This window comes from Dietzia sp. UCD-THP (genome assembly GCF_000349585.1).
GTDB lineage: Bacteria > Actinomycetota > Actinomycetes > Mycobacteriales > Mycobacteriaceae > Dietzia > Dietzia natronolimnaea_A.
This window is the reverse complement of record NZ_KB714655.1, coordinates 1-53,981: the sequence shown is the minus strand read 5'-3', so window position 1 is coordinate 53,981 and position 53,981 is coordinate 1. Positions and strand designations below refer to the sequence as shown.

The following is a 53,981-nucleotide window of genomic DNA, read 5'->3' as shown; positions in this document are numbered from 1 at the left end:
CGGCGAAGAAGGCCCCGGCCAAGAAGGCTCCGGCCAAGAAGACGGCCTCCTCGAGCACGGCCTCCAAGACCGCGGCGTCGAAGCAGACCTCGGCGACCAAGTCGGCCTCGAAGACCACGGCTTCCAAGGCCGCGCCTGCGAAGACCACGGCCTCGAAGACCGCGCCCTCCAAGACCGCGGCCTCGAAGCCGGCGTCGAGCTCGACCTCGGGTTCGGCAACGGGCTCGAGCTCGGGTTCGACCGGCTCGTCGTCGTCCTCCGCCGACAAGTCCTCCGGTTCCGGCTCGAACTGAGCCACCGCGGCCCCGGGCCGCAGTCCGCCGCCCCCGGCCCGCTCGACCAGAGCGTGCCGGGGGCGGCGTCGTTCTGAATCCACGCCGTGAACATCCACTTCGGACGTTGCGGACGTGGCGACTACACTGGGCGAGGTGATTGAAGCATTGCCCGGAACCTGGGGCCTGGTCCAGTTGGCGATCCAGGCCGCCCTCGTGGCGTGGGCACTGGTCGGCCTGGTGTTGGCCGTCCTTCCCCCCGCGTCGGCGTACTCGATCGAGGGCAAGTGGCCCAAGCCCGCATGGATCGGCATCTGCGCCGCCGCCGCCCTCTTCTTCGCGATCCGTCCGTTCGGCATCCTCGGAATCGTGGGGATGGTCGCCGTCGGCGTCTTCTTCGCCGACGTCCGACCGGCCGTCGGCGGCAGACGCAGGTGAGTTCGAGGGGGTCCGCGCCGCTGCAGCGCATCGACGAGCTGGCGGCGACCTCCGGTACGACGGTCCGCAACATCCGCGTCTACCAGGAGCGCGGACTGCTCCAGCCGCCCATCCGCAAGGGCCGGACCGCGCTGTACGGACCCGATCACCGCAGCCGGCTCGAGATGGTCCTGCGGCTGCTCAACCGGGGCTACACGTTCGCCACGATCAGGGAACTGCTCATCGCGGAGCGGCACGGATTCACGCTCGCGGAGTTGCTCGAGGTCGAGAGTGTGCGGAGCGAGCGCAGGCCCACCGGGTCCCGCCGGCGCCTCACCCGCACGGAATCCCAGGCCCTCGATTCATTCGACCTATCCGAGACGCTGACCGAGGTGGGGGAGTCGATCGGGCTGGTCACCGAACCGGGCGCCGCCGGCCATCTGCTCTCCGACGCCTACGTCGCCGAACTCCTGCGGGACCTCATCGTGCTCGGCGTGGACGCGGACGGGATCGAGAAGATCGTTCGCCTGGTCGTGGAGGGGCAGGGCAGGGCCGTCGAGGCGATCACCGTGCTCGTGGAGGCTCTTCGTGATGCCGGGATCGACAAGGCGGTACTCGAGAAGCGGGTCCGGTCGACGCTCCCCGGGGCGGGCACGGCCGCCCGGCTGATCTTCCTGTCCGCCGCCGAGACCCTGCTCACCCAGCGCCACGGATTCTCCCGCGACTAAAGCCCCCGCCCGGAGGGGCCCGCGTCAGGTGAACACGACGGTCCGCGCATCGTGCACGAGGACGCGGTCCTCGAGGTGCCACCTCAGGCCGCGGGCCAGCACCAACTTCTCCGCGTCGCGGCCCTGCCTGACCATGTCCTGCACGGTCGCGGCGTGATCCACCCGGATGACGTCCTGCTCGATGATCGGCCCCTCGTCGAGGTCGGCGGTCACGTAGTGGCAGGTCGCGCCGATGAGCTTGACGCCCCGGATGTGCGCCTGGTGGTACGGGCGCGCACCGACGAAGCTCGGGAGGAAGCTGTGATGGATGTTGATCGCGCGACCGGCCCAGCGGGTGCACAGGTCATCGGGCAGGACCTGCATGAAGCGGGCCAGGACGATCGCGTGCGGGTCGATGTCGTCGACGATCGAGGCAACCTCCGCGAACGCGGGGGCCCGTTCGGCCGGATCCGCCGGGAACGGCACGTGGTGGAACGGGATGCCGTGCGCCTCGGTCATCCCCCGCAGGGTGTCGTGGTTGCCGATCACCGCACGGATGCGAGCGGGGAAATCCCCGCTGCCCACCCGACCCATGAGGTCGTGCAGGCAGTGCCCCTCCTTGGACACGAGGACGACGATGTCCTTCGGTTCGGCGGAATCGGCGATGTTCCAGTCCGTCTCAGGGCCGAGCTCGGCCGCCACCCGGGCGAAGCGGCGGCGCAGTTCGTCGAGGTCCATCCCGATCGATTCCGCGTCCACGGATTGCCGGGTGAAGAACCAGCGGGAGTTCTCGTCCGCGTGATACGCCGCCTCGACGATGGTGCCGCCGAGCTCGGCGAGGAACGTGGCGATGCGGGCGACGATGCCGATGCGGTCGGGGCAACCCAGGGAGAGGACGAAGCGGCGTGACATGAACGGTCATTGTGCCAGCAGGGGGTGTCGGGGAGCCCCGCTAGGCTGGCCGCATGGACGCCACCACACAGAATCACCTGACCCGGGCCCGCGTCGCGGCGATGATCGATCACACACTGCTCTCCCCGGACGCCTCCCGCGACGACGTGCAGGCCTGCGTGGACGAGGCCCGTGACCTGGGGGTCAAGGCGGTGTGCGTGAGCCCGGCGATGCTCCCGGTGCGGGCGGAGGGACTGACGGTGGCGACGGTGGCGGGCTTCCCGTCCGGCAAACACCACTCCCTGGTCAAAGCGATGGAGGGCCGGTTGGCGGTGGATCAGGGGGCCGTCGAGGTGGACATGGTGATCGACGTGGGTGCGGCGATCGTCGGGGCGGTCGACGAGGTGATGGCCGACGTGTTGACGATGCGCGACGCCGTCCCCCCGCCCACCGTGATCAAGGTGATCCTGGAGACGGCCGCGATCCACCGGGCGCTGGGCGAGGAGGCGGGGGACCGGCGGATCGAGGAGCTGTGCCACGCCGTCGCGCGAGCCGGGGCGGACCTGGTCAAGACCTCCACCGGCTTCCACCCCGCCGGTGGCGCCAGCGTCCGGGCGGTCGCCGCCATGCACCGCGCCGTGGGCGGCCAGCTCGGCATCAAGGCCTCGGGTGGGATCCGCGACGCCGACACCGCCCGGTCGATGATCGGCGCGGGCGCCACCCGGCTGGGGCTGAGCGGCAGTCGCGCGGTGCTGGAGGGGTTCCCCGAGGGCTGATGCCGCCCGCGTTTCCGCTTGCCGCCCGGGCCGTCGCTTCCGCCCGCGGCCCGGGTTGTCACCTCAGTCGAGCGTGAGGACCATCTTGCCGGTGGTCCGGCCCGTCTCCCCGCGCCGGTGCGCCTCCGCCGCCTGCTCGAGTGGAAAGACGTCGGAGACGCTGGCCCGCAACTCGCCCCGGTCCACGAGGTCGGTGAGGGACATCAGGTCGTGCCGCGAGGAGTCGACGAGCATGCGGATCGCGCGCACGCCCAGGTCGTCGGCCTCGCGGAGGAGATCGTCGGACCCCACCGGGAGGATCGACACGAGGATTCCGCCGGGACGAAGAGTGCGCAGCGAACGGGTGGAGTACTCGCCGCCGATGGTGTCCAGAACCACGTCCACGTCGCTGACCGCCTCGGCGAAGTCCACCTCGCGGTAGTCGACGGCCTCGTCCACCCCGAGCTCGCGCAGGAAGTCGTGCTTTGCCGCGCTGGCGGTGCCGATGACGTGGGCCCCGCGGGCTTTGGCGATCTGCACGGCCACGTGGCCCACCCCGCCCGCGGCGGCGTGGATCAGCACCCGCTGGCCGGGCTGTAGGTCGGCGTTCTCCACCAGCGCCTGCCACGCCGTCAGGGACACGAGCGGCAGTGCGGCGGCCTGCACGTGGTCGAGAGAGGCCGGCTTGGGGGCGAACCAGCTCGCGGGCGCCGACACGTACTCCGCGTGCGCGCCGTGACCGAAGGGGTAGGACAGCATCCCGTACACCTCGTCGCCCGGGGCGAACCGGGCCACCCCGATGCCGACCGCCTCGACGACCCCGGACAGGTCCCAGCCGAGCACGAACGGTGGCGCACCGAGGAACCCGCCGTTCGCCCGGTGCTTCCAGTCGGTCGGGTTGACGCTGGCGGCTCTGACACGGACGAGGATCTCGTTGGTCCGTGGATCGGGGCGGGGCTGGTCGGACACGACCAGGACGTCCGGGCCGCCGAGGGAGTCCTGGGTCACGGCACGCATGGTGGGGGAGGTCATGCACCCAGGGTGGCAGAATCCGACGATCGCCGCCCTACAGGGCCTGCGGAAGTCGGTGCAGCGTGACGTCGTCCACCGTGCCTTCGGCCAGGGTGGCGGTCATGAACGTGCAGAACGGCTGCCGACGGCGATCGGTCGGGGATCCCGGGTTCAGCAGCCGCAGTCCCCCCGGCGCCACGGTGTCCCACGGGATGTGCGAGTGGCCGAACACCAGGAGGTCGGTGTCCGGATAGGACCCGCTCATGCGCCTGTCCCGCCCCGCCGCGGGGCCGGTCTCGTGCACCACCGCCAGGCGCACACCCTCGAGCGTCGCGCGGGCCACCTCCGGGAGCCGCTCACGCAGTTCGGGGCCGTCGTTGTTGCCCCAACACGCGATCAACCGCGCGGACCGCTCCTCCACGGCGTCGAGGAGCGCCGCGTCCATCCAGTCACCCGCGTGCACCACCACGTCCGCGTCGTCCACCTCGGCCCACACGCGGGGCGGGAGATCACGGGCGCGCGTCGGGACGTGGGTATCGGCGATGATCAGCAGGCGCATGAACCCGGGTCCGCCGCCCGCTACCGGGTCGACTCCAGGACGACGTCGCGCCCGCTGAGGTCGACCACCATGCCGCCCGGGACCACCCGGACCCCGGTGAGCTGCACGCCCTGCGGGAGCTCGGCGAGCGCCGAGTCCATCATCGAGACGGTGCCACCGAGCAGTTCGGGCGGTAGCGCGAAGCCGAGGATCGAGGCCTGCGACGGATCCATCTCCAGATTGCCGCCGATCAACCTGGGGGTCACGACGGCCTCGGCGAGTCCGCTGATGGAGACGCGGAGCGTGCCCGAGGCCGGATCCGAGACGATCTCCTGCACCTGGATCAGGCCGCCGAGCATGCTGTCACCCGCGGAGTCCTGCTGCGCGGCCGCCGACATGGCCTGGTCGGAGACGAACGCGGTCCCGGTGAGCGAGTCCACGTAGGTGAGGTCGTCAGCGGAACGCACGCCTTCGGCGGTGATGTCGATCGCCGGGGCGGGGCCGCTCCCGCCCGCCGTCGGACTGCCGTCGGTGGTGATCCGGACGTTGCCGAGGTCGCCTCCGAAGTACGACAGGAGCACCGGGCGCGCGCCCAGCTCGACCTGCGCCGGGCTGCCGAGGGAGGCCGTGACCTCCTCCTGGATCCGGTTCTCCACGGCGTTGCGGGTGCCGAACTCGAGCCCCACCACGCCGGCCACGAGGACGATCACCGCGGCAACGGCGATCAGGGCGATCATCGGACCGCGCCGTCTCCTGCCGGTGTCGCCGCGGCCGGGGCGATCGGCGTCCGGCGCAGTGGCGAACTGCTGGGTCTCGGCGTTCTGGACGCCGGGTCGATCATGAGCGGGGAGTCGCTGGGTGTCGTGCCGCGGGTGCATTCCGCCCATTGTCGTCGATACCGGCCCGGATCGCAGAACCCCGGTTCAGCGCGTGCTCAGAACCCCGGGCCCGGTGCAGGGTCGGAACCCCGGTGGAGCGCGTGCTCAGAGCTCGGCGGTCCAGCGGTTGAGGTGCTCGGTCTCCGCGTTGAAGAACCGGGTGAGGTGGGAGACCACCAGCTTCTCGAGCTTGCCTCCCAGCAGCGGGACGGACACCTTGACCTGGCCCGACGCGGACTCGACCACCGCGGCGCCCTCGGAGAGCGACTCCGAACCCCCGTCGATGATCCCCAGTCCACCGGCGGCCTCCGCCCGGGCGGAGGTCGTGAACCGGTTCCCGTCGAACCCGGCGTAGGTGCTGGTCCGGACGATGATCAACCGGCCGGGCAGGACCTTGCGGGCCACGTCCGGGATGTCCTCGTCCGGGATGTGCTGGGTCACCGTCACGGTCGTGGAGTCCCCGGTGGTGACGAACTCGTCGAGCGAGTCGTCGGGGGTACCGATGGCGGCGAGTCGGTCGTGCCAGAAGGCCTCGTCGCCGTACGAGGCGAACACGGTCTCGAGGTGCGCGTCGATGCGGGCGGAATGGGAGAAGCGGGTCGCCATGGGGTCAAACCCTACAAGGGGGCGGTTACTCTCGGACGCGTGCTCCCGCCTTCTCCCGATCGACGCCCGGCTCACCTCGCCGACGAGGTGATCCGCGGGTTGTCCACCGTGGCCGGTCTCCGGGTGGTCCCCGATTCCAGCCTGGCCGATCTCACCACCCTGCGGATCGGCGGCCGTCCCCGCGCGCTGCTGGAGTGCGAGTCCGCCGAGGCCGTCACGGCCGCGGTCGGCGCCCTCGACGCCGCGGGCGTGCCCGTGCTCGTGCTGGGCGGCGGGTCCAACCTCGTGGTCGCCGACGGGGACCTCGACCTGGTGGTGGTGGCCGTCCGCAACAGCGAGGTCGGCTACCGGGACGCCGGCACGGACGGCCCCGGGGAGATGGTCGTCCGCGCCGGAGCCGGCCTGCCCTGGGACGACCTGGTGGCGGACACCGTCGACCGCGGGTACGGCGGCCTCGAGTGCCTGTCCGGGATCCCGGGCTCGGTGGGCGCGACCCCGGTCCAGAACGTCGGGGCCTACGGCGTCGACGTGGCGCAGGTGCTGCACCGCGTGCGCTGGTACGACCGCGCCACCGATACCGACGAATGGGTCGAGCCCGACGCGCTGGGACTGGCCTACCGCACCTCCGTGCTCAAGAACTCGTCGGCCGCGGTGGTACTCGAGGTGGAGTTCCGGCTCGACCCCGACGGTCGCAGCGAGCCGATCCGCTACGCCGAACTCGCCGGCCGGCTGGGCGTCGGGCCGGGGGAGCGGACCGACCCCGCCCTGGTGCGGCGCACCGTGCTCGAGCTGCGCCGGGGCAAGGGGATGGTGCTCGACCGCGACGACGCCGACACCTGGAGCGCCGGGTCCTTCTTCACCAACCCGGTGGTCCCCGAGGACAGGCTCCCGGTGGTGCGGTCCCGGGTCTCCGACCGGCTGGGGGCCGAGCAGGCCGAGCAGATGCCCGCGTTCGCGGCGGCGGGAGGGGTCAAACTCTCCGCGGGCTGGCTGATCGAGCGGGCCGGGTTCGGCAAGGGGCACCCCTCGTCGTCGTCGCCCGCCCGACTGTCCACCAAGCACACGCTCGCGCTGACCAACAGGGGCTCGGCCACCGCCGACGACGTGATCGCGCTGGCGCGCGAGGTGCGCGACGGCGTCGTCGAGGCGTTCGGCGTGGAGCTGCACCCCGAGCCCGTGTGGGTGGGCTGCAGCATCTGACGCCGCCGCACTCCGCCGCGCCGGCCACGGCCCTGCTCACGCTGCCGCTTTCCACCCCGGCCCCCACCGCTCCCGCTGACCCTGGCACGCTGGGGGACGGCCTTCTAGTCTTGACCCGGCCTGTTCCGCCCCACCCCGCGCGCCCGCTCCGGCGCCACCGTCCCATCTGGAGATTCGCCCGTGGACCTCTTCGCGTATCCGGTGTCGCTCGTCATGAAGTTCTGGCACTGGGTGCTGAGCTTCGTCGTGGACCCCGGTTCCGGAGTGGCCTGGGTGGGGTCCGTGCTGTTGCTGGTGGTGACCGTGCGGCTGCTGCTCATGCGGTCGATGTACCGGCAGCAGTACTCCATGCGCAAGATGGCGCAGATCGCTCCCAAGATGAAGGAGCTGCAGAACAAGTACAAGGACCGCAAGACTCCCGAGGACCGCCAGGAGCAGGCCAAGGAGATGCAGGCCCTGTACGCGGATGCCGGGGTCAATCCCGCCGCCGGGTGTCTGCCGCTGCTCGTGCAGATCCCGGTGTTCCTGGGTCTGTACTACGTGCTGCTCAACTTCTCGCCGCGTGGGGTGTCGATCGAAGAGGCCTCGACCATGACCAACGGGGCGTTCGGCCCCGACCAGGTCGCCTCCTTCCTCAACGCCGAGATCTTCGGGGTCCCGCTGGCCTCGTACATCCGGATGCCGCAGGACGTCATGGACTCCCTGCACCCCGGGCTGGTGCGCGAGGACATCCTCGTCCTGGCCGTGCCGCTGTTCGTGCTCGCGGGCATCGCCACCTTCGTCAACATGTGGAACTCTTTCCGGCGGCAGAAGGCGGCCAAGGCGGCCGAGCAGGAGGCGATCGCCCGGGTCGAGGCCGAGGAGAAGGCGGGCGGGCCGGTCGTCGACGGGGAGGTCCTCGAGGTCGACGGCGAGAAGCCCGCAGCCCCCGCGCCCGCCACCACCGGCGCCGCTGCGGGAACCGGTGCGGCGGGCTCGGCCGCTGCGGGCAAGCCGCAGGACTTCCAGTCGATCGCCGAGTCCATGACCGAGTCGATGAACCAGTCGATGAAGATCATGATGTACCTGTTCCCCTTCTTCCCCATCGTGGGCGCGTACTTCTTCAACTTCCCCATCGCTATCGGCATCTACTGGCTCACCAACAACATCTGGACCGCGGTGCAGTCGCACTTCTTCATGGAGAAGCTGGAGAAGGAGCTGCCGATGACCAGCCGCGAGGGGCTCCCGCCCAGCGCGTTCATGTGACGGCCATGTGACTTAGCCTCGCCGGCCCCGCCGGCCCCGCCGGCCCCGCCGGCCCCGCCGGCCCCGCCGGCCTCGCCGGCCCCGCCCGGATGACGCCCGCGGGCGAGGCGCCCCTTGTGGCCCCGGCGGCCCGGGCGTAATCTGCACACCGGAAGTCGGCAGGCGCACGACGTGACCGCGGAGAGATCCCGGCTGCGGGGGGCGCCAGCCGAGCAGTAGACACGAGGAGACCCAGGACAGTGCTCGACCCCAGGTGAGACCCGGCCCACCCGCCACCTCCCTGGAGCACACATGTCTTCCCTCGTCCTGTCGGACGTCGCCTACGCGTTTCCCGACGGCACCCCACTCTTCACCGCGCTCGACCTCGCCCTGCGCCCCGGCGTCACCGCCGTGGTCGGCCGCAACGGCGCGGGCAAGTCCACCCTGCTGCGCCTGATCGCGGATGAACTCTCGCCGTCCGCGGGGTCGATCTCCGTCGACGGCGAGCCCGCTCGTCCACCCACCGTCGCGTACCTGCCGCAGTTGCTCGTCGACGCCACCGCACGGCGCACCCTCGCCGACGAACTGGGGGTCGGCGCGCGACTGGCCGCCCTCGCGCGGATCGAGGCGGGACGGGGCGACGACGACGACTTCGCCCGTGTCGGGGACGACTGGTCGGTCGCCGAGCGGACCCGTGCGCTGCTCGACGACCTCGGCCTGCCCACCGATGTGGACAGACCCGTGGTCGACCTGTCCGGCGGGGAGCGCACGCTCGCGGCTCTCGCGGGCAGGCTCCTGGCGCAGCCGACGGTGTTGCTGGTGGACGAGCCGACCAACAACCTCGACCACCGCGCCCGGGCGAGGGTGTTCGCGGCGCTTGAGAGGTTCGTCGCGACGGGGAGGCGGATCGCCGTGGTGGTGAGCCACGACCTGGAGCTGCTCGAGCGGGTCGATGCCACGGTGGAGGTGCGGTCCGGGCGGTGCAGGGTGTTCGGCGGGCCCTATTCCCTGTACCGGGAGGCGATCGAGGCCGAGCAGTCCGCGGCCACGCAGGCGTTGTCGAGTGCCCGCAACGAGTGGCGCGCCGAGAAGCGGGACCGCATCGAGGGGATGGAGAAGGCGAGCCGTCGACTTGCGCAGGGGCGTCGGGTGCAGGCCGCCGGCGGAATGCCCAAGATCCTCATGAACGCGCGACGCAGCTCCTCCCAGGAGTCCGCGGGCAGGCGCCGCGCGGTCCACGAACACGGAGTCGAGCAGGCGCGCGCGCGGATGCAGGACGCCGACGCCGCCCTCCGCCGCGAGGAGTTGTTGCGGATCCCGATGCCCGACCCGGGGCTGCCGGCCGGGCGGATCGTGCTGGACACCCTCGATCCGGTCGCCGGCCGCATCCACCTGACAGGACCTGCGAGGACACGCCTCACCGGTCCCAACGGCAGCGGCAAGACCACGCTGCTCCGGCGCCTGTTCGGAGACGGGTCCGCCGGAGCTGGTGACGGCCGGGCGGCGCACGTGCCCTGGGCTCTGCTGCCGCAGGATCTGCGGCTCGATCATCCCGACCGGTCGGTGGTGGATGCGATCCGGGCGGTGCGCCCCGACGCCGATCCCGAGCAGATCCACGCCCACGCGGCGCGGATGCTGTTCACCGGGGAGGCCGGGTTCCGCCGCCTCGCCGAGCTCTCCGGGGGCGAACGCCTGCGTGCGGCGCTGGCGGCGAGGTTGTTCGCTCGGCCGGTGCCGCAGCTGCTGATCCTGGACGAGCCCACCAACAACCTCGACCTCGCCGGAGTGGAGGTGCTCGCCGACGCTCTCGCCCAGTGGCGCGGGGCCCTGCTCCTGGTGAGCCACGACGAGGGCTTCTGCGACCGGGTGGGGGTGGACGACGTGATCCGGCTCGGCTGACCCCACCCCACGTCACCCGATCGCAGACCACGGAGGGACTCATCCATGCGCAAGCTCATCTACTACATCGCCGTCACCGCCGACGGGTTCATCGCGGACCCCGATGGACGGACGGACTTCTTCCCGCTCGAAGGCGACCACATGGCCTGGCTCATCGAGCACTACCCGGAGACGATCCCCGGTCACGTCCGCGGCGCGATCGGTCTCGCGGGGACCGGCCCACGCGTGTTCGACACGGTTCTGCTGGGCCGGTCCACCCATCAGGTCGCGGTAGACGAGGGTCTGGCCAGCGGTTACCCGCACCTCCGCCAGTACGTGGTGACTCATCGGCCCGGTGATCTGCCGGCGGAGGTGGGGCTCACGGCCTCGAACGAGGACCCCGTCACTCTGGTCCGCCGGCTCAAGTCGGAGAGCTCCCCGCTCGACATCTGGTTGTGCGGTGGCGGGGAGCTGGCGGCGGCGTTGGTGGACGAGGTCGACGAGTTCCGGCTCAAGGTCAATCCGGTGGTGATCGGCCGGGGGCGACCGCTGATCGCCGGGTCCACCGGTGCGCGGCCCCTGGTCACGCACCGGCGGATCGGGTTCGACAGCGGGGTGAGCTACGTGGAGTACACCCGCGACTGACCCGACTGCACCTGGTCCGCCTGCGCCTGCCCCACCCGCTCCCGGTCGCCGGACCCTGTGGGTCCGGTCAGACGGCGCCGCCGGCGACCGCGGGCGGGGTGCCGGTGTTGGAAGACGAGTCGGTCTCGCGCGCGAGGTACTCCTCGATCCGGAACCAGTCGTCGTTGGCGCGCTCGGCGATCGCCACCAGCGTGCTCATGTTGGCGACCTCCTCGACCTGCTCGCGGAGGAACCACAGCATGAACTGCTCGCCCAGCGGGTCGGACTCGGCACGGGCCGCCTGGAAGAGCGACTCGATCTGACGGGTGACCTGCCTCTCCTGCTCGAGGGCGTACCGCAGCGCGGCGACGGGGCCCTCGAACTCGGCCTGCGGACCGGGCACGGCCGGGATGGTCACCGGGATGTCGCGGTCGAGCATGTACTGGACCATCATCATGGCGTGGTTCCGCTCGCCGAGGCTGTGCTGGTAGAAGCGTCCGGCGAGCTGGGGCAGATCCTTGGCGTCGGCCCACACGGCGATCGCGATGTACTGCTGGCTCGCGGCGAACTCGTGGCCGACCTGCGCGGACAGGAGTTCGGTGAACGACGAAGACTTCTTGGCCATGATCATGGCACCCTTCCTCTCGGGGACCTCGACGGACGTCGAGACTCGCCCGGGGCATGTTGCGCCCCAGGGCGCCCAGAGTAGGGCTGGCCACAGCGTTTTACCAGGTCAGTAAGGCTAACCGAACATCGGTAAGCCTGGCCTTGTCGGCGGGACCTGCCAACGGGGTCCCGCGCCACCGCGCCACCGCGCCACCGCGCCACCGCGGGACCGTACCACTCAGCGCCGGTGCGCCCGCATGGCCGAGTGCTGGTCCCGCGGCTTGACCACGATCTGGTCCAGATTGACGTGCGACGGCCGGCTCGCCACGAACCCCACGATCTCGGCGACATCCTGCGCGACCATGGGGGTCAATCCCTGGTAGACGGCGCCGGCCTTGTCGTCGTCGCCGTCGAACCGCACGAGTGAGAACTCGGTCTCCACCATGCCGGGCGCGATCTCGGTGAACCGCACGGGTTGGCCCAGGTGCTCCCCGCGTAGCGTCCGGTGCAGCACGGCCTGCGCGTGCTTGGCGGTGGTGTAGCCGCTGCCCTTGTCGTAGGACTCGAGCGCGGCGATCGAGGTGATGGTCACCACCAGCCCGTCGCCGGTCTCCACGAGCACCGGCATGAGTCCGCGCACGAGTCGCAGGGTGCCCAGGACGTTGGTCTCCCACATCCACCGCCACTGCTCCTCGTCGGCGTCCATGACGGTGGTCGTGCCCTTGGCGCCGCCGGCGTTGTTGACCAGCACGTGCAGCCGGGGGACGGCCGCGCAGAACGCCTCACACGAGTCGGGATCGGTCACGTCCAGGGGGATGGCGGTGCCGCCGATCTCGTCCGCGAGCGCCTGCAGCCGGTCGAGTCGCCGGGCACCGACGATCACGTGGAATCCCAGCCGCGCCAGCTCGCGCGCGGTGGCCTCACCGATCCCGGAGGAGGCGCCGGTCACCACCGCGATGCGGGTGTCGGAGGGGAGGTCGGCCAGGCGCGCGCGGGCGGCGGGGTGATCGAAGCTCATGGGATCAGGCTAGAACAGCACACCGCACCGCGCGCGGCGGCGACAATGGACCCTGATGCGTGCGGTGTGGATTGTCCTGGTCTCGGTGGTGGTGGCGGCGATGTGCGTGGCGTGTGGATCCTCCCGGCAGTGCGAGGTGGCCGCCGACCCGCTGGCGGTGCCCCTCGACGCCCCCGGCCAGGCGTGCCCGCGCTTCGGCGTGAGCACCCCCGGCGGTCCGGGCGCCCCGGGGGAGTACCGCGCCGTCGCCGACGCGGTGGGGACCCGGCCGAGCGTGGTGATGTGGTTCGTCGACTTCTCCTCCCCACCCCCGATCGCCGAGCTCGACGCCGTCCGGGGGTGGGGGGCGGACCCGGTCATCACGTGGGAGCCGTGGCGCTGGGTCGCGGACGGCGAGTACGACCGATCGGCGTTCCCGATGGAGCAGATCGCGGCGGGGGTGCACGACGACTACCTGTACCGGTGGGCCGACGAGCTGGCCGCCTGGGGGGACACGGTGTACCTGCGGTTCGCCCACGAGGCCAACGGCGACTGGTACCCGTGGAGCCCGGCGGGCGGAACCCCACCGCAGACCTATGTGGACGCGTGGCGGCACGTCCACGACCTGTTCGCCGTCAAGGGGGTCCACAACGTGAGGTGGGTCTGGACGGTCAACGTCCCCCACCCCGGCAGCAGCCCCGTCGCCCCGCTCTATCCGGGAGACGACTACGTGGACGTGGTGGGCGTCGACGGCTACAACTGGGGGACCACCCAGCCGTGGAGCTCGTGGCAGGAGCCGGAGGAGATCTTCGGTCCCACCCTGGACGAGGTGGCCGCTCTCGCACCCGGTCGACCGGTGATGGTCACCGAGGTGGCGAGCGCCGAGGCGGGTGGGTCCAAGCCGGAGTGGATCAGGGACCTCGTCAGCTATCTTGACTCCAGAGAAGAGTTAACGGCGTTTGTGTGGTTCGATTTATATAAGGAGACCGATTGGCGTCTGGCCAGCAGCCCGGAGTCCGCCGACGCCATGGCGGACGCCCTGAACAGAGAGCACCGCACGAGATGACCCCTCACCCGTGGAGCGTCCCCGCCCCCGTCGAGGCCGAGCGGGTGCGCGACGTGGAACGACTCGGGATGCTCGACACCCCGCCCGAGGGTCGGTTCGACCAGGTCACCAACATGGCCCGCCGGGTTCTGGGGGTGCCCGCGGCGTCCCTGTCCCTGATGGACGGCGACAGGCAGTGGATGAAGTCGATCCAGGGACTGGACATCGACGAGGTGCCGCGGGAGAAGACGGTCTGCCGCACCACCATCGCGCGGGCGTACCGCCGCCCCGAGGACCCGATGCTCGTCATCCCGGACGCCGCCGCCGACCCGGAGTTCACGGAGATCCCCGGCATCGGCGGCCCGGATGGGATCCGGTTCTACGCCGGATACCCGCTGTTCGGCCCCACCGGCCACCCCGTGGGTACCTTCTGCGTCTACGACACCGAACCCCGCAACCTGGACCCGCAGCAGATCGAGGCGTTCACCGAGCTCGCCGAGTGGGCGCAACGGGAACTCGAGCGGTCCGCGGAGTTGGACCGGGCCGCGGAGATCCAGAACCAGCTGCTCCCGCGCCCCCTCACGGGGCCCGAGGGCTACCGGGTAGCCGCCGTCTGCCTCCCGGCGTTCACCGTCGCAGGCGACTTCTACGACCACTACAGTCGTGGAGACACCCTGATGCTCACCGTCGCCGACGTGATGGGTAAGGGGCTCGGGGCGGCGATCCTGTCCTCCTCGGTCCGCGCCTCGGTCCGGGGGGCCTCCCGGGTGCTCGACCGGTTCGGCCCCGCCGACGGGGCGCATGACACGGGGGCCGTCACGACGCTCGCGGCCGAGCACCTCGCCGAGGACTGCGAGCTCACCTCGACCTTCGTCACCGCCCTGCTCGCCGCTATCGACCTGCCCACCGGGACGATCCACTACACCGACGCGGGCCACGGCCTCGCGTTGGTGCGGCGCTCCGACGGGCGGATCGACCCCCTGAAGGAGGGCGGGCCCCCCATCGGGATCCTCCCCGGGACCACCTGGACCTCCGATGAGGCACAGCTGGAGCCGGGCGATGTGTTGGTGATCTGCTCGGACGGTCTGCTCGACCTGGTGGACGAGGGCAGCGACCCCGCCGCGGTGGGGCGGTTCGTGCAACCCTTCGCCGATCCCGACGAGCTCGCGGCCGCGACCCGGGAGCTGGTGGCGGGCCGGCCCCCGCTGGACGACGTGACCGTGGTGGCCGTCCGGAGAGAGACGGCGTGAGCACGGTTCCGGCGCCGCCGGTGCCGCGCAGCGAGTACCCCTCGCCCTACCTGCGGCTGCTCATCGTGGTGACCGTGATCGTCGGGCTGAACTACATCGTCTGGCGGTGGCTGTTCTCGGTCAACTGGGACGCCTGGTGGATCGCCGTCCCGCTGGTCCTGGCGGAGACCTACAGCCTGATCGACTCGATCCTCTTCGCCGTGACCATGTGGCGGTTGCGTCGTCGCCCCGAGCCGCCCCCGGCGCCGGAGGGGTTGAGCGTCGACGTCTTCATCACCACCTACAACGAGCCGCTCGAGCTGGTGCTCAACACGGCGGCGGCCGCCAAACGCATCCGCTACCCGCACCGCACGTGGATCCTGGACGACGGCGCCCGTCCGGAACTCCGGGCCGCCGCCGAGGAGTTGGGGGTCGACTACCTCACCCGGTCGGCCAGTTGGACCAACAAGCCGCGCCACGCCAAGGCGGGAAACCTCATCAACGCGCTCCTGCACACAGACGGCGAGTTCCTGCTCATCCTCGACGCGGACCAGGTCCCCGAGCCGGAGATCCTCGACCGGACCCTCGGGTACTTCACGGACGAAGGAATGGCGCTGGTCCAGACCCCGCAGTACTTCACCAACGTCCCTGAATCCGACCCGCTGGGCAGTCAGGCGCCCCTGTTTTACGGGCCCATCCAGCAGGGCAAGGATGGGTGGAACGCGGCGTTCTTCTGCGGGTCGAACGCCGTGCTCCGTCGCGAGGCGCTGATGCAACTCGGCATCACGGGGTACGTCAAGGCCGTGGAGGACGGGGTGGATCGCGCCCTGCGGACGGCCGGCAGGGTGATCAGGCGGGCGCAGCGCGCGGTCCCGGCGGACCAGCCCGAGGTGGGGGAGGCGCTCGGCTCCGTCCGGCGGGCCGTGCGCACCGCCCGAGCCGAACTCAGGGCCGGCGGGTCCCTCGCGGAGATCACCTACGGGTTCCAGCAGACGGTGGACGCGGCCGCACGCACGGTGGTGGACGCCGACATGGGCGCGATCCGGGCGGACCTCGAGGCGATCGCCGCGCTGGACGAGCACGGGTCGGACGCGATGGTGCTCGACGACCTGGTACTCGACCAACTCGCGGACCGCGAGTGGTCGCCACTGGGAGCGGTCGAGTCGGTCCGGGCCCTGATCCGTGCGGTGGACATCGACCGGGCCGACGAGGCGGAACCCACCCAGGCACTCGCGACCATCTCGGTCACCGAGGACATGGCCACCGCGATGCGCCTTCATGCGGCGGGTTGGCGGACCGCCTACCACCACGAGGTGCTGGCCTATGGTCTGGCGCCTGAGGACCCCAAGACGATGCTCACCCAGCGACTGCGGTGGGCACAGGGAACGATCCAGGTGATGTTGCGCGAGAACCCCCTGGTGCAGCGTGGCCTGACGCTGGCCCAGCGTTTGATGTATTGGTCCACGATGTGGAGCTACCTCTCGGGCTTCGCGGCCCTGGCGTACTTCGCCGCCCCGGTGATCTACCTGACGCTCGGTGTGCTGCCCGTCCAGGCGTGGAGCGTGGACTTCTTCGCGCGACTCATCCCGTTCCTCGTCCTGAGCCAGCTCCTGTTCTTCATCGCCGGCCGGGGAAACCCGACCTGGCGTGGTCAGCAGTACAGCCTCGCCCTGTTCCCCGTCTGGATCGCGGCGTGCTGGACGGCCGCGCGAAACGTGTACTTCGGCAAGCCCCTCGACTTCGCGGTCACGCCCAAGACGCGCCAGGGTGAGGATGCGACCCCGTGGTACCTGTTCCGGCCGCAGTTGATCGTCATGGCCTTCCTGGTGGTGGCGGCCGTGATCGGGGTGGTGCGCTTGTACCTGGGGGCGATCTCCGTCCTGGGAGTGACGGCGAACCTCGTCTGGGTGGTGTTCGACCTGTTCATTCTGTCGGTGGTCATCCGGGCCGCTCGATACCGTGGACCCGACAGAGAGGGAGCGACATGACCACCTACGACATCAGGGAGACCGGCACCGCAGTGGTGGTGGCGCCGACCGGCCGACTCAACATGGTGGCCGCCCCCGGCCTCCGCGACCAGCTGCTTGAACTGGTCGACGGCGGGTCGCGCCGGGTGGTGGTCGACCTCAGCGCCACCGAGTTCATCGACTCCTCCGGGCTCGGAGCGCTGATATCCGGACTCAAAGCCGCGCGACAGGCCGGGGGCGACCTGCGCATCGCGGCCCCGAACGAACAGGTGAAGAGCGTGCTGAAGCTCACCCGGCTCGACCGGGTGCTCACCGCGCACGAATCCGCGGACTCCGCCTTCGATGGCGACTGACCAGCGCCGGGAGCTGACCCTCACCACGGGTGAGGGCACTCTCGACCGGGTCCTCGATGAGATCGGGGAGATGCTCTCCGCCGGTCAGGTCGAGGAGGATGCGCGGTTACGGTTCGAGATCTCCGTGGCGGAGATCGGCGCGAACATCATCGAGCACGCGGGAGACGGTTCCCCGGTGCAACTGAACCTGGTGCTGGAGGTGACACCGGACCGCCTCGAGGCGCGCTTCACCGACAACGGCAGCCCCGCCCGGGTGGACCTGCGCGCCGTGCAGATGCCGGACGTCTTCGCCGACCGCGGCCGGGGCCTGGCGATCGCGCTGGAAGCACTCGATGAACTCGAGTACCGCCGGCGCGGGGGAGAGAACGTCTGGCGGCTGGCCTGTTACCGCGAGCGGGAGGCGGGGCAGCCGGAGGACGACGACGAGGTCAGCGGCCCCGGCCGGTGACCATGCCGACGAGTCCACGCACCGCACCGAGGACCATGTCGGACTTGGAGAAGTAGTCCTGCCAGCCGCACACGAGGCCGTCGCGGACCTCGAGGCGCCCACACACCCAGAAACCGCAGCGGAATCGCCCGACCCCCAGGTAGTCGGTGCGTTCGGTGAGCACGATCGTGGGGGAGCCGGGGGTGGTGGGGTCCGCGGGGGCGCCCACGGCGAGGTGGTGGATCTCCGCGTCGAAGTCCACGTTGGTGCCCAGGGCCGACAGTGCCTTGACCACCTCACGCTTGCCCCGGATGGTGGGGAGCCCGATGTTGGCCCACCACACGTCCTCGGCGAGCAGCTCGGAGGCGGTGGTGACGTCGCCCGAGACGAGGGCGTCGAAGAAGGTGCGGACCACGACGTCGGAGTCGAGCTTGGTGGTGGTGGTAGCCATTGGACCACGGTAGCCGCCCCGGCCCGACTTGTGTGTCCCGAACGGCCAGCCTCCACCGGCTTATGCGTGCCGAGTGGTCCATTCCGCCCGCGCACCCGGGCGGAATGCGGGCGGACAGGGCGCACAGCCCCCCGGTGAGCCACGGGGCAGCTCCCGGTGAGCCACGCGGGCCGTCGACGATGTCCGGGATCTGGACATCTCCGCCGGATCTGCGCCTGGCACGATGACTCCCATGAGCCCCTCAACCTCCCCCGCCCCGTCCGCCTCGTCAGGCGTCTCGTCGGCCGTCTCCTCCGACGGCACCGTCCTGGCCTACCGCGTTCTCGGCGACCCCGCCGCCCGCCCGTTGGTACTGGTCCACGGCTGGGCCCAGTCGAGCGCGAGCTGGGGGCCGGAGCTGCTGGACGCGCTGGCCACGCGGTTCCGGGTGGTGGCGGTGGACCTGCGCGGGCACGGGCACTCCGGGGTGGCCGAGACGGGGTACGACTCCTCCGAGCAGTGGGCGGACGACCTCGAGGCGGTGCTCGACGCCGCCGGGATCGCCGGGGCCGGGGACGCCGGGGCCGGGGACGCCGGGGCCGGGGGCGCGATCCTGCTCGGCTGGTCGTACGGCGGGATCGTGGTCTCCGACTACCTCGCCTCGCGCGGCGAGGGTCGAATCGCCGGACTGGTGCTGTGCGGAGCGGTCACCGCGGTCTCGCGCTCCGCCGGCGGCGCGGTCGGCCCGGCCATGATGGCGGTCGCCGACGGAGGGTTCGCCGAGGATCCGGGAACCGCGATCGCCACCCTGGCGGGCTTCGGCACCGCCATGATGCGCTCGGGCGACGGGGTGAGCCGACAGCGGATCTTCGGTCTCTCCCTGGCCACGCCCCCCGCGGTGCGGCAGAAGCTGCTCACGCGACGGGTGGACCACGACGACACCCTGCGCGGCCTGACCATCCCCGCGCTGGTGATCCACGGCGAGCATGACGGGGTGGTGCTGCCCTCGGCGGGCCGGGCCAACGCCGAGATGATCCCCGGCGCGCGCCACGTGGGATTCGCCGAGTCAGCACACGCGCCCTTCCTCGAGGAGACGCCGCGGTTCCTGGCCGAGCTCGACGCCTTCGCCGCCGAACTGTGAGCACGGCCCCGCGACGCTGCCCCTCCTCCGTGGCGGCGGGTCCGCGGTGGGGAGACGGGCGGGCCCTCTCGTGCCGGAGTGCGCCTCGTCGTCGTCGCGGGCACAATCGGTGAGGTGACCGTCTCCGATCTGCGCACCGGCGCCGTGGCCCACCTCCCACGGCGTATCGCCGTCCTGTCGTTCCACACCTCGCCCCTGGCCCAGCCGGGCACGGGTGACGCGGGCGGGCTCAACGTGTATGTGCTGCAGGCCGCTCGTCGGTTGGCCCGCCGGGGAGTGGAGGTCGAGGTCTTCACCCGCGCCACCCACTCCTCGCAGCCGCCGGTCGAGCAGGCCGGCGACGGCGTTCTGGTGCGCAACATCGTGGCCGGGCCGTTCGAGGGCCTGCGTAAGGAGGACCTGCCCACGCAGCTCTGCCCCTTCGTGGCCGGCGTGATGCGGGCGGAGGCCGGACACGCCCCCGGGCACTACGACCTCATCCACTCGCACTACTGGCTGTCCGGACAGGCCGGTCTGGTGGCCTCCGAGCACTGGGGCGTGCCGCTGGTGCACACCGCGCACACCCTCGCGGAGGTGAAGAACGCGGTCCTGGCCGACGGCGACGTCCCGGAGCCGGAGTCCCGGCGCATCGGGGAGCAGCAGATCGTCGACTCCGCACACCGGCTCGTGGTCAACACCACCGGCGAGCGCGACGAACTCGTGGGCTACTACGACGCCGACCCCGCGCACATCGACGTGGTACCCCCGGGCGCCGACCTCGAGCAGTACACCCCCGGGACGCAGCGCGGCACGGAGCGGGCCCGTCGGGCGTTGGGGCTCGCGCAGCGATCGGAGGTGATCGCGTTCGTCGGGCGGATCCAGCCGCTCAAGGCCCCCGATGTGATCGTCCGCGCACTCGCCGAGATCGTGCGGGAACAGCCGCAGCGCGACGTGCGCCTGATGGTGGTGGGCGGGCCCAGCGGGTCCGGGTTGGAGCGCCCCCGTTCACTCATGGACCTGGCCGACGAGCTGGGCGTGGCCGACCGGGTGAGTTTCCTCGCGCCGCGGCCACCCTCGGAGCTCGTGGACGTGTACCGGGCCGCCGACATCGTGGCCGTGCCGTCGTACTCGGAGTCGTTCGGGCTCGTGGCCCTCGAGGCGCAGGCCTGCGGCACGCCGGTCGTGGCCGCCGCCGTCGGCGGGCTGCCCACGGCGGTCGACAACGGCCGCACCGGGATCACCGTGGACGGGCACGACCCGCGCGAGTGGGCGACGACGCTGGTGGGACTGCTCGACGACGACGAGCGCCGCCTGTCCATGTCGCGGGCCGCCCCGGTCCACGCCTCCACGTTCTCCTGGGATTCCACCGCCGACGGGCTTCTCGCCTCCTACTCGGGCACGATGGCCGACTACCGGGCCCGGCGAGAGGCGGCCACCGCCTCCTGACACCCCGGGGCCCCGCCGGTCGGCGCGCCCGTCCGATCAAGCCCCGCCCGATCAAGCCCCGCCCCGTCCGAACCTCCCCCCGCGACGAACCGCTCACGAATACAGGGGAGTCGAACCGAAGGAGTCACGATGATCGACCCCACCGAGAACAAGCGCATGGACGAGGGCAGCGGTGCCGACGACAGCGGTGCCACGCCGCGCGGTGCCGACGACGTCGACGGCCCCACCCTCGAGTTAATCCGTAACTTCCTGGTGGAGCGCGACATCGAGTCGACGTTGGCCGACGGCCGGGTCTTCGTGGTGCAACTGCCGGGGGAGAAGCGCCTCAAGACCGCCTGCCACCTGACGGTGAACCGGGAGAGCGTGCGGATCGAGGCGTTCGTCTGCCGCAAGCCCGACGAGGACTTCGAGAAGGTCTACAAATACCTGCTGCGGCGCAACCGGCGCCTGTACCAGGTGGCGTACACGCTGGACAACAACGGTGACATCTACCTGGTGGGCCGGATGCCGCTGGTCGCGGTGACCGAGGAGGAGCTCGACCGCGTGCTGGGCCAGGTGCTCGAGGCCGCGGATCACGACTTCAACATCCTGCTCGAGACCGGCTTCCACACCTCGATCCGACGCGAGTGGGAGTGGCGCGTCTCGCGCGGTGAGCCGCTGCGCAACCTCCACGCGTTCCGTCACCTCACCGAGGACCTGCCCCAGCCGGGCCACGGCTGACGACCCGCTCGCGCCCCCTCTGCGCCCACCCGTCGAGAAGACAGTTCCGCCACCTTCTTCTCGGCCGATGCGTGCGGGACGCTCTTTTCGATGGTGTGGGCCGCCGCGGGTGCCGACGCCCGGGCTGCTGCACCCGGCGGGGCCGCCGCGGGTGCCGACGCCGGACCGGCGCGTCAGATGAGCTCGGCGACCTTCTTGCGCAGGACCTTGCCCATCGGGTTGGTGGGCAGCTCGGCCACCGGCACGAACTCGCGCGGGACCTTGTACCCCGCGAGCGAGGCCTTGCAGTGGGCGCGCAGGGCCGGGGCGTCGAGCTCGGCGCCCGGTTCGAGCACGACCGCGGCCACCACCTGCTCGCCGCCGTCCGCTCCGCGTCGCCCCACCACCGCGCAGTCGGCCACGCCCGGCGCGCGGCGCAGGACCGCCTCGACCTCGGAGGGGTACACGTTGAACCCGCCGGTGACGATCATCTCCTTGATGCGGTCCACCACGTGGAGGAAGCCGTCGGGATCCTGGGTCACGACATCGCCGGTGCGCAGCCATCCGTCGTGGAAGGTCTCGGCGGTGGCCTCGGGGTTGCCCCAGTACCCCGGGAAGACCTGTGGGCCCCTGACCAGCAGCTCACCGGGCTCGCCCGGGGAGGCGTCGACGGAGGGATCGTCCTTGTGGGAGACGCGGATGTCGGTGTCGGGGAAGGGGATGCCGATGCTGCCGGCCCGCCTCGCCGTCGACATGGGGTTGCCGACGGTGATGGGCGAGGTCTCGGTCATCCCGTAGCCCTCCACGAGCAGGCCCCCGGTCGCGGCCTCCCACCTGGCGATGAGGTCGGCGGGCAGGCTCATCGCCCCCGAGAACGAGTGGCGCACGCCCCGCAGCGAGATCCCCCGCCGGTCGGCCTCCTCGAGGATCTTCGAGTAGATCGGCGGGACCGCCGGGATGAAGGTCGGCAGGTCCTTGGCCAGGATGGGCATGATGAGGTCCATGTCGGGCGTGGGGACGAGTTGCAGCCGCGCCCCCTGGGCGATGCCGAACACCACGCACATCGTCACCCCGTACGCGTGGAACATCGGCAGTGAGGCCAGGAACCGCTCCCTGCCCGGCTCGAGCTCGGGTACCCAGGCCTTGCCCATCGTGGCGTTGGCCACCAGGTTGGCGTGCGAGAGGGTGGCCCCCTTGGGGGTGCCGGTGGTGCCGGAGGTGTAGAGGATCAGCGCCGGGTCCTCCGCGCTCGGCCGCGGATAAGAGAAGTCCAGCTCCGGGCCGGTCTCCAGATCGCGCCAGTCCAGGGTCCCGGGGGCGGGGGCCGACAGCTTCCCTCGCGAGGCGCGCAGTGAGGGGACCGGCAGGTACTTGAGGGCCAGGCGCTTGGCCGCGGGGAGCTCGTCGAGCAGGTCGACGGCGACGATGTGCTCGATCTCCGTGCCGGGGCGGTCGGCCAGGTCACGCACCATGCCGGCGACGACGTTCCAGGTCACCGCCACCTTGGCGCCGTGATCGGCGAACGGACCCTCGAGTTCGTCGGCGGTGTAGAGCGGATTGTGCTCCACGACGATCGCGCCGATCCGCAGCGCGGCGTAGAACACCACGATCCCCTGCGGACAGTTCGGCAGCAGCACCGCGACCCGGTCCCCGCGACCCACCCCGAGGCGGCGCAGTCCCTCGGCGGCGCGGCGGACCCGGCTGGCGATCTCGGAGTAGGAGGTCAGGCGGCCGAAGAACTCGGTCGCCGGTCGGTCAGAGTAGGCCCGTACGGCGTCGTCGAACTGATCGACCAGCGTGGTGGTGCCGTACTCGAGGTCGTGCGCGGTGCCCGGGGTGTAGTGGGCGGTCCACGGACGGTCGGGTCGATCGGGGGTGTTGCCGGCGTCTGTGGTCATGTCTGCACCGTAGTCCTTACGCGTCGGGTCATAATGGCCGCATGGCTTACGGAACTCTCGTCCTGCTGCGTCACGGTCAGTCCACGTGGAACGCCTCCAACCAGTTCACCGGATGGGTCGATGTGGACCTCACCGACCTCGGACGCGAGGAGGCGGTCCGCGGTGGCAGGCTCCTCGCCGAGGAGGGCATCCTGCCAGACGTCCTGTTCACGTCCCTGCTGCGCCGGGCCATCACGACGGCCAACATCGCGCTCGACGCCTGCGACCGGCACTGGATCCCGGTGGTGCGGCACTGGAAGCTCAACGAGCGTCACTACGGCAAGCTCCAGGGCCTCAACAAGGCGGAGATCAAGGACGAGTACGGGGACGAGCAGTTCATGCTGTGGCGTCGCAGCTACGACACGCCGCCGCCGGCGATCGACCCGGACAACGAATACTCGCAGTCGGCGGACCCCCGCTACGCCGACCTGCCGGAGGTCCCGCTGACCGAGTGCCTCAAGGATGTCGTGGACCGGTTCATCCCGTATTACGCCGCCGAGATCGCCCCGCAGCTGGCGGAGGGCAAGACCGTGATGGTCGCCGCGCACGGCAACTCGCTGCGTGCGCTGGTCAAGCACCTCGACGGCATCTCCGACGAGGACATCGCGGGCCTGAACATCCCCACCGGCATCCCGCTCGTCTACCGCTTCGACGAGTCCGGTCTGGTCTCCAACCCGGGCGGCACCTATCTCGACCCGGAGGCCGCGGCCGCGGGAGCCGCCGCAGTCGCCAGCCAGGGCGCCCAGAAGTAGGTGACGCTCCGGTGAACTCACGGAGAACCCCCGTCCACCTGCGGACTTCCCGCGGATGGACGGGGGTTCTCTGTTGTGGTCGTCGGTTCGCCGCACCGTAGTATCTGGCACGTGCAGGTCAGTTTCGGGATCGCGCTCGCGATCGTCGCCGCGGTGGTCGGCTTCGTCGTCGGCGGCTTCGTCGTCCCCCGGCTGCACGCCCGTCGTGAGCTCCGGCTTGCCGAGCAGCAGGGGCCGAGCCGGCTGGAGGTCCTGCGGGCGGTGTACCACCAGGCGCCCTACGCCCTGGCCGTGGTGGACCGCCATCAGGACGTGGTGCTCTACAACCGTCGCGCCGCGGAGTTGGGGATCGTGGACGACCGGCTCCTGGTGGACCCGGTGTGGAGCGCCGCCGAGGCCACGTTCGCCTCTGGCCAGCCGTCGGCGTTCGACCTGCCCGCCAAGGTCACCGTGGGCCGCCGTCGAATCCCGTCGGTGAGCGGTCGGAGCGAGATCCTCGGCGGTCACCTCGGGCAGTTCGCGGTGGTGTTCGCCGACGACGACTCCGAACAGCGCCGCATGGAGGCCGCCCGGCGCGACTTCGTCGCCAACGTGTCCCACGAACTCAAGACCCCGGTGGGGGCGATGGCGGTGCTGGCCGAGGCGTTGCTCGAGTCCAAGGACGACCCGGAGTCGGTCGAGTACTTCGGCGGACGCGTGGTGAACGAAGCCCACAGGCTGGGCAAGATGGTCTCCGAACTCATCGAGCTGTCCCGGCTGCAGGGAGCCGAGCGGATCCGCGATCCCGAGCCGGTGGACGTGGACGCCGTGGTGGACGAGGCGATGCGCCGGTCGGCGGCCGCGGCGGAGGCGGCGGGGATCGAGTTGATCACCGACGCCCCCTCCGGGCTCGAGGTGTCGGGCGACTGGACCCTGCTGGTCACCGCGTTGACCAACCTCATCTCCAACGCCGTCAACTACTCGCCCGAGCGCACCCCGGTCTCGATCACCCGGACGCTCGACGGCGACACAGTCATGCTGCGGGTCACCGACCGGGGGATCGGCATCGCGCCCGAGCACCAGACCCGCGTCTTCGAACGGTTCTTCCGCGTGGACAAGGCCCGTTCGCGGGCCACCGGCGGGACCGGGCTGGGTCTGGCGATCGTCAAACACGTGGCCCAGAACCACAACGGCGCCGTCAGCATCTGGAGCCGACCCGGGACCGGGTCCACGTTCACACTCGAACTTCCGGCCCATGTGGAGCCGGGTGGCGAGGGGCCCCCGGCCCCTACCGAGCACGACCGACAAGGAGAGGACCAGGTGCCGTGACCAGGGTGCTGATCGTAGAGGACGAGGCCTCGCTGGCGGATCCGCTGGCGTTCCTCCTGCGCAAGGAGGGCTTCGAGGTCACCATCGCCGGCGACGGCCCGACCGCGCTGGAGAGCTTCGACGCGGAGGGCGCGGACATCGTATTGCTGGATCTCATGCTCCCGGGCATGTCCGGAACCGACGTGTGCAAGAGGTTGCGGGTGACCTCGAGCGTCCCGGTCATCATGGTGACCGCGCGGGACAGCGAGATCGACAAGGTGGTCGGGCTGGAGTTGGGGGCCGACGACTACGTGACCAAGCCCTACTCCGCCCGCGAGCTCATCGCCCGCATTCGGGCCGTCCTGAGGCGCGGGGCGGACGCGGAGGCCGACCAGTCGGACGACATCGGTGTACTGGAGTCCGGGCCGGTGCGCCTGGACATCGAGCGACACACGGTGACCGTCCGCGGAAATGTGGTGACCCTCCCGCTCAAGGAGTTCGACCTCCTCGAGTACCTGCTGCGCAACTCGGGCCGGGTGCTCACCCGCGGCCAGCTCATCGACCGCGTCTGGGGGTCGGACTACGTGGGCGACACCAAGACGCTGGACGTTCACGTCAAGCGGCTGCGGTCCAAGATCGAACAGGATCCGGGCAAGCCGGTCCACCTGGTGACGGTCCGCGGGTTGGGCTACAAGTTCGAGGGCTGAGCGAGACGTCCGAGGGCTGAGCGTCGCGACCGGCCCGGTGCTAGATCAGGACCCGCAGGCCCGCCCGGAGGTCGCCCGCTCGGTCGCGGGGTGCACCGCGACGATCCCCAGCTGGCGGCGGCGCCGGCACGCCGCGGCCAGCACCTCGTAGCAGTCGGCCCCCAGCAGCTCCACCAGCTCGTCGCGCAGCGAGACGAACACCGGTTCGGTCCCGACGTGCGCCTCGGGCGAACCGGTGCAGTACCAGTCCAGGTCCAGCCCGCCGGGGCCCCAGCCGCGACGGTCGTACTCGGCGATACGGGTGTGCAGGACCTCCACCTCGTCGGCCCGGGTCTCCCACTCCTGCGTGCGGCGGATGGGCAACTGCCAACACACGTCCGGTTTGGATTCGGGCAGGGTGCGGCCCGTCCGCGCCGCCATGTGGTGCAGGGCGCAGCCCGAGCCGGCCGGGAAGCCGACGTCGTTGAAGAACACGCACCGGCCGCCCAGGCGGCGCGTCCTCAGAGCGGGCTCGGGCTCGCCGTCGTCCCCGGTGAGTTCGTCCTCCTCCAGCCACGGCTCGAGATCGCCGCCCTCGGCCTCCGCGGCCTCCAGCGCGGCCCCCCGGTGCTGCCAGTCCCCGGGCCCCAGGAGTTCGACGTTCACGGCCAGGCGTGTGCGGTCGTCGTCGTCACACAGGAATGCGCCGTGGGTACAGCAGCCCGCGTCGGGCTGCCCGGCGTCGATGCCGTGGCAGGCCGGTGTGCCGAAGACGCACGTCCACGAGGACAGCAGCCACGTCATGTCCGCGGACACGAGATGCTGGTCGTTCGCCGGGTCCGGGAACGTGTACCACTCGTGGGGGAAGTCGAGGGGGACTTCCGCGGCGGGCGCGCCCGGGCTGCTGGTGCGTTCGGTGGCGGTCACAACCTGCGACCGTAGACCGTTTAGGGTGGGCGTGTGAGATTAGGTGTCCTGGACGTCGGGAGCAACACGGTCCATTTCCTCGTGGTCGACGCCCATCGCGGGGGGCATCCCACTCCCATGAACGACTCCAAGACGCGTCTGCGGCTCATCGAGTACCTCGATGAGGACGACAACATCTCGAAGACCGGCGTCGCCAGGCTCGTCGACGCCGTGAGTGAGGCCGCTGACCTGGCCAAGGCCACCAAGTGCCGCGAGGTCATGGCCCTGGCGACCTCCGCCGTGCGCGACGCCGCCAACTCGGACGCGGTGCTCGAGAAGGTCGAGAAGGAGACCGGGATCGCTCTGCGCGTGCTCTCCGGCGAGGACGAGGCGCGCATGACCTTCCTGGCCGCCCGCCGCTGGTTCGGCTGGAGCGCCGGGCGGATCGTCAACCTCGACATCGGTGGCGGCTCACTCGAGCTGACGAACGGCGAGGACGAGCTGCCCGAATACGCCTTCAGTCTGCCCCTGGGTGCCGGACGGTTGACGCACGACTGGTTCAAGACCGATCCGCCGGAGCGCAAGCGCATCAACCAGCTGCGTGACTTCATCGACGCCGAGCTGGAGGGCCCCGCCAGGGAGCTGCGGGCAGCCGGTGTACCCGACCTGGCCTGTGCCACGTCCAAGACGTTCCGCACGTTGGCTCGGCTCACCGGTGCGGCGCCGTCATCGGAGGGGCCGCGGGTCGAGCGGATCCTCACCGCGTCGGGTCTGCGGCAGGTGATCGCGTTTATCTCTCGCATGACGGCCGCTGACAGGGCAGAGTTGGAGGGCATCAGCTCTGACCGATCGCATCAGGTGGTCGCGGGAGCGCTGGTGGCGGAGGCGTCGATGAGGGCTCTGGGTTTGGAAAGTGTGAAAATCTGTCCGTGGGCCCTGCGGGAGGGCCTCATTCTGCAGCGTCTCGACCGGGACGCGGGCGGCGACGGGAAGGGGAGCTGAGATGGCCGAGGATCAGGACGGTCAGCAGATCACCGTGGCGGAGCTGCTCAAGCGCATGGGCGCGGAGCAGTCGGACGCGGCGGCACCCAAGGCGCGTCGGCGTCGGCGGGCCGACGAGGGCGGCGGCAGCGGCGTGAGTGTCTCCGAGCTCACCGGCGAGATCCCTCGGATCACCGACGACACCGAGCTCGGCAGCCGCGCCGCGCGTCGCCGCGCCCGTGAGGCCGAGCAGGCCTCCGCGCAGGCCCCCGCGCAGACCCCCGCGCAAACCCCCGCGCAGACCTCGAAGCCCGCCGGACAGAGCGCCGCCTCGGGGGAGAAGTCGTCCGAGACGACGACGAGCCCGTCCGCCTCGCAGGATGTGCGGCCGGGCAGGCGTCGAGCACCCGAGACGGACGCGCCCGGTGACGTGCGTATCTCCGAGGCGCCGGGCAGACGCCGTGCGCCGGAGCCCGCCGCGCAGTCCCCTGCCTCCACACAGTCGCGGTCGCAGACCGGGCCTCAGCCACAGACGTCGCCGGCATCGTCGACCCCGCAGGCCGCGACTCCGCAGGCAACGACCCCGCAGGCTTCGGGCCAGCAGTCGATGCACTCCCACCCATCGCCCCGGTCGTCCGACTCCGAGCGGTCCGCCGACTCCGGCAAGAAGGGCGGGCTGCGCGGACTGTTCGGTCGCAAACGAAAGGCCGAGGACGACTCCGCGGGCGGGGACACGACCCGGGAGCAGTCCGGGCCACCTGCCTTCCGGCCGACCCCGGCGGGTCGTTCGGACACCCCACCCGGCGTCGCCGCGGGTGCCGCTGCAGGTGTCGCGGGGACCGTCGCTGCCGGGTCGGCCGCGTCGACGGATCGATCCGCTCCCACCGTGCCGGTGGAGAAGGTCGACTCGAGTCGTGCCTCGTCGACTCCCGACGGCCCCACTCCGGTCGCCCCGGCTCCGGCCGCGTCGGCGTCCACCGCACCCACCGCGCCCGGTTCCACCGCACCCACGGGGTCCGGCCACACCGCGGCGTCGACCTCGGAGGCGTCGACGGCTGCTCCTCCGAAGAAGTCCGGTCCGGCGGGGGACACGTCGGCGTGGGGCATTCCGTCGGGCAGCGGTTCGACACCCCACAAGGCCCCCGACGTCCCGGCCGACACCCCGGCCGACGCCGCGGCCGGCGGAGCAGCGGCCAGGGGCGCGGCCGCGACAGGCGCCGCTGCCACCGGCGCGGCAGCGGCAGGGGCGGCCGCGAGCGGCGCGGCGACGTCTCGGCCGGACGTCTCGACCGACCCCGGCCCGGGCAGCGTTGCCCCCGCCGACGCCGACGCCGACGCCCCCGCCGAAGCCCCTGCCGACGCCGACCAGGCCGTGCGCTCCTCCACCACGGAGTGGCTGGTCCTCGTGGCGCAGGTACTGGCCTCGGGCGTCGCCGGCGCGGCCCTGTTCATCGGCTTCCATCTGTTGTGGCGGGACCTTCCGTGGGTGGCCATGGCCCTCGCACTCGTCGTGATCGTCGGCCTGGTGGCCATGGTCCGCGTGCTCCGCAGGTCCAACGACACGGTCAGCATCGCGCTGGCGGTGATAGTCGGCCTGGGAGTGACCTGCGGGCCACAGTTGCTCAGACTGATCACCTGACCGGCCCACGGCTCCAGGCCGATCCCGCCCCGACTCCGCCCGCGCCTCACGGTGCGGGCGGAGTCGTCGTTCCGGGCCGTCGCGGACGTGTGGCACTGTTGGGGACATGACGAGAATCGCAGTGGTCGGTGGCGGACGCATCGGCGAGGCACTCATCGCAGGTCTCCGCAAGTCGGGGACGGAGCAGTCGGACATCGTGGTGATCGAGGCCGTCGAGCCCCGCGCCTCGGAGCTGGCCAGGAAGTACTGCATCCTCTCGACCAGCCTGGACATCGGCTGCGAGGGCGCGGACGTGATCGTGGTGGCCGTCAAACCGGGTGACGTCCCCGCGGTGGTCGACCGGATCGGCGACGCCATCTCCGACAGCGTTCACGAGTCGATCGTGGTGTCCCTGGCGGCAGGTGTACCCACCTCGGTGCTGGAGAACAAGCTCAGTGCGGGATCCCCGGTCGTGCGGGTGATGCCCAACACCGCGATGCTCGTGGGGCAGGGCGTCTCGGCCGTGTGCAAGGGCCGCTACGCGCGTGACGAGCACCTGGAGAAGGTGGTCACGGTCATGGAGAGCGTCGGCGCCGTCGTCGTCGTCGACGAGTCGAAGATGGACGCCGTGACGGCCGTGTCCGGCTCGGGCCCCGCCTACTTCTTCCTCCTCGCCGAGGCGATGGTGGACGCGGCGGTGGAACAGGGCCTGCCCCGCGACGTCGCGCTGCGGCTCGCGACCGGCACCGCCCTCGGCGCCGGCGCGATGCTCACCGCCGGGGGGGACGGCCCCGCCGACCTGCGTGCGGCGGTCTGCTCCCCGGGCGGCACCACGGCGGCGGCGATCCGACGGCTCGAGTCCGGCGGCTTCAGGTCGGCCGTGGCGGACGCGGTGGAGGCGTCGGCGACCAGGTCGAGAGACCTGGCCCTGGCCGCGCAGAAGGCGGACGACGACGAGCGGGACGACTGAACCGCCGACGCATCAGCCACTCCCGTCCCGCCAGGTGAGATGTCAGCCACCTCGGCGGGACGCCGTATTTAACACAAGCCCTGCTCAGAGCGGGTGAGGACGCGGTCGGACGGCGTGTCGTCAAAGATATTTGCCCACTCCCGTCGCATTGATCACACCCTTCACGCTAGGCTCATGCCCAGCACGTGCGTGTCAGTACCGCAGGAGGGGAAGCCTGCGGCACGACGCGTGCCACGAAGGGTTGAGAGATGGCGACTACCGACAAGACCGAAGGCGGCGCACAGGCGGCGGGGGGTTCCCAGTTCCTCACCGTTGCCGAGGTCGCAGCGCTGATGCGCGTGTCCAAGATGACGGTCTACCGGCTCGTCCACTCAGGCGAGCTGCCCGCGGTGCGGGTGGGGCGGTCGTTCCGCGTGCATTCCAAGGCGGTCCACGAGTACCTGGACACGTCGTACTTCTCCGCCGGGTGAGCCGCCCGGACCCCGCTGGTGCACCGGTCCTCGGGTCCGTTTTCGTCGCGGCCCCGCCTGCGGGTAGTCTGGACGGGTTCCGTACCGGCTTCCGAGCCCGCTTAGACGCCGGAACGCAGTAAGCCCGCTGTAAGGCCCCAGACCAGTAGTCGACAGGTAGGTGACCCCCGATATGGGTTCTGTGATCAAGAAGCGCCGCAAGCGTATGTCCAAGAAGAAGCACCGCAAGATGCTCCGCCGGACGCGCGTGCAGCGTCGCAAGCTCGGTAAGTGAGTCCGGCGGCGCCGAGATAGCGCCCGGACTCACGCCTGCAGCAGATGCCCGTCACCCGAGATGGTGGCGGGCATCGGTGTGTTCGGGACCAGGCGCGGCGAGGCGCCCGGAGGTCGGTGAACGGGGGCGCGGACCGGGCAACGGAACGTGGGGGTCCCCCGCTACAGTGGTCTGGGTGAACCCCGAAGCGCCAACCCGCCGGCCCGCCCGGGCGGTCGCTGTCGTGGGCGGAAGCAGGTACCTCGGTGCCCACCTCGTGGGGATGCTGCTCCGGACCGAGACCGTCGAGCGCGTCCTGGCGATCGACTCGGTCAAGCCGTCGCCGCAGCACCGCCGCCGGATGCGGGACGCCGAGTTCGTCCGGCTCGACCCCCAGTCGCCGCGTCTGCAGAGCATCCTGCGGGACGCCGGCATCGACACCGTGGTGCACGCCGGCCTGCACCACACCGATTTCGCCCCGGGCGGCCGCGCCGCCGTCAAGGAGTCCAACATCATGGGCTCGATGCACGTGATCGCGGCCTGCGGCCGGGCCGCCAGTGTCAAGCGGTTCGTGCTGATCTCCTCGACCACCGTCTACGGCTCCTCGGGCGTGGACCCGGCGATGTTCACCGAGGACATGGCGGCCCGCCGCCAACCCAGCGGCGGCATCCCTCTGGATCACCTGGCGGTCGAGGGGTACGTGCGGGGGATGTCCCGCAAACGGCCCGACATCGACGTGACCATCCTGCGGATTCCGGCGATCCTCGGCCTGCCCGAGCCCACGGTGTTCGGGGAACTGCTCGCGCCCTCGATCGCCCCCGTCCTGGCGGGGTACGACCCCCGCATCCAGCTGCTGCACCCGCAGGACGCACTCGACGCGCTCCTGCACGCCACCCAGGGCGCCGCGCCGGGGACGTTCAACATCGCCGGAGACGGGGTGCTCACACTGAGCCAGGCGATCCGGCGGGCCGGGCACGTCCCGCTGCCGGTGCCGCCGCAGACGTTCAAGCTCGCCGTGCGACTGCTGTCCAGCCAGGGACTGCGCGACATCGGCTCCTCGCAGCTGCGCTACCTGCGCTTCGGGCGCGCCGTCGACACCACACGCATGCGCCAGGAGTTCGGCTTCACACCCCGGTACACCACCGAGGAGGCGCTGCACTCCTACCTCGTGGACTCCGGGACGGAGCCCCTGATCACCCGCGCCTCGCTCGAGCGTCAGACCGCCAAGGTCGCCGCCCTGCTCCCGGCTCCGGTGGCCGACCGGCTCCGCTCGGGGGTCGACACCACCCTGTGCGAGCTCGAGGCACTCGGGGCTCTGCCCGACCCGCACGAGCCCGACCCGCACGAGGGCGACCCGCACCAGGGCGATGCTCCCAAGGCCGACGCGATCCAGGAGGAGGCGCTGTGAGGGGCCCTGAATTCGACCTGAGCCAGCCGCTCGGCGGGCCCCGTTGGGGGGAGGGTCGCCGCGACTCACGCAGCTCCCGCATCGTGGGCGAGGGATTCCTCGGTGCGACCACCCCCGGCGATGCCGCGGCCACCGAGATCGGCCGGATCGTCGACAGGTTCCTCACCGCGGTCCGGGACTCCCTCGGCCAGGTGGTCGAGGCACTACCCGTCGACGCCGAGGTCATGGGACCCGTCCGTGAGGCCGCGCGGGGTGTCGACGCGATGCTGGCGACCGGCGACGTCAGCGCACTGTCGGGGTTGGTCGAGACGATCAACGGCGTCGGCGAGCTGATCGCCACGCGGCTCACGGGCGGTTACGAGGTCGACGAGTTCGGTTTCGACGAGCACTTCCACGAGCACGTGTGGCTGCCGCTGTGGCGTCCGCTGTTCGAACACTGGTTCCGGGTCGAGGTGATCGGCGCCGAGAACGTGCCCGCGGAGGGCGCCGGGCTGATCGTCTCCAACCACGCCGGGGTCCTCCCGCTCGACGCCATGATGACCACCGTCGCCGTCCACGACCACTCGGGACGCGCCCTGCGGCTCCTGGCCGCCGACCTGGCGATGACGCTTCCGGTGTCCGCGCCACTTGCGCGGCGGGCCGGGGCGACCCTGGCCTGCGCCGCCGACGCCGAGCGCCTGCTCGAGAGCGGGCACGTGGTCGCCGTGTGGCCCGAGGGTTACAAGGGACTGGGCAAGCCGTTCTCGGACCGGTACCGGCTGCAACGCTTCGGCCGCGGGGGGTTCGTCTCCACCGCACTGGACGCCGGCGCGCCGATCATCCCGTGCTCGGTCGTCGGATCGGAGGAGATCTACCCCAAGATCGGCGAGTTCTCCCCGTTGGCGCGTCTGCTGGGCGTCCCGTACCTGCCCATCACCCCGACGTTCCCCATGCTCGGTCCTCTCGGTGGGATCCCGTTGCCCACCAAGTGGACCATCGAGTTCGGCGAACCCATCGAGACCTCCCACCTCGGTCCGGACGCCGGCGACGACCCGATGATCGTCTTCGAGATCACCGACCAGGTCCGCGAGACCATCCAGAACACCCTGTTCCGGAACCTCGCGCGTCGCGGGAGCGTCTTCTTCGGCTAAGCCGCGCGGCCGCGCTCGCCGACGGCGGGCCCGGCGCGGCGTCGAGTCGGGACGTGGAGGGGGCCTGACGCGTCGGGACTCGGTCGGGTCAGAAGATCCGTCGGATCTGGTCGATGGTCCGCACGCCGTACGACGACTTGACGGCCGCCCTCGCGCCTGCGAGCCCGCCCACCGCGAGGACGCCGGGGACCGCCTTCTTGGCGGCTTTGCGTACGGTGCGGAAGTCCTTGATGTCCCAGCCGTTCTCCGAGGCGTACTTGCGCAGCCGCCCATCCGGGTTGATGGCCACCGGGTGGCCGACCATCGTGAGCATGGGCATGTCGTTGAAGCTGTCCGAGTACGCGTAGCACTTGGACAGGTCGAAGCCCTCGGCCTCGGCGAGGGTGGAGATGGCGTGCGCCTTGCCGGGCCCGTGCAGGATGTCGCCCACCAGCCGGCCCGTGTATACGCCGTCCTTCTCCTCGGCCACCGTGCCCAGCGCGCCCGAGAGCCCGAGCCGCGACGCGATCACCCGCGCCAGCATGACCGGCGTCGCGGTGACCAACCAGACCTGCTGACCGGCGTCGAGGTGCATCTGGACCAACGAGCGTGTGCCCGGCCAGACGCGGTCGAGCATCGAGGTGTCCACGACCTCCTCGCTCAGCGCGGTCAGCTCGGCGACGGTGTGACCCTTGACGAAGTTCAGGGCCTTCTCGCGGCCCGCCGCCACATCGTCGGCGTTCTCCTTGCCGGAGACCCGGAATTTGACCTGCGACCACGCCATCGACGCCACGTCCTGCGCGGTGAAGAACTTGTGCTTGGCCAACCCGCGGGCGAGCAGGATGATCGAGGCGCCCTGGATCAGGGTGTTGTCCACGTCGAAGAACGCCGCGGCCTGCGGGTCGGGGACGAACTGCGTCGCGGCATGGTCGTCGAGGTCCTCGGCGGTGGCGTCGGCGAGCGGAGGGCCCGGCTCGGCTTCGGGCTCGAGCTTGACGGCGTTCCTGGCCGAGGCCTCGCCGGCGACGCGCTGATCGCGGTGGTTGCGTCGGCGCCAGACCAGTCGGCCGATCGCGCTGGTGACGTCCGCCCGCCCGGGAAGCCGGAGACGAGTGCCCTCTGAGTCTGAGTCCGGGTCCGCGTCCGGGTCTGAAGCCGACGCCGGGTCCGGATTCGAGGCCGGGTCGGCGTCATCGGCGGCATCGGTGTGGTCGTTCACCGGGTGGACCTCCTAGTGGGGGTGGGACCCCATCCTAGAGGAGCCCGGAGGGGGTGGGGCACTATCAGGGCATGGTGCACACGGTGACCCTGCTTACTCGTGAGGGCTGCGGAAGCTGCGTCCGCGTCCACGGCCAGCTGCTGCCGCTCTGCGCCAGCGCGCACGCCCGGCTCGAGGTGGTGGACGTGGACCGTGCCGGCGATCCCGAGCTCGCGGCGGAGTTCGGCGACCGCCTCCCCGTGGTCCTCGTGGACGGCGCGGAGCACTCGTGTTGGGAGGTCGACGACGACGAGCTGAGCGCCGACCTCGCCGCCCCCGAACCGTTTGGTGGCTGGGACTGAGCCCGCCGACCGCGCCGACCGGACCCACCGCGCTCGCGCTACTCGTCGGCGCGCAGGGCCCGCAGGATCGTCGCGTGCCGGACCAGGAACGTGCGCTCGTCGAGCTTCTTGCGCCGCAGCCACCCGGTGACCTCGCTGTTGTGCTTGCTCGCGTTGCAGGAGGCGCACGCGGGGACCACGTTCTCCAGCGTGTAGCGGCCGCCTCGCGACACGGGCATGACGCAGTCGCGCTGCAGGGCCGGTCCCGGCGAACGGCAGTAGGCGCATCCGGCCCACGCGCGGAGGAGGTGCGCCCACTGCGACGGGGTGAGGTCGTTGTCGACGCGGGAGAGGCGTCGCTGCCGTCGCTTCGCGTACCGGGCGCGGGACGCCCGCCCGCCCCCACGCCCCGACGCGGACGCGGTGGTGGAGGACGTTGTCGCGGAGGACCTGCGGCGTGGTGGCACGGCGCAACCGTACGTCGCTCACGCGCGCCCGGTGGTGCGCTGTCCGCGCGCGCCGCGACCCGGGCCCGGGCGCCCGAGGGTCGGCGCTGCTCATGGCGGCCGCACGGCGTCCCCCGGGCATAGCATCCGCCCCGGCGACGGTTTTGTCCCGGGGTGCCAAGCGGGTTACGGTGGAGATCGTTGCGGGTCGATCGCAGGCTCAGGCCACGGCCGTCCCGGCAGGGGAATCCACTGGGATTCGCCCTGTACGCAGCCGTGCAGACCGACAGGAGACGACCGACTGTGGACCACTGTTCCGGCTGTGCGTTCAGTGTCGTCCGGCGGTTCCCGGTGTCCCGAGTTGACGCGACGGTGTCCATTCTGGCATGGGCGCCAACGGCCCTCGCGTCCGGGGGTCGGTCGTGAGCATCCTCCTGGTGGGACTGTCCCACCACAGCGCCCCGGTCGCCCTGTTGGAGTCGGTGGCTGTCGCGGAAGCCGACCGCGACGCCCTCACCGAGAGCCTGATCGGTGGCCGCCACGTCGACGAGGCGATGATCGTCACCACCTGTAACCGCGTCGAGGTCTACGCGGCGGTGGAGGCGTTCCACCCGGCGCTCGACGACGTGGTGGGCCTCCTCTCGCGGCACTCCGGCCTCTCGGCCGAGGAACTCAGCCGCCACCTCTACGTCCGCTACTCCGAGTCGGCGGCCGAGCATCTGTTCTCGGTGGCGTCGGGCCTGGACTCGATGGTGGTGGGCGAGCAGCAGATCATCGGGCAGATCCGCACCGCCTACCAGTCCGCGTCTGATATCGGCGCGGCCGGCACGACCTTGCACCGTCTCGCCCAGCAGGCCCTCCACGTGGGCAAGCGAGTCCACACGGAGACGGGAATCGACTCGGCCGGGTCCTCGGTGGTGTCGGTGGCGCTCGACCGCGCCGCGGAGCTCCTCGCCGAGGGGGCCAGCGCCGGGACCACTACCGCGGCGGCGGTGCCGTCGCGTCGTCTCGACGGTCGCCGGGCGGTGGTGCTCGGAGCGGGCGCGATGGGCGGACTCGCGGTCGCGCACCTGGGTCGTGCCGGGATCTCTCATATCGACGTGACCAACCGCACCCCGGACCGCGCCGATCGGCTCTCCGAGATCGCCCGGGATTCCGGTACCCCGGCCTCGGCGTTCCCCATGGAGGACCTCGCCGACGGGATCGCCGCCGCGGACATCCTCTTCACCTGTACCGGAGCGGTCGGCGCCGTCGTGACGCTGGGAGACGTGCACACCGCGCTCGCCCGTCGCGGCCCGGGCCGTCCGCTGGTGATCTGCGACCTGGGGATGCCGCGCGACGTCGACCCCTCCGTCTCGGGCCTGCCGGGAGTGACCGTGTTGGGGATCGAGGAACTGAACGCGGACCCGGCCACCTCGGCCGCGGCCGCCGACGCCGACGCCGCCCGCACCATCGTCGACACCGAACTCGCGGCGTACACCCAGGCCGAGCGCATGGCCGGGGTCGGGCCGCTGATCGGCCAGCTCCGCGGTCGCGGCGGCCAGGTGGTGGCGGCCGAGATGCGCAGGCTGGAGTCGCGACTGCCGGACCTCGACGACAGGGTCCGGGACGAGGTGGCCAACACCGTCCGACGGGTCGTGGACAAGCTGCTGCACCCGCCGACGGTGCGGTTCAAGGAGCTCGCGGCCCAGCCCGACGGCGAGAACCTGGCGGCGGTCGTGCGGACGCTGTTCGACCTCGACAGCGTGGGCCGTCTGGACGAGACCAGTGTGGACGAGGAGGCGTCATGAGCAGGACCCTGAAGGTGGGGACGCGGGGCAGCGCCCTCGCGACCACGCAGGCCGGTCACGTGCGGGACGCCCTCATCGCCGCCGGTCACCCGGCAGAACTGGTGATCGTGCGGACCCGGGGCGACGTGGTGATGGCGCCGGTCGAGCGGATCGGTGTGGGCGTCTTCACCATGGAGTTGCGCTCCGCGCTCGAGCGCGGCGACTGCGACGTCGCCGTCCACTCGTACAAGGACCTCCCGACGGCGCCCGACGACCGGTTCGCGCCGATCGTGGTGCCACCGCGTGTCGACCCATCGGACGTGCTCATCGCACGTGACGGGCTGACCCTGGCCACGCTGCCCCAGGGCGCGCGAGTCGGGACCTCCGCGCCCCGTCGGCGGTCGCAGCTCGCCGCGCTCCGGCCGGATCTCGACCTGCACCCGCTGCGCGGCAACATCGACACCCGGATGTCGTACGTGACCAGCGGCGACCTGGACGCGGTCGTCCTGGCCGCCGCCGGGCTCGACCGGGTCGGCGTGGGCGAACGTGCCACCCAGCGGTTCGGCATCGACGAGATGCTCCCCGCCCCGGCGCAGGGCGCGCTGGCCGTCGAATGCCGCGCCGACGACTCCGGCGCCGCCGAGGCGATCGCGCTCCTGGACCACCTGCCCTCGCGGATCCGGGTGACCGCCGAGCGACGACTCCTCGCCGAACTCGAGGCCGGGTGCACCGCGCCGGTCGGGGCGCGCGCCGAGCTCGACGGGGGTGTACTCACCCTGCACGCCGTCGCCGCGTCGCACGACGGGTCGACCGTGCTCCACGCCGAGGGGACCACCGCCACCTCCGACCATCCCGACGGCCCCGTCGCGGCGGCCGACGACCTGGGCCGCCGACTCGCGGCGGACCTTCTCGCCCGGGGCGCACGCGACCTCATGACCGACACGTCCCCCGAGGAACGGGCCCCGCTCGTGCCGAAGGAGTCGACGACGGCGCCACCGACCGTCCCCGAGACCTGATCCATGTCCCCTGAAGCTCCCCGTCGCGCGCAGCCAGCGCGCGACACCCACCCCACGGAGAGACGAACAATGACTCGAGCACGCACCACCCGCCCCGGAACCGTCCGCTTCGTCGGCGGCGGCCCAGGCAACGCGGGGATGCTCACCTGCAGGGCCCGGGAGGTCCTCGCGGGGAACGCACTGGTCTTCGCCGACGCCGACGTCTCCACCGAGGTGCTCGCGCTCGTCGCACGCGACGTCCCGGTCCCGGAGGAACTGCTCGACGCGCGCCGCGCCGAGATGGACGCCGCCGTCGCCGCGGAGGACAAGGCGGAGATCAAGCGCCTCAAGTCCCTGCCCGCTCCCACCGCCGCGGACGTGCGTCCCGTCCTGGGCGAGCCGGCCACCGTGGCCAAGCAGCTCGTCGCCGAGGCCAAGAAGGGGCGCGACGTGGTGCGGCTGGTCACCGGTGACCCCATGACCACCGACGCCACCGTCACCGAGATCGCGTCGGTCGGACGCACCGTCGTGCCGTTCGAGGTCGTGCCGGGTGTCGCCGAGGCCACCGCGGTCCCCGCGTTCGCGGGCATCGCCCTGGGGTCCGGCTACGTGTTCGCGGACGGCCGCGGCAAGGTCGACTGGGCCTCCCTGGTCAGCTCGCCCGGCCCGATCGTCCTGCGCACCACGGGTCGGCACCTCGCCGAGGCCGCGTCCGGGCTGGCCGAGCAGGGCCTGGGGGCCGGGACCCCCGTCACCGTGACCTGCGCCGGTTCGCTCTGTGCCCAGAAGTCCGCCGACGGCACCCTGGCCACCATGGCCGAGGTCGGTCGCGAGATGGACGGCGACCTCGTGGTGACCATCGGCAAGTCCGCCGGCGAACGCCATCGTCACCAGTGGTGGGAGTCGCGGGCCATGTTCGGCTGGAACGTGCTCGTGCCCCGCACCAAGGCGCAGTCCGCCGAGATGAGCCAGCGGATCGCCGAGCACGGCGCCGTGCCGGTGGAGGTCCCGACCATCGCGGTGGAGCCGCCCCGCAGCCCCGCCCAGATGGAGCGGGCCGTCAAGGGCCTCGTCGACGGCCGCTACCAGTGGGTCGTCTTCACCTCCTCCAACGCGGTCCGCGCGGTGTGGGAGAAGTTCTGCGAGTTCGGGCTCGACGCGCGCGCGTTCTCCGGGGTCAAGATCGCCTGCGTCGGCGAGGGCACCGCGGAGCGCGTCCGCGAGTTGGGCATCCAGCCCGAGCTGCTGCCCTCCGGCGAGCAGTCCAGCCTGGGTCTGCTCGAGGTCTTCCCGCCGTACGACGACGTCCTGGACCCCGTCAACCGGGTCCTGTTGCCGCGCGCCGACATCGCGACCGAGACCCTCGCCGAGGGTCTGACCGGCCGCGGCTGGGAGATCGAGGACGTCACCGCGTACCGCACGGTCCGCGCCGCACCGCCGGCGGCGGAGATCCGCGAGATGATCAAGAGCGGCGGGTTCGACGCCGTCTGCTTCACCAGCTCCTCCACGGTCCGCAACCTCGTGGGGATCGCGGGCAAGCCGCACGCCCGGACGCTGATCGCGTGCATCGGGCCGCGCACCGCCGAGACCGCCGCCGAGTTCGGGTTGCGCGTGGACGTGCAGCCGGACAACGCGTCGGTGCTGGACCTGGTGGACGCGCTCGCCGCGCACGCCGACCAGCTGCGTGACGCCGGCGAGCTGCCTCCCCCGCGTCGTCGCGCGCGCCGGCGCTGACACCGACCGGCGCCGCGCCGCGTGGCAGGCGACTTTCGTACAGTGGAGCCCGTGACCACACCGCGTGAGACCGATCCCGCATCCGTCCCGGCACCGCTGGTGCGCCCGCGACGGCTGCGCTCGACGCCCGCGATGCGCAGGCTCGTCGCCGAGACCACGCTCGCCCCCCGGCAGCTGGTCCTTCCGGCGTTCGTCGCCGACGGGATCACGGAGCCGAAGCCCATCTCCTCCCTGCCCGGGGTGGTCCAGCACACGGTCGACTCCTTGCGGGCCGAGGCCGTCGCCGCGGCCGAGGCGGGACTCGGCGGGATCATGCTCTTCGGGGTTCCGCACGACGCGGACAAGGACGCCACCGGCAGCTGCGGCTCCGCGTCCGACGGAATCCTCAACCGGGCGCTCGAGGCCGTCCGCGAGGAGGTGGGTGACGACCTCGTGGTGATGGCCGACACCTGCCTGGACGAGTTCACCGACCACGGGCACTGCGGCGTCCTGGGCACCGACCCGCGGGGCGAGCAGGTCGTCGACAACGACGCCACCCTGGCCGCGTACACCGAACTCGCCGTGGCGCAGGCCGTCGCGGGAGCCCATGTGGTGGGGCCGAGCGGGATGATGGACGGTCAGATCGTCGCCATCCGCGAGGCGCTGGATCGCGCGGGATTCCACGACGTGGCCGTGTTGGCGTACAGCGCCAAGTACGCGAGCGCGTTCTACGGACCGTTCCGTGAGGCCGTCGGATCCTCGTTGCGCGGTGACCGGCGTACCTATCAGCAGGACCCCGCCAACCTGCGCGAGTCCCTTCGGGAGGTCCGCCTGGACCTGGACGAGGGCGCCGACATGGTCTTGGTCAAGCCGGCGATGAGCTACCTCGACGTACTGCGCCAGACCGCCGAGCTCTCGGACGTCCCCGTCGCCGCCTACCAGGTCTCCGGGGAGTACGCGATGATCTCCGCCGCCGCCGAGCGGGGGTGGATCGACCACGACCCGGCGGTGATGGAATCGTTGACCTCCATCCGCCGCGCCGGAGCGGACATCGTCCTGACCTACTGGGCACTGCACGCCGCACGCCTCCTCGCCGACGGGTGGGGCCAGCGGTGACGGGCAGCGGACCGTGGCGTCCACCCGAACGCACCGACGGGCCCTCCGATCGGGGCGACTGCCAGTCCGAGCGGGCCGACGGTCGACCGGAGAGCCCCGCCGGGCCGGTGCCCGACGACGTCCACTCCGCGTGGGGGCTGTGGCTCGCCGCCACCGCGTTCGCGCTGGTGGGGATGCTGCTCAACGCCGCCACCACGCGCTTCGGCGACCTGCCCCCGGCCACGCGTGACGCCTTCCGCGACGCGGTCGAGACCGCCGGGTCCGCGGACATCTCCATCGAGGCGTTGTTCGGGGTCGCACGGGGCCTGGGCGCCGTACTGGCGATGGTCGCGGCCGCGGTGACCGTGTGGCTGGCCTTCCGTCTGCGGGCGGGGAAGGGCTGGGCCCGGACGATGCTGGACATCGTCGCGGTGTTCCTCGTGGTGGACGCGGTCTCGGTGGTGATCAGCGTGTTCGGCGGGGTCGCGGTCGCGGGGGAGCGGGGGGAGATCGTCACCTTCCTGGTGATCTCGCTGCAGATCCTCGCCGGGTTGTGCGCCGCGACCGCCGTGTGGCGCCAGCACACCGCCGAGGCGATGAAGTTCACGACCGGCGGCGGTACGCGTGCCGGCGAGTGAACCGGATCGGCCGGGGCCGGAGCCCGAGGGGCCCATCCTGTACGCCGAGGACGGGTGGAGCTGGACCTGGATCCTCGCCGCGCCACTGTTCTGCGCGGGCGCCGCTGGGTTTGAACTGCTCACCGGCGCGCCCGTCCACTGGCTCATGCTCACGGTCTGTGCGATCGCCTCGGCGATGTGCCACGGGGTGATGATCGCCGCCACGCGCGTCCACGGCCGCGTCCGACTCACCCCGACCGTGTACATCCAGGGCACAGAGGAACTCGAACTGGCCCGGGTGGAGGAAGTGCTCCCGTTGCCCGGTGACGGTCGCCCCGAGGCCTCATGGGAGACCGCCCGCACGCTCGGGGAGCTGCGGGAGGTCCCGCGCCGCCGTCGCTCCGTGGGCCTTCGCCTGGACACCGGTGCCGAGGTGCGGGCGTGGACCCGTGATCCGGTCGCCCTGCACGCCGCCCTCCGGGACGCGGTGCGCTCCGTCGGCACCGGCTCCGGGGGCACCGGTCCGGGCACCGTCGCGGATCCGACGTGACCGCCCGTCGCCACGCCGCGATCGCCGTCCTCGCGGCGACTCTGGCGGTGGTGTTGTGGTGGCTGTCGCGCGACCTCGTGGCCGTCCGGCCGCCCGTGGTCGACCCCCCGGTCGAGGGAGTGATCATGCGGACCTACACCGAGCCCTGGCTGCTGCTGACGGCGACGCTGTCGGCCGGGGTCTCGATGGTGTCGACGACACTCGCGGTCCTCGGCCGCGGACACCGGAACAGACGGTGATATATCTACTTCTGCCAGCGGTTTCGTCCCGCCGGCCGCGCCGGCTGTAACGATCGGATGACGGTTCCCTGAGTCGGTGTGGGTTGGCGCTTCGCGGGGCCGCCCGCAGGCTACATTTGGACCGGTTCGGACGCTTGTGACGCTCGTGAACTTGAGCGGTCGCGGCGTCCGATTCGCATGGCAGTCATCTACACAACATGGAATCGGGGATCGGTGCAGCCGTCTAGCACTTTCGTTGGCACCACCGCGGTCGTCGGGGCGATCGCACTTCTTGGTACCGGAGTGGCCGCCGCCACCCCGGTCAAGTGGCAGGACTGTACCGAGATGCTCGGGATCGAGGCCGAGTACATGCCGGCCGGTCTCGAGTGCGGGACGGTCGAGGTCCCCGTCGACTACAGCCAGCCAGGTGGCGCTAAGACCGAGGTCGCGCTGACCCGCATCAAGGCCTCGTCCGGCCAGGCCAGGTCGGCCGTCTTCGGCAACCCCGGCGGGCCCGGCAACTATGCGCTCAACTTCTGGAGCCCGCCCCTGGACGGCACCGCACCCGCCGGCCTGTACGAGAACCACGATCTCGTGGCCGTCCAGCCGCGGGGCCTCTACGGTTCCAACCCGATGACCTGTGACGTCGCCTTTGTCGGCCCCACCTCCGCCAACGCGCTGCACGACGCCTGCTTCGGCACCGACCCGGCCTACATGGCCTCGTTCACCACCGAGAACGCGGCCCGCGACATGAACGCCGTCCGCGAGTCGCTCGGTCTCGCCGAGATCGACTACGTGGGCGTGTCCTACGGCACCGCGATCGGCACCGACTTCGCGACGCTGTTCCCCGAGAACACCGGTCGCATGGTTCTGGATTCCAACACGCACCCCGACTGGCGGTGGTCCCAGCAGGCCGAGCAGGGCGCGCTCGCGCAGGAGCGGCGCCTGAACGACATCTTCGCCTGGATCGCCGAGCGCGACGACTACTACGGTCTCGGCGACACCCCCCGCAAGGTCTTCCACTCCTGGAAGTGGGTCACCGACCAGGAGGTGGGCGGGCCCCCCAACCTCACCCCGCCGCCGGCCGAGACCCGCGACCTGCCCGTCGAGCTGCGGGGCACCGCGCTCGAGCGGCCCGCGCTGGACACCATCAACGGGACCGCGCCCGCCCTGGCCCGCGCCGAGGGTCTCGGGCGCGCCCTCGCGCTGCAGGGCCTGACCAACAACGCCACCACCGGGTTGTACGACGCCACGGTGGGGGCGACCTACTCTGAGCAGGCGTGGCCGATGCTCGCGCACATGCTCAAGTACTACAACGACGGCGGCAACATCGCCCGCGTCGACCCGGCGACGGCCGCCCGGATCGTCGCCGCGCAGGAGAGCCGCTCGCCGGTCTTCCGCACCGACATCGAGATGAACGCGATCATCACGTGCAACGAGACCGCCTCGCCGTCCAGCGAGCTGGGAGTCATGGCGGCCAAGGCCGACAGATACACGGGTGGCAACAGGCTCACCACCCGCGCCGCCGCCGAGGCCGCCGGAGACGACTGCGTCGGCTGGGCTCCGGTCGCGCGCACCATCCAGCCGAACGGTGACGCGCTCGAGCAGAAGCCGCTCGTCCTGCACTCGGAGAAGGACGCCGTCACCCCGATCGCCGGCGCGCACCGGGTCGTCGAGACCCTCGGTGGGACGCTGGTCGTCGTCGGCGGCGGTGATCACGGCACCTTCCGCACCGGTAACGCGGCCGTCGACGCCGTGGTGATGGAGTTCCTCGAGACCGGCGTCGCCACCCCGGGTCGCGTCGAGGGAAAGCCCTCCCCGGAGCCGCTGCCCCGGTGGGGCCAGGCCGAGCGTGCGGCCGCCGCCCAGCAGGGAATGTCCGCTCCCGTCGACGGCGCGGACGACTGGTACGGCACCCACCGCGACGCCGGTGCGGCCGCCGCATCCGCCCCCGCGGCGGGGTCGGTGGGCGCCCCGGCAGCACCCGTCGCGGCGCCCGCGGCGCCGGGCCCGCTGCCCACCCCGCAGGATCTGCACCAGCAGGCCGAGAAGGCGCTCCAGGACGTGGCCGGACAGGTCGAGACCGCCGTCAAGGCGGTGTTCGCGCCGCACGCCCAGCCCGCCGCGCCGCAGGGCTGACACCGCGAGGGGGTGCTCGGGAGCGGTCTTTGAGACACTGGACGGGTGACGTCTGCGAGCGATGCCTTCCCGACCCCGTCCGGCCAGTCCGGCACCACCCGATCGGCCGAGCTCTTCGCCGAGGCCCGCGAGCTGATCCCCGGCGGGGTCAACTCCCCGGTCCGTGCCTTCAACTCCGTCGGCGGAACCCCGCGCTTCATCCGTGAAGCGCGGGGTTCGCGCATGACGGACGTCGACGGCAACACCTACATCGACCTGGTGAGCTCGTGGGGGCCGATGATCCACGGCCACGCCCACCCCGCGATCGTCGACGCCGTGCAGTCGACCGCCGCCCGCGGTCTGAGCTTCGGCACACCGACCGAGGGCGAGATCGAGCTGGCCCGCGAGATCGTGGGTCGGACCTCGGTCGAGGAGGTGCGCCTGGTCAACTCCGGCACCGAGGCCACCATGAGCGCGGTGCGCCTGGCGCGCGGGTTCACCGGCCGGTCCAAGGTGGTCAAGTTCTCCGGCTGCTATCACGGTCACGTGGACGCGCTGCTGGCCGACGCGGGATCGGGTCTCGCGACGTTCGCACTGCCGGACTCGCCCGGCGTCACAGGAGCGACCGCCCACGACACGATCGTGCTGCCGTACAACGACATCGAGGCGGTCCGCGTGGTGTTCGCCACCCACGGCAGCGAGATCGCCTGCGTGATCACCGAGGCCGCCGCCGGCAACATGGGCACCGTCCCGCCGCTGCCCGGTTTCAACGAGGAGTTGCGCTCCCTGTGCTCCGACAACGGCGCGCTGCTGGTGATGGACGAGGTCATGACCGGTTTCCGGGCCGGGGAGCGTGGCTGGTGGGGCATCGACGGCGTGGCCGGTGACCTGACCACTTTCGGCAAGGTCATGTCCGGCGGACTGCCCGCCGCCGCGTTCGGGGGCCGCGCCGACGTGATGTCCGCGCTCGCCCCCGCCGGGCCGGTGTACCAGGCGGGCACGCTGTCGGGGAACCCGGTCGCGGTTGCGGCGGGCCTGGCCTCCCTGCGTCTGGCCGACCACGCCTGCTACTACACGCTGCAGACCAATGCCGATCGCCTCGGGGCACTGCTGGGCAACGCCCTGCACGCCGCCGGCGTCGCGCACACCATCCAGCGCGCCGGGACGATGCTCAGCGTCTTCTTCACCGACCAGCCGGTCACGGACTACGCCGGGGCCAAGGCCGCCGAGACCTTCCGGTACGCGCCGTTCTTCAACACCCTGCTGGACCGGGGCATCTACGCCCCGCCCAGCGCCTTCGAGACCTGGTTCGTCTCGACCGCGCTCACCGACGACGACTTCCAGCACATCTCCGAGTCCCTGCCCGTGGCCGCCGAGGCCGCGGCCGCAGCGTCCGACCCGGAGGCCACCCGATGAGCCGGTCCGTGCGCGGCCGAGGACTCCGCGGGCGCCTCGACGTCCCGTCGACTGGCCCCACCTCATTGCCGATCCCCCTCCGTGGAGAGCACCCGGCGCCCGCCGAGGCGCCGCCCTCGCTGGGCGGGTCCGCGGCCACTGCGCGCCCCGCGGAGGCCTCCGCCCCGCAGCAGCAGGAGGGGGCCGAGGCGTACGGGGCCGCGCCGGGAACGATCTCCGCTCCGGGCGAGCCGGTCTCGTCGTCGTCGTCGGCACCTCGTGACTCGTCGGCCCGCGGGACCGAGACGCAGACCATCGTCCACCTGGTCCGCCACGGAGAGGTGCACAACCCTGACGGAGTGCTGTACGGCCGACTGCCGGGCTTTCGGCTCTCCGAGTTGGGGCGCAGTCAGGCCGAGACCGTGGCCCGCACGCTCGGGCAGGGGCACGACATCGTGTCGATCGTGGCCTCGCCGCTGCAGCGCGCCCAGGAGACCGCCGCCCCGTTGGCCGAGGCGTTGGGCCTGCCGGTGGGGATCGACGCCGACATCATCGAGGCAGACAACCGCTTCGAGGGCAACAAGGTCGGCGGCCGGGGCGGGGCGCTGCGTAACCCGCGGTACTGGCCGATCCTGGTCAACCCGCTGCGGCCCTCGTGGGGTGAGCCGTACCTGCAGATCGCGCACCGGATGATCGGGGCCGTGTACTCCACGCTCGACACCGCCCGCGGCCACGAGGCGGTATTGGTGAGCCACCAGCTGCCCGTGTACACCACGCGACGGTTCCTCGAGGGCCGCCGACTGTGGCACGACCCCCGTTCGCGGCAGTGTTCGCTGGCCTCGATCACCTCGCTGGTCTTCGAGGGCACGACGCTGCGCGACGTCGTCTACTCCGAACCGGCGGGTGCGTCCGACCCGTCGCAGACAGGAGCCTGAGCCATGCGTCACCCCAAGACCGCCCTCGGCGCCCTACTCCTCGCAGTCGCCCTCGCCACCGGCGGGTGCGCGACCGGCACCGATGCGGTGGTGACGGGTCCGGAGACGTTCGAGTTCGTCAGCCCGGACGGTCAGCTGGAGATCCACTACGACCCCCCGTCCGAGCGCAAACCCGTCGCCACTCTCACCGGCCCGGATCTGCTGGACCCCGATCGCACGCTCAACGTCCAGGAGGACTTCGAGGGGCAGGTCGTGATCCTCAACCTGTGGGGCCAGTGGTGTGGCCCGTGTCGCGCCGAGTCCGACGACCTGCAGCGGTTGCAGGAGGAGTTCGAGCCGCAGGGCGCGACCGTGTTCGGCATCAACCTGCGGGACCCCAACCGGCAGAAGCCCGTCGACTTCGTGGAGGACAACGGCATCACGTTCCCCTCGATCTGGGATCCGAGCAACGCCGCGGTGGCTGCCCTGCGCGGCTTCCCGACGTCCGTGGTGCCGGCGACGATCATCCTGGACAAGCAACACCGGGTCGCCGCCGTGTACCTGGCCGAGATCACCGATGACAAGCTGCGGGACACCGTGTCCGCGATCCTGGCCGAGGAGGTCGAGCCGGTGTGAACTCGGAGATGATCCTTCTCGCGCAGAGCGTGGGCGAGACCTTCCAGCAGACCGTGGCCAGCGGCCCGATCCTGCTGGCGCTGGGCGCGTGTGTCCTGGCAGGGCTCGTGTCGTTTGCCTCGCCGTGCGTGATCCCGCTGGTCCCCGGCTACGTGGCGTACCTGGCCAGTGTGGTGGGCGCTGACCGTCCCCCGGTGACCGTGGCCGCCGTGGAACGTCAGCGAGCCGCCACGGCGACGATGACCCTGGAGGAACGCCGCACCCGCCGTTCCTCGCGTACGCGGGTTGTGGTGGCATCGCTGCTGTTCGTGGGCGGGTTCACCGTGGTCTTCGTGGCGCTCAGCGCCATGGTGCTGGGCACCGTGCAGTACCTGGCGCCGCAGCAGGAGTTGCTGCAGCGCCTCGGCGGCGTGGTGACGATCCTGATGGGGCTCGTCTTCATCGGCCTCGTGCCCACCCTGCAGCGGGATACGCGCATGCAGCCCAAGTCGCTCTCGACGTGGATCGGCGCCCCGATGCTGGGCGCCGTCTTCGCGCTGGGTTGGACGCCGTGCCTCGGCCCGACGTTGGCCGCGGCGCTCTCCGTGGCTGCGGGAACGGGTGTCGACGCCGCCCGGGGTGTGTTGCTGATCGTCGCGTACTGCCTGGGTCTGGGGCTGCCGTTCGTGTTGGTCGCGTTCGGTTCCACCTGGGCGATGCGGACCGTCGGGTGGCTGCAGAAGCACACCCGCGCGATCCAGGTGTTCGGCGGCGTCATGCTGATCATCGTGGGCCTGCTGCTGCTCTCCGGCGCGTGGGCCCTGTTCATCGACTGGCTCCGCGACTTCGCCATCTCGGACACCACCCTGCCCATCTGAGCGGCGCCTGACGGCCCCCGCGGTCACGCGGCCTCCTCGACGATGCCGGCCGCGCGGAGGCGTGCGTGGATGGCGTGGTCGAGGTCGCGGAGGAGCCCGAAGGGCAGGATCGGCGCCTCGAGTGACGTCAGCGGTGGCGGTCCCGCCTTGGCCGGCGGCGGGTCGGCGGCCCGCGGTGTGCCGGCGGGCGGGATCCATCGGACTCCCTGCGGCGCGGTGCGGTCGGGGATCGTGCTCCAGCCGGTGTCGTGAATCATGGCGTGGCAGTCGCCGCTGGCCAGTGCGAGTTGATCGATGTTTGTCAGTCCTCCGGCTGACCAGGGTGATCCGCTGTGGTGCGCTTCGCAGTGTCTGGCGTCCTGGTCGCAATCCGGGTGGGTGCAGCCACCGTACGCCGCGAACAGGGCGAGCCGTTGGTATCGAGAGGCGGTTCTGCGGCTGCGATAGAGCCTGAGATCCATCTCCTGGTCGCACAGTGCGAGGAACCAGTGGTTGCCGCGCGCCATCGCCAGCGCCTGGGGCACGGGAACGCGGATCCCGCCGTCGGTCTGGCCACAGCCGGCCAGCGTGGTGAGCTGGTCCAGGTCGACACGCACCACGATCGCCGCCGGCGCTCCGGTCTTGCGGGCGTCGGCGGACAGGGCCAGGTGCAGGGCGTGGACCATCGCGTCGTGCATGCGCTGGCCGTCGGTCCGGGTGTCAGGCGCGTCCGCGTCAGGCCACAATCGGCCGGGCTGGCCCCAGCGGGCGTGCACCTCGCGCATCAGGGCTGCCAGCTGCGGATCCATGGTCATGCTGGCGCTGGCCATCAGGTCCAGTCCCTGGCCTCCGCATGAGACCGACCTGCGGCGGGCCCGTTCTTCGGCACCTCGTTCGGTGCGGCCCGGATCCAGGGTGTCGAGCAGCTGGTGCGCGTGCTCCTGCAATTGCCGGGTGGTGGACTTCTCGGCAGCCTCGAGCAGTTGCTGTTCCAGGCGATCGCGCACCTCGTCGTCACACTCATCCGACAGCGCGGCCAGCGCCTTACCGATGATCCTCAGCTGCCCGGCCGAGACCGTGCCGGCACCGCTGGCGCGCATGCGAGCGGAGTCGGCGATCCCGGCATCGTCGAGGCGTCCGCGGGCCTCCCCGGGCGCCAGACCCAGGCCGCCGGTGAGCATCTGGCGGTCGTTGACGAAGCCCATCTGGCGGGCGGTGCCCGATTCCCGGGCCGCGGCCATGACCCGGGCCTGGGTCGCGCGGATCCGGCGTTGGGCCTGTTCGAGCGCGACGAGCTCGGCGTGCAGCTGCGTCGAGGAGGTGTCGGTCCAGTCGCGTTGTAGGTGCAGATCGAGTGCGGCGAGGATCGCCCGCAACTCTCCACCCACGCTGTCGCCGTTCCCGTTATCGCTCATGTGTTCGATTAGATCACCCGGGTACGACACTGTCCGTCGACGCAGTTCACGCGGCGTATCGACCGATCCGGAGGCCGTTACCAGGGCCAGAACGCCTTGATCATCGGCGAGATGAACAACCAGGCCAGCGACAGGTAGAAGATCACGACTGCCGCGATGAGGGTCACCACGTCGGACGGTTGGATCACGGACTTGAGCTGCTGTCTGCGATAGGCCACCCGGCGGTCCAATTCCTCCCAGCGCTGCAGTTGAGGGTCGATGTCCGTGTCCGCCTCGGCCCCCTCGCCGACGTCTGCAGGTTCTATTTCGTTCTCGGTGTGGTCCATCCGGGGTCCTTTCTAGATCGCGTAGTGGTACTGCCGGAGCAGCAGGTCATGATGTTCGGTCACCGATTTGTAGGCCAGCTCGCCGAACTTCTTGCCCATGGGGGATCCTGCCGCTGCCCCTGCGCCGGCCCCGACGAGTGCGCCGTAGGGGCCGGCGTAGGAGCCGCCACTGGCTCCGAGCAGCGCCCCGCTCGCCATTCCGCCGCCCAAGGCGCCACCGGTCTCCGTAGCGATCTCGAAGGCACTTCCTTCGCCACGGGCGAACCGATTCACGCCGGCGTACACCGTCATCCCGGTGCCCAGGGGGCCCGCGACCTTCCCGACGAAGCGAAGTCCGGCGCTGGCCCGCCGGCCGTAGTCGTCGGGGGCGGGGTTGAGAACATGCCGACCGCGGGTGACGGGGTCGAGTTCGTCGGCGCGCCTGGGGAGCCCCGCGGACATGGCGCGGGTGAGCGCGTCGACGGCGACGCCGGGCCAAGGATCATCCGGGCCGGGGATCGGGCCCCTGTTGGGCTCCGGTGGGATCGCGTCGTGCAAGCGCGCGGCGATTTCGTCGAGTGCGCGTCCGTAGTGCTGTTCGAGTGAGGCCACGACGTCCAGAGCCTCTTCGATTGCCCCGGCATACTCGTCGACCTCGGCCTGGGTGATGTCGTCGCGGCCGGCAGCGGGCGCGAGCGAATCATCGCGGACGACCAGGCCGCGAGCCTGGGCTTCGGAGATCCGGTCGCGAACCACCTGTACCGCAGGGTCGAGCGCACTACCCGCCTGTTCAAGGGTCTGGGCCAGGTCGTCGAGATGGCCGGCAAGCGCGTCGATGTGGCGCAGCTCGGAGTCGACGGCATCCAGCACCGCGTCAGCGGCGACGCCCTCCCAACCCATGGCGAGGCTGTGGCGCCCCTCGGAGAGGGCCCCGCGCGCCTCCTCGGCGATGGCGAGCCGACCGGCGCTGGTCACACGCGCCGTCGTCACGCCGCGGGGGTCCCATAGCCGCACCGCGCCCGCCGAGTAGGTCACCCGATCTCCTCCTGTGACTCGTGTTCCGTCACCAGGTACGACGGGGCACGTCAGCGGCCGGTTCCATCGCCGAACGGATTCTTCGGAGGAGTCATCCCGAGTCTGGTGGAACCATCTGGTTGGTCGGGGCGTCAAACAGATCGTGGGGACATTAAGAGGACCAGCCGCCGCGCTCGTGGCCTGCGCGGTGATGTCCGCGTGCGGAGTGAGTCAGGACAACGACCAGGCGACGACGACGAGCCCAGCGGCCGCCGAGGAGACGATCAACCCCTGGGATCTGCCGATAGAGCAGCGGCCCGCCCTCTTCGACCCGTGTGCCGAAATTCCCATCGAGGCGGTGGAGCAGGGGGTCGGTTCGATTGTGGCCGAAATACCGAAGTTCTATAACCGCGAACCTGGTTCGCTCATCTCCTGCGGATGGGGAAACGATGAAGCGCAACTCAGTCTCTTGGCGACGTGGAAATCTCGTAATGACTACCTTGCCGATAATGCATTCAATGTAGAGAACGCCCAAGCGCGCGTTAGCGGAAGAACTGGTCTTCGACTTTCTGATCAGGGAGACCTGTTTAATAGTTCTTGCGTTCAGCTATTCTTCACCTCTCGTGGCGCTGTTTGGATGCGGTTAGACCTAGTTACGGGCCTCAATGAATTTAAAGGCGATAGCCTTTCGAAGGCGTGTGAGGTTATCGATCAGGCGATACTCCCACTTATCGACTTTGTTCCCGAAGGAGACATTCAGTGACCGTCCATCTTGAACCGGGAGTCGCTGAATTGTGCGTTAGTCGCTGCGGCGACTTTATCAACGAAGTGACCCAGGACCTTACTGGGGGGATGATTGCCGGTCAGGGTTCATCGCACGGCGCTTTCGACACCGCCCGGCAAATCGGCACCGTGTATTCGCTATTCGTGGGAGAAGACCTGCGAACCTTGCTTAACGGCTATGTGGATCAGGCGAAGGCCATGGCCATGCTTTTCGCCGCGGCCGGCGGTTTAATCGAGGCGCAGGACGAGGCGGTAGCAGCGGCGCTGGGGAAGGCGGCGCAGGAGCCGGCCGGTCTGCAGAGCCTGGGACTGATGGGCTCACTCGGGTCGACCCTCCTGATGCTGGACGCCGCCGACGGGACCAGCACGCTGCACGGGTATGACCGAGTGGGACCCGAGGAGGTATCGGGCGCCCCACTGGCGAAGATGGTCTCCGGGGCACAGGCTCTGGATCCGGCGCAGTTCCAGCAGGTGCGGGATCGAGTCAGCACCGTCGCGACAAGCCTCCACACGGCAGCGGCAAACCTGCGCAGCGGCCTGGGCAACGCACTGGGCAGCCAGTGGCAGGGTGAGTTCGCTACCCAGGCCAGCACCTCGGTGGGATCGTTCACCGAATCGGTAGACAGACTGGCTACGGTCCTCGAAGTGGTGGCCACCAAGGCGAGCACCGCCGAGGACGGTTTCAGCACCACCAAGTCGCGGATCGGCGAGGAGTCCGCAACGCTCCAGGCCGCCCAGGTCAACACCCCGGGCTTCGGCTACGTCCACGGCCCTCCGACCCTCGAATCCGCTGCCGCGATGGCCGCAGCCCAGGAGGCCGCCGAAGAACAGGCACGAGCGATCGTCAACACCGTTTACAGCCCCGCGGTGATGGACGCCAACCTCGCCGACCTGGACATACCCAGCCCGTACCGCGTGATCTCGACGTCGGCGCTGGGTGGCGCGAGTGGACTCGACCTGGTCTCGGCCTGGAACGTGGACGGGGTCGTCCGACCCGCTGGTCCGGCCGCACCCGGCCAAGCCGCCCTCGCCGCCGCCGGGGGAGGAGGGAATCCGGCCGGAGTCCCCGCGGTCGGCGCAGGTGCTGGCACGGGGACGACGACGAGCCTGCCCGCCGCAACCGACGCCCCCACCGAGCAAGCACTTCTGACCTCGCGGAACGGCGCGGTCGACGGCGGGGGAGCGGTGGCCGCCGCCACCGGACAGACAGCTGCGGGCGGTGCGAACGCGGGCGGAACACAGGCAGCCGGCGTCAACGCCTCGACCCATGCGGCTGCCACCCCGTTCGCACCGATCACGGGAGCGAACGGGCAGCCGATAGGAGCAGGCGGGGGCGCCGCGAGAGCGCGGGGGATCCGCAACGGATCCCAGCGTGATCGCGGCTTCGGTACCGCTGCCGGAATGCTCGGCGGAGGCGCCGGGGGTGCGGGAGCAGGAGCCGGGGCGGCCAGGATGGGTGGCGCAGGCACCCTGGCGGGCTTCGGGAGCCCGGGCGGCTTCGGAACCGGCGGACCGACGGCAGGAGTACCGGGCGGCGGCATGTCGGCAGGCTCGGGACCCGCGGGAGCACCCGCAGGGGCGTTCTCGTCGTCACATGGTGGTTCCCAGGCCAGCCGCGCAGGGATGATGCCGATGGGCATGATGGGCGCGGCAGGGGCCGGACAGAACGAGGGCCGACGCGGTCACACGCCGGCCGGATACCTGACCAACGCCACCAACACCTCGGAGATCATCGGGGAACCGGTCAAGGTCGCCCCCGCGGTTCTGGGACGAACGCCGCCTCCCGACGACGCCGCCGCCGAACAAGAGCAGCAGCAGGAGACCGCCTATGTCGGCCGGGTCGTCGGACGGCCAATCGTTGGATCATGACGGCGGGCCCTTGCCCGACCGACGTCCATTCCTAGTTGTTCTGCCCACGCAGGTTGG

Annotated in this window: 56 protein-coding genes; 40 read left to right on the top strand and 16 right to left on the bottom strand. The window is 71.1% G+C overall.

The genetic code is table 11. The features are described from left to right. Window positions 1-298, bottom strand: a 298-nt coding sequence (locus H483_RS39675) for a hypothetical protein (protein ID WP_202959124.1), incomplete at its 3' end; no start/stop codon positions are given. Window positions 299-407: 109 nt separating this feature from the next. On the opposite strand from H483_RS39675, the gene H483_RS33870 reads away from it, so the two are divergent. Together H483_RS33870 and H483_RS33865 are read left to right on the top strand one after the other, a co-directional pair. Beyond that, window positions 408-710, top strand: a complete 303-nt coding sequence (locus tag H483_RS33870) for a DUF2516 family protein (protein ID WP_238556348.1) — start codon at window positions 408-410, stop codon at window positions 708-710. Then, window positions 707-1,417, top strand: coding sequence for a MerR family transcriptional regulator (locus H483_RS33865; RefSeq protein ID WP_017837801.1), 711 nt, complete (start codon window positions 707-709; stop codon window positions 1,415-1,417). Before H483_RS33870 ends, H483_RS33865 begins: the two co-directional genes overlap by 4 nt. Window positions 1,418-1,441: 24 nt before the next feature. Here H483_RS33865 and purU read toward each other — a convergent pair whose 3' ends face one another. Next, complete coding sequence (purU, locus tag H483_RS33860; protein ID WP_017837800.1) at window positions 1,442-2,308, bottom strand: formyltetrahydrofolate deformylase; 867 nt, start codon at window positions 2,306-2,308, stop codon at window positions 1,442-1,444. A 53-nt stretch (window positions 2,309-2,361) separates the two neighbouring features. On the opposite strand from purU, the gene deoC reads away from it, so the two are divergent. Then, on the top strand, window positions 2,362-3,063 hold the full coding sequence (deoC, locus tag H483_RS33855; RefSeq protein WP_017837799.1) for a deoxyribose-phosphate aldolase: 702 nt from the start codon (window positions 2,362-2,364) through the stop codon (window positions 3,061-3,063). 63 nt (window positions 3,064-3,126) lie between these two features. Here deoC and H483_RS33850 read toward each other — a convergent pair whose 3' ends face one another. The 4 genes from H483_RS33850 to H483_RS33835 form a co-directional block, all read right to left on the bottom strand. Further along, window positions 3,127-4,074 carry an NADP-dependent oxidoreductase gene (locus tag H483_RS33850; RefSeq protein WP_017837798.1) on the bottom strand — a complete coding sequence of 316 codons (948 nt, stop codon included), beginning with the start codon at window positions 4,072-4,074 and terminating at the stop codon, window positions 3,127-3,129. A gap of 34 nt (window positions 4,075-4,108) precedes the next feature. Further along, a complete protein-coding gene (locus tag H483_RS33845; protein WP_017837797.1) occupies window positions 4,109-4,612 on the bottom strand; it encodes a metallophosphoesterase in 504 nt (167 codons plus the stop codon). Between the two features lie 20 nt (window positions 4,613-4,632). Then, complete coding sequence (locus H483_RS33840; protein WP_017837796.1) at window positions 4,633-5,469, bottom strand: DUF2993 domain-containing protein; 837 nt, start codon at window positions 5,467-5,469, stop codon at window positions 4,633-4,635. A 105-nt stretch (window positions 5,470-5,574) separates the two neighbouring features. Next, entirely contained in the window at window positions 5,575-6,075 is a 501-nt protein-coding gene (locus H483_RS33835; protein WP_017837795.1) for a DUF2505 domain-containing protein, read from the bottom strand. Between the two features lie 39 nt (window positions 6,076-6,114). Here H483_RS33835 and H483_RS33830 point away from each other — a divergent pair, with 39 nt between their 5' ends. The 4 genes from H483_RS33830 to H483_RS33815 all read left to right on the top strand — a co-directional run bounded on the left by H483_RS33830 (window position 6,115) and on the right by H483_RS33815 (window position 11,022). After that, the gene (locus H483_RS33830) at window positions 6,115-7,275 is read left to right on the top strand and encodes a UDP-N-acetylmuramate dehydrogenase (RefSeq protein WP_017837794.1); all 1,161 of its coding nucleotides are present in this window, start codon (window positions 6,115-6,117) and stop codon (window positions 7,273-7,275) included. Window positions 7,276-7,455: 180 nt separating this feature from the next. Continuing rightward, on the top strand, window positions 7,456-8,520 hold the full coding sequence (yidC, locus tag H483_RS38235) for a membrane protein insertase YidC (protein ID WP_017837793.1): 1,065 nt from the start codon (window positions 7,456-7,458) through the stop codon (window positions 8,518-8,520). A gap of 291 nt (window positions 8,521-8,811) precedes the next feature. Then, entirely contained in the window at window positions 8,812-10,398 is a 1,587-nt protein-coding gene (locus H483_RS33820) for an ATP-binding cassette domain-containing protein (protein WP_017837792.1), read from the top strand. Window positions 10,399-10,443: 45 nt separating this feature from the next. Beyond that, window positions 10,444-11,022: a dihydrofolate reductase family protein gene (locus H483_RS33815; RefSeq protein WP_017837791.1), complete on the top strand. Its 579-nt coding sequence runs from the start codon at window positions 10,444-10,446 to the stop codon at window positions 11,020-11,022. A 67-nt stretch (window positions 11,023-11,089) separates the two neighbouring features. Here H483_RS33815 and H483_RS33810 read toward each other — a convergent pair whose 3' ends face one another. Beyond that, a complete protein-coding gene (locus H483_RS33810) occupies window positions 11,090-11,632 on the bottom strand; it encodes a ferritin-like domain-containing protein (protein WP_017837790.1) in 543 nt (180 codons plus the stop codon). A 213-nt stretch (window positions 11,633-11,845) separates the two neighbouring features. Beyond that, window positions 11,846-12,625 (bottom strand): SDR family NAD(P)-dependent oxidoreductase, encoded by a 780-nt coding sequence (locus tag H483_RS33805; protein WP_017837789.1) that lies wholly within the window; start codon window positions 12,623-12,625, stop codon window positions 11,846-11,848. A gap of 55 nt (window positions 12,626-12,680) precedes the next feature. Here H483_RS33805 and H483_RS33800 point away from each other — a divergent pair, with 55 nt between their 5' ends. From H483_RS33800 to H483_RS33780, 5 genes are read left to right on the top strand one after another with little or no spacing between them, the layout of a single operon-like run. After that, a complete protein-coding gene (locus H483_RS33800) occupies window positions 12,681-13,670 on the top strand; it encodes a glycoside hydrolase family 26 protein (protein ID WP_017837788.1) in 990 nt (329 codons plus the stop codon). Then, window positions 13,667-14,899: a PP2C family protein-serine/threonine phosphatase gene (locus H483_RS33795; RefSeq protein WP_017837787.1), complete on the top strand. Its 1,233-nt coding sequence runs from the start codon at window positions 13,667-13,669 to the stop codon at window positions 14,897-14,899. Before H483_RS33800 ends, H483_RS33795 begins: the two co-directional genes overlap by 4 nt. After that, a complete protein-coding gene (locus tag H483_RS33790; protein ID WP_017837786.1) occupies window positions 14,896-16,866 on the top strand; it encodes a glycosyltransferase family 2 protein in 1,971 nt (656 codons plus the stop codon). The genes H483_RS33795 and H483_RS33790 overlap by 4 nt, the downstream gene beginning before the upstream one ends. Further along, window positions 16,863-17,198, top strand: coding sequence for an STAS domain-containing protein (locus H483_RS33785; protein ID WP_017837785.1), 336 nt, complete (start codon window positions 16,863-16,865; stop codon window positions 17,196-17,198). Before H483_RS33790 ends, H483_RS33785 begins: the two co-directional genes overlap by 4 nt. Next, a complete protein-coding gene (locus H483_RS33780) occupies window positions 17,188-17,646 on the top strand; it encodes an ATP-binding protein (protein WP_017837784.1) in 459 nt (152 codons plus the stop codon). The genes H483_RS33785 and H483_RS33780 overlap by 11 nt, the downstream gene beginning before the upstream one ends. On the opposite strand, the gene H483_RS33775 is transcribed toward H483_RS33780, so the two are convergent. Next, window positions 17,627-18,076, bottom strand: a complete 450-nt coding sequence (locus tag H483_RS33775; protein ID WP_017837783.1) for a limonene-1,2-epoxide hydrolase family protein — start codon at window positions 18,074-18,076, stop codon at window positions 17,627-17,629. The two genes, H483_RS33780 and H483_RS33775, sit on opposite strands and share 20 nt — an antisense overlap. Window positions 18,077-18,308: 232 nt before the next feature. Between H483_RS33775 and H483_RS33770 the strand changes: the two genes are divergently transcribed. The 3 genes from H483_RS33770 (at window position 18,309) to H483_RS33760 (ending at window position 21,341) form a co-directional block, all read left to right on the top strand. Continuing rightward, on the top strand, window positions 18,309-19,196 hold the full coding sequence (locus tag H483_RS33770; protein ID WP_017837782.1) for an alpha/beta fold hydrolase: 888 nt from the start codon (window positions 18,309-18,311) through the stop codon (window positions 19,194-19,196). Window positions 19,197-19,310: 114 nt separating this feature from the next. After that, a complete protein-coding gene (mshA, locus tag H483_RS33765; protein ID WP_081615225.1) occupies window positions 19,311-20,621 on the top strand; it encodes a D-inositol-3-phosphate glycosyltransferase in 1,311 nt (436 codons plus the stop codon). 129 nt (window positions 20,622-20,750) lie between these two features. Beyond that, window positions 20,751-21,341 (top strand): YbjN domain-containing protein, encoded by a 591-nt coding sequence (locus tag H483_RS33760; RefSeq protein WP_017837780.1) that lies wholly within the window; start codon window positions 20,751-20,753, stop codon window positions 21,339-21,341. Between the two features lie 173 nt (window positions 21,342-21,514). Here H483_RS33760 and H483_RS33755 read toward each other — a convergent pair whose 3' ends face one another. Then, window positions 21,515-23,218, bottom strand: coding sequence for a long-chain-fatty-acid--CoA ligase (locus H483_RS33755; RefSeq protein ID WP_017837779.1), 1,704 nt, complete (start codon window positions 23,216-23,218; stop codon window positions 21,515-21,517). Between the two features lie 41 nt (window positions 23,219-23,259). Here H483_RS33755 and H483_RS33750 point away from each other — a divergent pair, with 41 nt between their 5' ends. From H483_RS33750 to H483_RS33740, 3 genes are all read left to right on the top strand, one after another. Next, window positions 23,260-24,009: a phosphoglyceromutase gene (locus H483_RS33750; RefSeq protein WP_017837778.1), complete on the top strand. Its 750-nt coding sequence runs from the start codon at window positions 23,260-23,262 to the stop codon at window positions 24,007-24,009. Between the two features lie 111 nt (window positions 24,010-24,120). Further along, on the top strand, window positions 24,121-25,317 hold the full coding sequence (locus tag H483_RS33745; protein WP_031265061.1) for a cell wall metabolism sensor histidine kinase WalK: 1,197 nt from the start codon (window positions 24,121-24,123) through the stop codon (window positions 25,315-25,317). Beyond that, window positions 25,314-26,003: a response regulator transcription factor gene (locus H483_RS33740; RefSeq protein ID WP_017837776.1), complete on the top strand. Its 690-nt coding sequence runs from the start codon at window positions 25,314-25,316 to the stop codon at window positions 26,001-26,003. The genes H483_RS33745 and H483_RS33740 overlap by 4 nt, the downstream gene beginning before the upstream one ends. 45 nt (window positions 26,004-26,048) lie before the next feature. On the opposite strand, the gene H483_RS33735 is transcribed toward H483_RS33740, so the two are convergent. Continuing rightward, the gene (locus tag H483_RS33735; RefSeq protein WP_017837775.1) at window positions 26,049-26,909 is read right to left on the bottom strand and encodes a hypothetical protein; all 861 of its coding nucleotides are present in this window, start codon (window positions 26,907-26,909) and stop codon (window positions 26,049-26,051) included. 33 nt (window positions 26,910-26,942) lie between these two features. Between H483_RS33735 and H483_RS33730 the strand changes: the two genes are divergently transcribed. From H483_RS33730 to H483_RS33705, 7 genes are all read left to right on the top strand, one after another. Then, window positions 26,943-27,890, top strand: a complete 948-nt coding sequence (locus H483_RS33730) for a Ppx/GppA phosphatase family protein (RefSeq protein WP_042330006.1) — start codon at window positions 26,943-26,945, stop codon at window positions 27,888-27,890. Between the two features lies 1 nt (window position 27,891). Then, on the top strand, window positions 27,892-29,508 hold the full coding sequence (locus H483_RS33725) for a hypothetical protein (protein WP_017837773.1): 1,617 nt from the start codon (window positions 27,892-27,894) through the stop codon (window positions 29,506-29,508). 106 nt (window positions 29,509-29,614) lie between these two features. Then, window positions 29,615-30,457 carry a pyrroline-5-carboxylate reductase gene (gene proC, locus H483_RS33720; protein WP_031265060.1) on the top strand — a complete coding sequence of 281 codons (843 nt, stop codon included), beginning with the start codon at window positions 29,615-29,617 and terminating at the stop codon, window positions 30,455-30,457. Between the two features lie 248 nt (window positions 30,458-30,705). Continuing rightward, complete coding sequence (locus H483_RS33715; protein ID WP_017837771.1) at window positions 30,706-30,927, top strand: helix-turn-helix domain-containing protein; 222 nt, start codon at window positions 30,706-30,708, stop codon at window positions 30,925-30,927. Between the two features lie 172 nt (window positions 30,928-31,099). Beyond that, window positions 31,100-31,201, top strand: coding sequence for a 30S ribosomal protein bS22 (locus H483_RS38840; RefSeq protein ID WP_003855542.1), 102 nt, complete (start codon window positions 31,100-31,102; stop codon window positions 31,199-31,201). Window positions 31,202-31,376: 175 nt separating this feature from the next. Beyond that, the gene (locus tag H483_RS33710; protein WP_042330023.1) at window positions 31,377-32,588 is read left to right on the top strand and encodes an NAD-dependent epimerase/dehydratase family protein; all 1,212 of its coding nucleotides are present in this window, start codon (window positions 31,377-31,379) and stop codon (window positions 32,586-32,588) included. After that, entirely contained in the window at window positions 32,585-33,718 is a 1,134-nt protein-coding gene (locus tag H483_RS33705) for a lysophospholipid acyltransferase family protein (protein ID WP_017837769.1), read from the top strand. The genes H483_RS33710 and H483_RS33705 overlap by 4 nt, the downstream gene beginning before the upstream one ends. An 88-nt stretch (window positions 33,719-33,806) precedes the next feature. Here the strand turns inward: H483_RS33705 and H483_RS33700 are convergent, their stop codons facing one another. Beyond that, window positions 33,807-34,916 (bottom strand): HAD family phosphatase, encoded by a 1,110-nt coding sequence (locus tag H483_RS33700; RefSeq protein ID WP_017837768.1) that lies wholly within the window; start codon window positions 34,914-34,916, stop codon window positions 33,807-33,809. A 71-nt stretch (window positions 34,917-34,987) separates the two neighbouring features. Between H483_RS33700 and H483_RS33695 the strand changes: the two genes are divergently transcribed. Then, the gene (locus tag H483_RS33695) at window positions 34,988-35,257 is read left to right on the top strand and encodes a glutaredoxin family protein (RefSeq protein WP_031265059.1); all 270 of its coding nucleotides are present in this window, start codon (window positions 34,988-34,990) and stop codon (window positions 35,255-35,257) included. A 38-nt stretch (window positions 35,258-35,295) separates the two neighbouring features. Here the strand turns inward: H483_RS33695 and H483_RS33690 are convergent, their stop codons facing one another. Then, window positions 35,296-35,703, bottom strand: a complete 408-nt coding sequence (locus H483_RS33690) for an HNH endonuclease (RefSeq protein WP_017837766.1) — start codon at window positions 35,701-35,703, stop codon at window positions 35,296-35,298. Between the two features lie 401 nt (window positions 35,704-36,104). On the opposite strand from H483_RS33690, the gene H483_RS33685 reads away from it, so the two are divergent. The 12 genes from H483_RS33685 (at window position 36,105) to H483_RS33635 (ending at window position 48,559) form a co-directional block, all read left to right on the top strand. After that, window positions 36,105-37,472 (top strand): glutamyl-tRNA reductase, encoded by a 1,368-nt coding sequence (locus H483_RS33685; RefSeq protein ID WP_042330018.1) that lies wholly within the window; start codon window positions 36,105-36,107, stop codon window positions 37,470-37,472. After that, window positions 37,469-38,467: a hydroxymethylbilane synthase gene (gene hemC, locus H483_RS33680; protein ID WP_017837764.1), complete on the top strand. Its 999-nt coding sequence runs from the start codon at window positions 37,469-37,471 to the stop codon at window positions 38,465-38,467. Before H483_RS33685 ends, hemC begins: the two co-directional genes overlap by 4 nt. A 69-nt stretch (window positions 38,468-38,536) precedes the next feature. Beyond that, window positions 38,537-40,180, top strand: coding sequence for a uroporphyrinogen-III synthase (locus H483_RS33675; protein ID WP_017837763.1), 1,644 nt, complete (start codon window positions 38,537-38,539; stop codon window positions 40,178-40,180). 51 nt (window positions 40,181-40,231) lie between these two features. Then, entirely contained in the window at window positions 40,232-41,275 is a 1,044-nt protein-coding gene (gene hemB / locus H483_RS33670) for a porphobilinogen synthase (protein ID WP_017837762.1), read from the top strand. Then, window positions 41,272-41,892: a hypothetical protein gene (locus tag H483_RS33665; protein ID WP_017837761.1), complete on the top strand. Its 621-nt coding sequence runs from the start codon at window positions 41,272-41,274 to the stop codon at window positions 41,890-41,892. Before hemB ends, H483_RS33665 begins: the two co-directional genes overlap by 4 nt. Beyond that, the gene (locus tag H483_RS33660) at window positions 41,879-42,421 is read left to right on the top strand and encodes a hypothetical protein (RefSeq protein ID WP_017837760.1); all 543 of its coding nucleotides are present in this window, start codon (window positions 41,879-41,881) and stop codon (window positions 42,419-42,421) included. The genes H483_RS33665 and H483_RS33660 overlap by 14 nt, the downstream gene beginning before the upstream one ends. After that, a complete protein-coding gene (locus H483_RS33655; protein WP_017837759.1) occupies window positions 42,418-42,660 on the top strand; it encodes a hypothetical protein in 243 nt (80 codons plus the stop codon). Before H483_RS33660 ends, H483_RS33655 begins: the two co-directional genes overlap by 4 nt. A 282-nt stretch (window positions 42,661-42,942) precedes the next feature. Beyond that, window positions 42,943-44,778: an alpha/beta fold hydrolase gene (locus H483_RS33650; protein WP_017837758.1), complete on the top strand. Its 1,836-nt coding sequence runs from the start codon at window positions 42,943-42,945 to the stop codon at window positions 44,776-44,778. A 45-nt stretch (window positions 44,779-44,823) separates the two neighbouring features. Then, complete coding sequence (gene hemL / locus H483_RS33645) at window positions 44,824-46,173, top strand: glutamate-1-semialdehyde 2,1-aminomutase (protein ID WP_017837757.1); 1,350 nt, start codon at window positions 44,824-44,826, stop codon at window positions 46,171-46,173. Window positions 46,174-46,466: 293 nt separating this feature from the next. Then, window positions 46,467-47,087 (top strand): histidine phosphatase family protein, encoded by a 621-nt coding sequence (locus H483_RS0119880; protein ID WP_031265057.1) that lies wholly within the window; start codon window positions 46,467-46,469, stop codon window positions 47,085-47,087. Window positions 47,088-47,090: 3 nt separating this feature from the next. Beyond that, entirely contained in the window at window positions 47,091-47,702 is a 612-nt protein-coding gene (locus H483_RS33640; protein ID WP_017837755.1) for a TlpA disulfide reductase family protein, read from the top strand. Then, window positions 47,699-48,559 (top strand): cytochrome c biogenesis CcdA family protein, encoded by an 861-nt coding sequence (locus H483_RS33635; RefSeq protein ID WP_017837754.1) that lies wholly within the window; start codon window positions 47,699-47,701, stop codon window positions 48,557-48,559. The genes H483_RS33640 and H483_RS33635 overlap by 4 nt, the downstream gene beginning before the upstream one ends. Window positions 48,560-48,582: 23 nt before the next feature. On the opposite strand, the gene H483_RS33630 is transcribed toward H483_RS33635, so the two are convergent. The 3 genes from H483_RS33630 to H483_RS33620 form a co-directional block, all read right to left on the bottom strand. Beyond that, the gene (locus H483_RS33630; RefSeq protein ID WP_017837753.1) at window positions 48,583-49,953 is read right to left on the bottom strand and encodes an HNH endonuclease signature motif containing protein; all 1,371 of its coding nucleotides are present in this window, start codon (window positions 49,951-49,953) and stop codon (window positions 48,583-48,585) included. A 77-nt stretch (window positions 49,954-50,030) separates the two neighbouring features. Further along, window positions 50,031-50,279 carry a hypothetical protein gene (locus tag H483_RS33625; RefSeq protein ID WP_017837752.1) on the bottom strand — a complete coding sequence of 83 codons (249 nt, stop codon included), beginning with the start codon at window positions 50,277-50,279 and terminating at the stop codon, window positions 50,031-50,033. A gap of 12 nt (window positions 50,280-50,291) precedes the next feature. Further along, complete coding sequence (locus H483_RS33620) at window positions 50,292-51,293, bottom strand: hypothetical protein (RefSeq protein WP_017837751.1); 1,002 nt, start codon at window positions 51,291-51,293, stop codon at window positions 50,292-50,294. 190 nt (window positions 51,294-51,483) lie between these two features. On the opposite strand from H483_RS33620, the gene H483_RS38835 reads away from it, so the two are divergent. Both H483_RS38835 and H483_RS33615 read left to right on the top strand, forming a co-directional pair. Beyond that, a complete protein-coding gene (locus tag H483_RS38835) occupies window positions 51,484-52,035 on the top strand; it encodes a DUF3558 family protein (protein WP_241732622.1) in 552 nt (183 codons plus the stop codon). A 218-nt stretch (window positions 52,036-52,253) separates the two neighbouring features. Next, window positions 52,254-53,924 carry a WXG100 family type VII secretion target gene (locus H483_RS33615; RefSeq protein ID WP_152428020.1) on the top strand — a complete coding sequence of 557 codons (1,671 nt, stop codon included), beginning with the start codon at window positions 52,254-52,256 and terminating at the stop codon, window positions 53,922-53,924. Window positions 53,925-53,981 lie beyond the last annotated feature (57 nt).

Coding starts and splice junctions, on each gene's coding strand:
- H483_RS33810 (WP_017837790.1), bottom strand. CDS start 11,632: ATGATCATGGCCAAGAAGTCTTCGTCGTTCACCGAACTCCTGTCCGCG.
- H483_RS33725 (WP_017837773.1), top strand. CDS start 27,892: ATGGCCGAGGATCAGGACGGTCAGCAGATCACCGTGGCGGAGCTGCTC.
- hemC (WP_017837764.1), top strand. CDS start 37,469: ATGAGCAGGACCCTGAAGGTGGGGACGCGGGGCAGCGCCCTCGCGACC.
- H483_RS38835 (WP_241732622.1), top strand. CDS start 51,484: ATGTCCGCGTGCGGAGTGAGTCAGGACAACGACCAGGCGACGACGACG.
- H483_RS33640 (WP_017837755.1), top strand. CDS start 47,091: ATGCGTCACCCCAAGACCGCCCTCGGCGCCCTACTCCTCGCAGTCGCC.
- H483_RS38840 (WP_003855542.1), top strand. CDS start 31,100: ATGGGTTCTGTGATCAAGAAGCGCCGCAAGCGTATGTCCAAGAAGAAG.
- H483_RS33755 (WP_017837779.1), bottom strand. CDS start 23,218: ATGACCACAGACGCCGGCAACACCCCCGATCGACCCGACCGTCCGTGG.
- H483_RS33795 (WP_017837787.1), top strand. CDS start 13,667: ATGACCCCTCACCCGTGGAGCGTCCCCGCCCCCGTCGAGGCCGAGCGG.
- H483_RS33785 (WP_017837785.1), top strand. CDS start 16,863: ATGACCACCTACGACATCAGGGAGACCGGCACCGCAGTGGTGGTGGCG.
- H483_RS33695 (WP_031265059.1), top strand. CDS start 34,988: ATGGTGCACACGGTGACCCTGCTTACTCGTGAGGGCTGCGGAAGCTGC.
- H483_RS33630 (WP_017837753.1), bottom strand. CDS start 49,953: ATGAGCGATAACGGGAACGGCGACAGCGTGGGTGGAGAGTTGCGGGCG.
- H483_RS33835 (WP_017837795.1), bottom strand. CDS start 6,075: ATGGCGACCCGCTTCTCCCATTCCGCCCGCATCGACGCGCACCTCGAG.
- deoC (WP_017837799.1), top strand. CDS start 2,362: ATGGACGCCACCACACAGAATCACCTGACCCGGGCCCGCGTCGCGGCG.
- H483_RS33675 (WP_017837763.1), top strand. CDS start 38,537: ATGACTCGAGCACGCACCACCCGCCCCGGAACCGTCCGCTTCGTCGGC.
- H483_RS33625 (WP_017837752.1), bottom strand. CDS start 50,279: ATGGACCACACCGAGAACGAAATAGAACCTGCAGACGTCGGCGAGGGG.
- H483_RS33820 (WP_017837792.1), top strand. CDS start 8,812: ATGTCTTCCCTCGTCCTGTCGGACGTCGCCTACGCGTTTCCCGACGGC.
- H483_RS33775 (WP_017837783.1), bottom strand. CDS start 18,076: ATGGCTACCACCACCACCAAGCTCGACTCCGACGTCGTGGTCCGCACC.
- H483_RS33850 (WP_017837798.1), bottom strand. CDS start 4,074: ATGACCTCCCCCACCATGCGTGCCGTGACCCAGGACTCCCTCGGCGGC.
- H483_RS33715 (WP_017837771.1), top strand. CDS start 30,706: ATGGCGACTACCGACAAGACCGAAGGCGGCGCACAGGCGGCGGGGGGT.
- H483_RS33800 (WP_017837788.1), top strand. CDS start 12,681: ATGCGTGCGGTGTGGATTGTCCTGGTCTCGGTGGTGGTGGCGGCGATG.
- H483_RS33770 (WP_017837782.1), top strand. CDS start 18,309: ATGAGCCCCTCAACCTCCCCCGCCCCGTCCGCCTCGTCAGGCGTCTCG.
- H483_RS33750 (WP_017837778.1), top strand. CDS start 23,260: ATGGCTTACGGAACTCTCGTCCTGCTGCGTCACGGTCAGTCCACGTGG.
- H483_RS33780 (WP_017837784.1), top strand. CDS start 17,188: ATGGCGACTGACCAGCGCCGGGAGCTGACCCTCACCACGGGTGAGGGC.
- H483_RS33615 (WP_152428020.1), top strand. CDS start 52,254: ATGGCCATGCTTTTCGCCGCGGCCGGCGGTTTAATCGAGGCGCAGGAC.
- purU (WP_017837800.1), bottom strand. CDS start 2,308: ATGTCACGCCGCTTCGTCCTCTCCCTGGGTTGCCCCGACCGCATCGGC.
- H483_RS33845 (WP_017837797.1), bottom strand. CDS start 4,612: ATGCGCCTGCTGATCATCGCCGATACCCACGTCCCGACGCGCGCCCGT.
- H483_RS33840 (WP_017837796.1), bottom strand. CDS start 5,469: ATGCACCCGCGGCACGACACCCAGCGACTCCCCGCTCATGATCGACCC.
- H483_RS33760 (WP_017837780.1), top strand. CDS start 20,751: ATGATCGACCCCACCGAGAACAAGCGCATGGACGAGGGCAGCGGTGCC.
- H483_RS33805 (WP_017837789.1), bottom strand. CDS start 12,625: ATGAGCTTCGATCACCCCGCCGCCCGCGCGCGCCTGGCCGACCTCCCC.
- H483_RS33815 (WP_017837791.1), top strand. CDS start 10,444: ATGCGCAAGCTCATCTACTACATCGCCGTCACCGCCGACGGGTTCATC.
- proC (WP_031265060.1), top strand. CDS start 29,615: ATGACGAGAATCGCAGTGGTCGGTGGCGGACGCATCGGCGAGGCACTC.